The 53,692-nt window shown below is 66.6% G+C and carries 63 protein-coding genes and 1 pseudogene (2 of these 64 only partly in view); 27 read left to right on the forward strand and 37 right to left on the reverse strand.

Annotated features, from left to right (window positions below):
- Positions 1-279, reverse strand: partial view of a hypothetical protein gene (locus ACFU5V_RS12670; protein WP_378699519.1) — the 5' end (the start) only. The gene continues 327 nt to the left of window position 1, outside the view; the window shows 279 of its 606 coding nt (coding positions 1-279); the start codon lies at positions 277-279; the stop codon falls past the left edge of the window.
- 140 nt (positions 280-419) lie between these two features.
- Between ACFU5V_RS12670 and ACFU5V_RS12675 the strand changes: the two genes are divergently transcribed.
- The 3 genes from ACFU5V_RS12675 (at position 420) to ACFU5V_RS12685 (ending at position 3,064) form a co-directional block, all read left to right on the forward strand.
- On the forward strand, positions 420-1,133 hold the full coding sequence (locus tag ACFU5V_RS12675; RefSeq protein WP_378699521.1) for a hypothetical protein: 714 nt from the start codon (positions 420-422) through the stop codon (positions 1,131-1,133).
- Positions 1,134-1,213: 80 nt separating this feature from the next.
- Positions 1,214-2,614, forward strand: a complete 1,401-nt coding sequence (locus ACFU5V_RS12680; RefSeq protein WP_378699523.1) for a phenylacetate--CoA ligase family protein — start codon at positions 1,214-1,216, stop codon at positions 2,612-2,614.
- 132 nt (positions 2,615-2,746) lie between these two features.
- Positions 2,747-3,064, forward strand: coding sequence for a chorismate mutase (locus tag ACFU5V_RS12685; RefSeq protein WP_378438134.1), 318 nt, complete (start codon positions 2,747-2,749; stop codon positions 3,062-3,064).
- A gap of 133 nt (positions 3,065-3,197) precedes the next feature.
- Here ACFU5V_RS12685 and ACFU5V_RS12690 read toward each other — a convergent pair whose 3' ends face one another.
- The 8 genes from ACFU5V_RS12690 to ACFU5V_RS12725 all read right to left on the reverse strand — a co-directional run bounded on the left by ACFU5V_RS12690 (position 3,198) and on the right by ACFU5V_RS12725 (position 10,143).
- Positions 3,198-3,692: a DoxX family protein gene (locus tag ACFU5V_RS12690; protein WP_378699525.1), complete on the reverse strand. Its 495-nt coding sequence runs from the start codon at positions 3,690-3,692 to the stop codon at positions 3,198-3,200.
- A 184-nt stretch (positions 3,693-3,876) separates the two neighbouring features.
- Positions 3,877-4,263 carry a hypothetical protein gene (locus ACFU5V_RS12695; protein WP_072943487.1) on the reverse strand — a complete coding sequence of 129 codons (387 nt, stop codon included), beginning with the start codon at positions 4,261-4,263 and terminating at the stop codon, positions 3,877-3,879.
- A 126-nt stretch (positions 4,264-4,389) separates the two neighbouring features.
- Complete coding sequence (locus ACFU5V_RS12700; protein ID WP_378699527.1) at positions 4,390-5,178, reverse strand: ABC transporter permease; 789 nt, start codon at positions 5,176-5,178, stop codon at positions 4,390-4,392.
- The gene (locus ACFU5V_RS12705; RefSeq protein WP_378438141.1) at positions 5,175-6,137 is read right to left on the reverse strand and encodes an ATP-binding cassette domain-containing protein; all 963 of its coding nucleotides are present in this window, start codon (positions 6,135-6,137) and stop codon (positions 5,175-5,177) included. Before ACFU5V_RS12705 ends, ACFU5V_RS12700 begins: the two co-directional genes overlap by 4 nt.
- A complete protein-coding gene (locus ACFU5V_RS12710; RefSeq protein WP_378699530.1) occupies positions 6,137-7,015 on the reverse strand; it encodes a DUF4097 domain-containing protein in 879 nt (292 codons plus the stop codon). Before ACFU5V_RS12710 ends, ACFU5V_RS12705 begins: the two co-directional genes overlap by 1 nt.
- 54 nt (positions 7,016-7,069) lie before the next feature.
- A complete protein-coding gene (locus tag ACFU5V_RS12715) occupies positions 7,070-7,588 on the reverse strand; it encodes a toxin-antitoxin system HicB family antitoxin (protein ID WP_378699532.1) in 519 nt (172 codons plus the stop codon).
- 102 nt (positions 7,589-7,690) lie between these two features.
- Positions 7,691-8,740 carry a sigma-70 family RNA polymerase sigma factor gene (locus ACFU5V_RS12720; RefSeq protein WP_378438281.1) on the reverse strand — a complete coding sequence of 350 codons (1,050 nt, stop codon included), beginning with the start codon at positions 8,738-8,740 and terminating at the stop codon, positions 7,691-7,693.
- A 41-nt stretch (positions 8,741-8,781) separates the two neighbouring features.
- Positions 8,782-10,143: a serine hydrolase domain-containing protein gene (locus ACFU5V_RS12725; RefSeq protein ID WP_378699534.1), complete on the reverse strand. Its 1,362-nt coding sequence runs from the start codon at positions 10,141-10,143 to the stop codon at positions 8,782-8,784.
- A gap of 840 nt (positions 10,144-10,983) precedes the next feature.
- Between ACFU5V_RS12725 and ACFU5V_RS12730 the strand changes: the two genes are divergently transcribed.
- The 11 genes from ACFU5V_RS12730 to ACFU5V_RS12780 all read left to right on the forward strand — a co-directional run bounded on the left by ACFU5V_RS12730 (position 10,984) and on the right by ACFU5V_RS12780 (position 16,910).
- A complete protein-coding gene (locus ACFU5V_RS12730) occupies positions 10,984-11,313 on the forward strand; it encodes a hypothetical protein (protein ID WP_378438277.1) in 330 nt (109 codons plus the stop codon).
- 265 nt (positions 11,314-11,578) lie between these two features.
- Positions 11,579-12,295 carry a hypothetical protein gene (locus ACFU5V_RS12735; RefSeq protein ID WP_378438275.1) on the forward strand — a complete coding sequence of 239 codons (717 nt, stop codon included), beginning with the start codon at positions 11,579-11,581 and terminating at the stop codon, positions 12,293-12,295.
- A 5-nt stretch (positions 12,296-12,300) separates the two neighbouring features.
- Positions 12,301-13,500, forward strand: a complete 1,200-nt coding sequence (locus tag ACFU5V_RS12740; RefSeq protein WP_378699537.1) for an SRPBCC family protein — start codon at positions 12,301-12,303, stop codon at positions 13,498-13,500.
- On the forward strand, positions 13,497-13,907 hold the full coding sequence (gene gvpJ / locus ACFU5V_RS12745) for a gas vesicle protein GvpJ (RefSeq protein WP_276138663.1): 411 nt from the start codon (positions 13,497-13,499) through the stop codon (positions 13,905-13,907). Before ACFU5V_RS12740 ends, gvpJ begins: the two co-directional genes overlap by 4 nt.
- Complete coding sequence (locus ACFU5V_RS12750; RefSeq protein WP_378438271.1) at positions 13,907-14,695, forward strand: GvpL/GvpF family gas vesicle protein; 789 nt, start codon at positions 13,907-13,909, stop codon at positions 14,693-14,695. The genes gvpJ and ACFU5V_RS12750 overlap by 1 nt, the downstream gene beginning before the upstream one ends.
- A gap of 3 nt (positions 14,696-14,698) precedes the next feature.
- Complete coding sequence (locus ACFU5V_RS12755) at positions 14,699-14,905, forward strand: gas vesicle protein G (protein WP_378438269.1); 207 nt, start codon at positions 14,699-14,701, stop codon at positions 14,903-14,905.
- Positions 14,906-14,911: 6 nt separating this feature from the next.
- Entirely contained in the window at positions 14,912-15,202 is a 291-nt protein-coding gene (locus ACFU5V_RS12760) for a gas vesicle protein (RefSeq protein WP_378438267.1), read from the forward strand.
- Positions 15,199-15,606: a gas vesicle protein gene (locus tag ACFU5V_RS12765; RefSeq protein WP_378438265.1), complete on the forward strand. Its 408-nt coding sequence runs from the start codon at positions 15,199-15,201 to the stop codon at positions 15,604-15,606. The genes ACFU5V_RS12760 and ACFU5V_RS12765 overlap by 4 nt, the downstream gene beginning before the upstream one ends.
- Positions 15,593-16,372 (forward strand): GvpL/GvpF family gas vesicle protein, encoded by a 780-nt coding sequence (locus tag ACFU5V_RS12770; RefSeq protein ID WP_378438263.1) that lies wholly within the window; start codon positions 15,593-15,595, stop codon positions 16,370-16,372. Before ACFU5V_RS12765 ends, ACFU5V_RS12770 begins: the two co-directional genes overlap by 14 nt.
- A 3-nt stretch (positions 16,373-16,375) precedes the next feature.
- Complete coding sequence (locus tag ACFU5V_RS12775; protein WP_124393800.1) at positions 16,376-16,585, forward strand: gas vesicle protein; 210 nt, start codon at positions 16,376-16,378, stop codon at positions 16,583-16,585.
- On the forward strand, positions 16,578-16,910 hold the full coding sequence (locus tag ACFU5V_RS12780) for a gas vesicle protein K (RefSeq protein WP_378438260.1): 333 nt from the start codon (positions 16,578-16,580) through the stop codon (positions 16,908-16,910). Before ACFU5V_RS12775 ends, ACFU5V_RS12780 begins: the two co-directional genes overlap by 8 nt.
- Before the next feature lie 41 nt (positions 16,911-16,951).
- Here ACFU5V_RS12780 and ACFU5V_RS12785 read toward each other — a convergent pair whose 3' ends face one another.
- The 3 genes from ACFU5V_RS12785 to ACFU5V_RS12795 all read right to left on the reverse strand — a co-directional run bounded on the left by ACFU5V_RS12785 (position 16,952) and on the right by ACFU5V_RS12795 (position 19,000).
- Positions 16,952-17,146, reverse strand: coding sequence for a CsbD family protein (locus ACFU5V_RS12785; protein WP_378438257.1), 195 nt, complete (start codon positions 17,144-17,146; stop codon positions 16,952-16,954).
- Positions 17,147-17,237: 91 nt separating this feature from the next.
- Positions 17,238-18,296, reverse strand: coding sequence for an S-adenosylmethionine:tRNA ribosyltransferase-isomerase (locus ACFU5V_RS12790; RefSeq protein WP_378438255.1), 1,059 nt, complete (start codon positions 18,294-18,296; stop codon positions 17,238-17,240).
- Complete coding sequence (locus tag ACFU5V_RS12795) at positions 18,293-19,000, reverse strand: SDR family NAD(P)-dependent oxidoreductase (protein WP_378438253.1); 708 nt, start codon at positions 18,998-19,000, stop codon at positions 18,293-18,295. The genes ACFU5V_RS12790 and ACFU5V_RS12795 overlap by 4 nt, the downstream gene beginning before the upstream one ends.
- Positions 19,001-19,228: 228 nt before the next feature.
- On the opposite strand from ACFU5V_RS12795, the gene ACFU5V_RS12800 reads away from it, so the two are divergent.
- Positions 19,229-19,549 (forward strand): hypothetical protein, encoded by a 321-nt coding sequence (locus ACFU5V_RS12800; protein ID WP_378438251.1) that lies wholly within the window; start codon positions 19,229-19,231, stop codon positions 19,547-19,549.
- 22 nt (positions 19,550-19,571) lie between these two features.
- Here the strand turns inward: ACFU5V_RS12800 and ACFU5V_RS12805 are convergent, their stop codons facing one another.
- The 5 genes from ACFU5V_RS12805 to ACFU5V_RS12825 all read right to left on the reverse strand — a co-directional run bounded on the left by ACFU5V_RS12805 (position 19,572) and on the right by ACFU5V_RS12825 (position 22,870).
- Complete coding sequence (locus tag ACFU5V_RS12805; protein ID WP_378438249.1) at positions 19,572-20,162, reverse strand: class I SAM-dependent methyltransferase; 591 nt, start codon at positions 20,160-20,162, stop codon at positions 19,572-19,574.
- Between the two features lie 81 nt (positions 20,163-20,243).
- Positions 20,244-20,765, reverse strand: a complete 522-nt coding sequence (locus ACFU5V_RS12810) for a hypothetical protein (protein ID WP_378699540.1) — start codon at positions 20,763-20,765, stop codon at positions 20,244-20,246.
- A complete protein-coding gene (locus tag ACFU5V_RS12815; protein ID WP_378442653.1) occupies positions 20,762-21,349 on the reverse strand; it encodes a hypothetical protein in 588 nt (195 codons plus the stop codon). Before ACFU5V_RS12815 ends, ACFU5V_RS12810 begins: the two co-directional genes overlap by 4 nt.
- 745 nt (positions 21,350-22,094) lie before the next feature.
- The gene (locus ACFU5V_RS12820; RefSeq protein WP_378699542.1) at positions 22,095-22,481 is read right to left on the reverse strand and encodes a hypothetical protein; all 387 of its coding nucleotides are present in this window, start codon (positions 22,479-22,481) and stop codon (positions 22,095-22,097) included.
- The gene (locus ACFU5V_RS12825; protein WP_378699544.1) at positions 22,478-22,870 is read right to left on the reverse strand and encodes a hypothetical protein; all 393 of its coding nucleotides are present in this window, start codon (positions 22,868-22,870) and stop codon (positions 22,478-22,480) included. Before ACFU5V_RS12825 ends, ACFU5V_RS12820 begins: the two co-directional genes overlap by 4 nt.
- Positions 22,871-23,239: 369 nt before the next feature.
- Here ACFU5V_RS12825 and ACFU5V_RS12830 point away from each other — a divergent pair, with 369 nt between their 5' ends.
- Together ACFU5V_RS12830 and ACFU5V_RS12835 are read left to right on the forward strand one after the other, a co-directional pair.
- Complete coding sequence (locus ACFU5V_RS12830; RefSeq protein ID WP_378699546.1) at positions 23,240-24,274, forward strand: Gfo/Idh/MocA family oxidoreductase; 1,035 nt, start codon at positions 23,240-23,242, stop codon at positions 24,272-24,274.
- A 246-nt stretch (positions 24,275-24,520) separates the two neighbouring features.
- Positions 24,521-25,726: an IS110 family transposase gene (locus ACFU5V_RS12835; protein ID WP_378699547.1), complete on the forward strand. Its 1,206-nt coding sequence runs from the start codon at positions 24,521-24,523 to the stop codon at positions 25,724-25,726.
- A gap of 39 nt (positions 25,727-25,765) precedes the next feature.
- On the opposite strand, the gene ACFU5V_RS12840 is transcribed toward ACFU5V_RS12835, so the two are convergent.
- Positions 25,766-26,575, reverse strand: a complete 810-nt coding sequence (locus tag ACFU5V_RS12840; protein ID WP_378699549.1) for an alpha/beta fold hydrolase — start codon at positions 26,573-26,575, stop codon at positions 25,766-25,768.
- A 311-nt stretch (positions 26,576-26,886) separates the two neighbouring features.
- Between ACFU5V_RS12840 and ACFU5V_RS12845 the strand changes: the two genes are divergently transcribed.
- Entirely contained in the window at positions 26,887-27,171 is a 285-nt protein-coding gene (locus tag ACFU5V_RS12845; protein ID WP_378699551.1) for a hypothetical protein, read from the forward strand.
- Here the strand turns inward: ACFU5V_RS12845 and ACFU5V_RS12850 are convergent.
- Complete coding sequence (locus ACFU5V_RS12850) at positions 27,162-27,644, reverse strand: DUF6194 family protein (protein ID WP_378699553.1); 483 nt, start codon at positions 27,642-27,644, stop codon at positions 27,162-27,164. The two genes, ACFU5V_RS12845 and ACFU5V_RS12850, sit on opposite strands and share 10 nt — an antisense overlap.
- 77 nt (positions 27,645-27,721) lie before the next feature.
- Here ACFU5V_RS12850 and ACFU5V_RS12855 point away from each other — a divergent pair, with 77 nt between their 5' ends.
- Positions 27,722-28,471: a MerR family transcriptional regulator gene (locus tag ACFU5V_RS12855; RefSeq protein ID WP_378699556.1), complete on the forward strand. Its 750-nt coding sequence runs from the start codon at positions 27,722-27,724 to the stop codon at positions 28,469-28,471.
- Here ACFU5V_RS12855 and ACFU5V_RS12860 read toward each other — a convergent pair.
- A complete protein-coding gene (locus ACFU5V_RS12860) occupies positions 28,422-29,036 on the reverse strand; it encodes a class I SAM-dependent methyltransferase (RefSeq protein ID WP_378699558.1) in 615 nt (204 codons plus the stop codon). The two genes, ACFU5V_RS12855 and ACFU5V_RS12860, sit on opposite strands and share 50 nt — an antisense overlap.
- A gap of 129 nt (positions 29,037-29,165) precedes the next feature.
- Between ACFU5V_RS12860 and ACFU5V_RS12865 the strand changes: the two genes are divergently transcribed.
- Positions 29,166-29,471 (forward strand): nuclear transport factor 2 family protein, encoded by a 306-nt coding sequence (locus tag ACFU5V_RS12865; protein ID WP_378699560.1) that lies wholly within the window; start codon positions 29,166-29,168, stop codon positions 29,469-29,471.
- Positions 29,472-29,485: 14 nt separating this feature from the next.
- On the opposite strand, the gene ACFU5V_RS12870 is transcribed toward ACFU5V_RS12865, so the two are convergent.
- Entirely contained in the window at positions 29,486-30,562 is a 1,077-nt protein-coding gene (locus ACFU5V_RS12870; protein ID WP_378438730.1) for a substrate-binding domain-containing protein, read from the reverse strand.
- Between the two features lie 164 nt (positions 30,563-30,726).
- Between ACFU5V_RS12870 and ACFU5V_RS12875 the strand changes: the two genes are divergently transcribed.
- The gene (locus tag ACFU5V_RS12875) at positions 30,727-32,091 is read left to right on the forward strand and encodes a hypothetical protein (protein ID WP_378699563.1); all 1,365 of its coding nucleotides are present in this window, start codon (positions 30,727-30,729) and stop codon (positions 32,089-32,091) included.
- The gene (locus ACFU5V_RS12880; protein ID WP_378699565.1) at positions 32,091-33,080 is read left to right on the forward strand and encodes a glutamate ABC transporter substrate-binding protein; all 990 of its coding nucleotides are present in this window, start codon (positions 32,091-32,093) and stop codon (positions 33,078-33,080) included. Before ACFU5V_RS12875 ends, ACFU5V_RS12880 begins: the two co-directional genes overlap by 1 nt.
- Before the next feature lie 8 nt (positions 33,081-33,088).
- Here ACFU5V_RS12880 and ACFU5V_RS12885 read toward each other — a convergent pair whose 3' ends face one another.
- The 3 genes and pseudogenes from ACFU5V_RS12885 to ACFU5V_RS12895 form a co-directional block, all read right to left on the reverse strand.
- Positions 33,089-33,502 (reverse strand): hypothetical protein, encoded by a 414-nt coding sequence (locus tag ACFU5V_RS12885; RefSeq protein WP_378438728.1) that lies wholly within the window; start codon positions 33,500-33,502, stop codon positions 33,089-33,091.
- 85 nt (positions 33,503-33,587) lie between these two features.
- A complete protein-coding gene (locus ACFU5V_RS12890; protein ID WP_378438733.1) occupies positions 33,588-34,346 on the reverse strand; it encodes a haloacid dehalogenase type II in 759 nt (252 codons plus the stop codon).
- A 45-nt stretch (positions 34,347-34,391) separates the two neighbouring features.
- A pseudogene (locus tag ACFU5V_RS12895) lies at positions 34,392-34,829 on the reverse strand (DoxX family protein); the annotation flags it as partial.
- A gap of 165 nt (positions 34,830-34,994) precedes the next feature.
- On the opposite strand from ACFU5V_RS12895, the gene ACFU5V_RS12900 reads away from it, so the two are divergent.
- Positions 34,995-35,444, forward strand: coding sequence for a DUF5990 family protein (locus ACFU5V_RS12900; protein WP_378433449.1), 450 nt, complete (start codon positions 34,995-34,997; stop codon positions 35,442-35,444).
- A 9-nt stretch (positions 35,445-35,453) separates the two neighbouring features.
- Here ACFU5V_RS12900 and ACFU5V_RS12905 read toward each other — a convergent pair whose 3' ends face one another.
- The 3 genes from ACFU5V_RS12905 to ACFU5V_RS12915 form a co-directional block, all read right to left on the reverse strand.
- Positions 35,454-36,857 carry a CHASE3 domain-containing protein gene (locus tag ACFU5V_RS12905; protein WP_378433446.1) on the reverse strand — a complete coding sequence of 468 codons (1,404 nt, stop codon included), beginning with the start codon at positions 36,855-36,857 and terminating at the stop codon, positions 35,454-35,456.
- 160 nt (positions 36,858-37,017) lie between these two features.
- Positions 37,018-37,383 carry an MmcQ/YjbR family DNA-binding protein gene (locus ACFU5V_RS12910; protein ID WP_378699635.1) on the reverse strand — a complete coding sequence of 122 codons (366 nt, stop codon included), beginning with the start codon at positions 37,381-37,383 and terminating at the stop codon, positions 37,018-37,020.
- A 129-nt stretch (positions 37,384-37,512) separates the two neighbouring features.
- Complete coding sequence (locus tag ACFU5V_RS12915) at positions 37,513-38,220, reverse strand: FadR/GntR family transcriptional regulator (RefSeq protein ID WP_378433445.1); 708 nt, start codon at positions 38,218-38,220, stop codon at positions 37,513-37,515.
- A gap of 207 nt (positions 38,221-38,427) precedes the next feature.
- Here ACFU5V_RS12915 and ACFU5V_RS12920 point away from each other — a divergent pair, with 207 nt between their 5' ends.
- The 4 genes from ACFU5V_RS12920 (at position 38,428) to ACFU5V_RS12935 (ending at position 42,569) form a co-directional block, all read left to right on the forward strand.
- Complete coding sequence (locus tag ACFU5V_RS12920; protein ID WP_378699567.1) at positions 38,428-40,029, forward strand: bifunctional 3-(3-hydroxy-phenyl)propionate/3-hydroxycinnamic acid hydroxylase; 1,602 nt, start codon at positions 38,428-38,430, stop codon at positions 40,027-40,029.
- A 24-nt stretch (positions 40,030-40,053) separates the two neighbouring features.
- On the forward strand, positions 40,054-40,935 hold the full coding sequence (locus ACFU5V_RS12925; protein WP_378699569.1) for a fumarylacetoacetate hydrolase family protein: 882 nt from the start codon (positions 40,054-40,056) through the stop codon (positions 40,933-40,935).
- Between the two features lie 12 nt (positions 40,936-40,947).
- Complete coding sequence (locus tag ACFU5V_RS12930) at positions 40,948-41,874, forward strand: VOC family protein (RefSeq protein WP_378699571.1); 927 nt, start codon at positions 40,948-40,950, stop codon at positions 41,872-41,874.
- Between the two features lie 449 nt (positions 41,875-42,323).
- On the forward strand, positions 42,324-42,569 hold the full coding sequence (locus ACFU5V_RS12935; RefSeq protein WP_378699573.1) for a hypothetical protein: 246 nt from the start codon (positions 42,324-42,326) through the stop codon (positions 42,567-42,569).
- Positions 42,570-42,719: 150 nt separating this feature from the next.
- On the opposite strand, the gene ACFU5V_RS12940 is transcribed toward ACFU5V_RS12935, so the two are convergent.
- From ACFU5V_RS12940 to ACFU5V_RS12985, 10 genes are all read right to left on the reverse strand, one after another.
- Positions 42,720-43,628, reverse strand: coding sequence for an SMP-30/gluconolactonase/LRE family protein (locus ACFU5V_RS12940; RefSeq protein ID WP_378699575.1), 909 nt, complete (start codon positions 43,626-43,628; stop codon positions 42,720-42,722).
- Between the two features lie 21 nt (positions 43,629-43,649).
- Positions 43,650-44,624: an LLM class flavin-dependent oxidoreductase gene (locus ACFU5V_RS12945; protein WP_378699577.1), complete on the reverse strand. Its 975-nt coding sequence runs from the start codon at positions 44,622-44,624 to the stop codon at positions 43,650-43,652.
- A 42-nt stretch (positions 44,625-44,666) separates the two neighbouring features.
- Positions 44,667-45,065: a nuclear transport factor 2 family protein gene (locus tag ACFU5V_RS12950; protein WP_378699579.1), complete on the reverse strand. Its 399-nt coding sequence runs from the start codon at positions 45,063-45,065 to the stop codon at positions 44,667-44,669.
- A 78-nt stretch (positions 45,066-45,143) separates the two neighbouring features.
- Positions 45,144-46,067 carry an alpha/beta hydrolase gene (locus ACFU5V_RS12955; RefSeq protein WP_378699581.1) on the reverse strand — a complete coding sequence of 308 codons (924 nt, stop codon included), beginning with the start codon at positions 46,065-46,067 and terminating at the stop codon, positions 45,144-45,146.
- A 55-nt stretch (positions 46,068-46,122) separates the two neighbouring features.
- Positions 46,123-46,953, reverse strand: coding sequence for an SDR family NAD(P)-dependent oxidoreductase (locus tag ACFU5V_RS12960; RefSeq protein WP_378699583.1), 831 nt, complete (start codon positions 46,951-46,953; stop codon positions 46,123-46,125).
- 67 nt (positions 46,954-47,020) lie between these two features.
- Complete coding sequence (locus ACFU5V_RS12965; protein WP_378699586.1) at positions 47,021-48,622, reverse strand: class I adenylate-forming enzyme family protein; 1,602 nt, start codon at positions 48,620-48,622, stop codon at positions 47,021-47,023.
- Between the two features lie 33 nt (positions 48,623-48,655).
- The gene (locus ACFU5V_RS12970) at positions 48,656-49,615 is read right to left on the reverse strand and encodes a VOC family protein (RefSeq protein ID WP_378699589.1); all 960 of its coding nucleotides are present in this window, start codon (positions 49,613-49,615) and stop codon (positions 48,656-48,658) included.
- Between the two features lie 141 nt (positions 49,616-49,756).
- Entirely contained in the window at positions 49,757-50,959 is a 1,203-nt protein-coding gene (locus tag ACFU5V_RS12975; protein WP_378699591.1) for an amidohydrolase family protein, read from the reverse strand.
- Positions 50,960-51,005: 46 nt separating this feature from the next.
- Positions 51,006-52,712, reverse strand: a complete 1,707-nt coding sequence (locus ACFU5V_RS12980) for a flavin-containing monooxygenase (RefSeq protein WP_378699593.1) — start codon at positions 52,710-52,712, stop codon at positions 51,006-51,008.
- A gap of 26 nt (positions 52,713-52,738) precedes the next feature.
- Positions 52,739-53,692: the 3' portion of a flavin-containing monooxygenase gene (locus tag ACFU5V_RS12985; RefSeq protein WP_378699595.1), read on the reverse strand. Its footprint extends 705 nt past the window's final position; the window shows 954 of its 1,659 coding nt (coding positions 706-1,659); its start codon lies beyond the right edge, outside the window; its stop codon occupies positions 52,739-52,741.

The following is a 53,692-nucleotide window of genomic DNA, read 5'->3' on the forward strand; positions in this document are numbered from 1 at the left end:
AGCGAGCCACCCCGGCGACAGCCGGCGGTCGAGTCGATCGGACGCGGCGTCGACGGCGATGTACGCGAGCAGCGTCGCGATCGGGATGTCGTGCGCGTATCCCTGCCACGGCGGGCCGGGTCCGTGCTGGACGAGCGACCCGAGACCGACCGCGACGACGAGCAGGCCGTAGGTGACGGACGGCGCGTCGCGCCGGCGACCCGCGAGGACTGCGAGGCCGGCGACCACGAAGGCCAGGCTGGTGACAGCGGCCGCGTACTGCCCGATGAAGCCTCCCATCGTCCGAGGCTTTCAAAGAGGTCGCCGCACCGCAATCGCGATCGGCGCGGCCGCGCGAGTGGACGCAGGAATACTGCGGCACGCCGACAGGGCTAACAAAACCTTTCAGTCGGACTTTTTCTGTGGCATCGTAACGATCCATGGGGGAAACAGCAGTCGACGCCGTCGCCATCTACCACCCACCCGCAGCGGACCGACGGGGTACACCGATGGTGGCGCTCGACTACGACGTCGAGCCCGGAACACGGCATACGTTGTTGCAGAACCTGGCTGGACGCGGGTGGCGCGACCCCAGCCCCGTCTTCGACGGCGTCGACGACCTGACGTCGGCCGTGCTGTCGTTGCGCTCGGCCGACGGGCGCACACTGGTGATCGCGGACGACACGGACGTTCTCTTCGAGGGGGTCGTGACACCTCCGCACGGGTGGTTCGAACACGTTCGCGCTCTCGGCGCGGTCGGCGTCATCGCCGGGGCGGGTATCACCTCCGCACCCGACTGGCAGCGGCAACTCCCCCGTCTGGCTCGCGAGAGCGAACTTCTCGGGTCGATCGCGACGGTCACCTTCGGCACCGTCTCCGGCCGGGAAGATTTCCACACGTTCGCGTACGAGGTGGTCTCGGCGTTGCGGCCGGCACTGCCTCCCGACGCCCTGCACGATGCGGGCTTCGCGCTCGAGGACGACCGTCCCCACCGCGCGGTCCTCGAGGTCGTGGACAGTGCGGTGCGGCACCGGGTCGCCGTTCCCGCACGCATCGTCGATCTGCTCCGACGCCACGCTGCGGACCGCACGTCGTTCGGGTGGCGGGACGCCCGCACGCTGAAGCGTCTTCTGCGGAAGATCGACACACCCTGACGGCCGACGCCTCGCTGTGCAAGACTCGACAACGCACGGACGGCGGTGGTGCGCCGGACCATCCTGATGCGGAGGGCGTCATGTCCCGATCGATACCCGGAGCAGGTCCGGACGACGTGGGGCACACGGCGTACGCACGTGTGCGCGCCGGCCAGGTGAACGCGGTTCAGGCGGCCCTCGAGGACCACACCGGACGCCTGGATTGGCCGCGAGAGCAGATCGAGCGCTACCGGACCGCACGGCTGCGGGCCCTCCTCTCGCATGCCCGTGAGCGGTCGCCGTTTCACGCCCGGCGACTGCGCGGCCTCGATCCGTCGACGGCCACGGTCGCCGACCTGGCGTCGCTGCCGATGATGACCAAGCAGGACGCGCAGGACGAGTGGGACTCGATCGTCACCACTCGTGACCTCGATCGCGAGCGTGCCGAACGGATTCTGGCCGAGCAGCAATGGTTTTCGTACACTCCGGGCGGCGAACAGGTCTTCAGCTCGGGTGGGTCGAGTGGCGTCCGAGGCGTCTACGTCTGGGATTGGGACTTCTCGGTGTCCGCCGCATGCCTGGCCTGGCGGGTGCAGGCCAGGGAGGAACAGCGGGCGCCGGTGCGGTCTCCCTCGCGTCTCGCCGTGCTCGCGGCCGGTGTCCCTCCGCACGCGAGCACCCCACTGTTCGACGTGCCGACCGCACCCGGGATGGGGACCGCCGTGATCCCGGCGGGCGCACCGTTCGACGACATCGTCGCAGCGGTCGCCGCGGCCCGCCCCACACATCTGGTCGGTTATGCGTCGGTGATCGGACGGCTCGCCCGGGCCGCCCTGGCCGGTGCTCTGCAAGTCCGCCCCGTCCGGGTGAGCACCAATTCCGAGCCACTGCTGGACGAGGATCGGCATGCCATCGAAGAGGCCTGGGCGGCGCCGATCCACAACCTCTGGGGGTCGACCGAGATCGGCGTGCAGGCAGTGGGTTGCGGACACGGCGAGGGTCTGCACGTGTGCGAGGACGAGGTCGTGCTCGAACGCGTCGACGACGGTGGCGCCCCGGTCGCCGCCGATGCACCCGCGGCACGAACGCTCGCCACCGGCCTGGCCAACCGAACGTTTCCCTTCATCCGTTACGACCTCGGCGATCAGGTCACGTTGCTCCCCGGCACCTGCCCGTGCGGAAGTGCGTTCGTGCGTGTCGCCGACATCGGCGGGCGGCGCGACGACGACTTCCGATACGGGACGAAGACGGTGCCCGCGAGCACGTTTCGTTACGTCCTGGGTGCAGATCCACGTGTCTCCGAGTACCAGGTCAGGCAGACCGTCGACGGTGCGGAGATCTTCGCGGTCGGCGACCCCGACGTCGCCCGGCTGACATCGGCTGTCGCCGCGGCGCTGCGCCGGCAGGGGTTGTCCGATCCGCAGGTCCGGATCGAGGTCGTCGACCATCTGCAGCGTCATCAGGCGAGCGGGAAACTGCAGCGGTTCGTCGCACTGCGGTAGCGCGCAATCGGTTCGCGGCAGTCATCCGGCCGGCCCGGACGGGGGTCGCCGATCCTCACCCCAGGGTGTCTGTCGCTGCGGTCGGCCCCGTCCGACGATGGTGGTACACGGTCACCCAGTCGAGGAGCAACGATGACGGACAGTGATTCCGGGGCAGTCACCGACGATGCGACAGGCGCAGTCTCCGACGGCACGGATCTGAATCGCGTTCACGCCGAGATCGCCCGCCTCGACGCGGAGATCCTGGACGCGGTCAACCGCCGCCTCGTTCTCGCGCAGCTCGCGGCCCGAACCCGGGTCGAGTCCGGTGCACCGATGGTCGCGCTCGGTGGGGAGACCGACGTGATCCGCCGCTATCAGGACGAATTGGGCCCCCGGGGTTCGCTGCTGGCGCTGGAATTGCTCCGGCTGGCGCGGCCACCCTTTTCGTCGACGTACCGAACACGGTAGCCGTACCGACACTTACCTCGGTCGACACCGATCGCGAGAGCAGTGCCCAGCAGTCTTCGCGACGCTGGGCACTGTTCGCCTGTCCAGGCGATCCGGGAGATGACGGTCATCGCCCGGGCTCACGAGACATTGTTCAGGCGTTCACTTCCCGCAACTCGTCCGTGGGTCCCGATTCGCCGGCGGTGTCGCCGTCGTCGGCCTGCGCCGCGCGCCCACCACGAGCGATGAGGCGATCGAGCGAGAGTGCACCGCCGCCGAGGAAGATCATGAGGAACAGGGCCCAGCAGAAGATGGCCGAGAGTTCACCGTTGTTCTGGATGGGGAGAACCCCGTCCGGCTGATGGCTCCAGAAGTAGGCGTACGCCATCGAACCCGAGGCGAGGAACGCCGCGATTCGCGTCCCGAGGCCGAGGAACAACGCGGCGCCGCAGACGAGTTGGATCACGGCACCCCACCAGCTCGGCCAGGCACCTACCGCAGCGGTGTGTCCGCTGTGAGGTGCGGTCGGCCACGCGAACAACGTCGAGGTTCCATGGCAGAAGAAGAGGAAGCCGATCACCACACGGAACGCCGCGATGGCATAGTCGACACTGGCGCCCTGAAGGCGTGAGATGCTCTTGTTTGTCACATCGCAGAAGATAAGGCATGCCTGCCCTAAGCGTTGAACCCGCCGGTCGATTCGGCGCGGCCACGTGGGAAAACCGGCTCGGATGTGGCCAGCATCACATTCGAGACGCTGAGGTTGCGGCGTTCACCCGTCGCATTCGGCCCGTGATCCGTCGACTCCGCGAACAGAGTTGACGGACAACGACTCACGGCGTGTTGATGTACTCCTGGATGGCCTGCTGCGCCTTGGGGTTGCCCTGTCCCATACCGACGATCGCACCGGTGATCGCGCCGATCGGCGTGCCGATGATGCAGCCGGCGAGACTGCCCGGGAACATCGAGACACATCCGACGCCGAGACCGATGAGCGCACCGATCGCAGTGCCTGCCGCTCCCCCGTTGGCCCAGCCGACGCCGAGTTCGTTGAGCATGTTCTCGAGGGCCTTCTGCTTGTCCACCTCGTGCCGACCGGGGATCGCCAGGGCCGGCGTTCCCGTGTTCGGCACGACGGGGTCGGCGTGTGCCGTGCCCGCTCCGAGTGTCACCGTCGCTGCGACGAGGACCGATGCTGCCGATTTCTTGATCAAGTTCATCGCGATCCCACCCTGCTGAAGAAGGAAAAACCGGTTCCGACTGTAACCTGCGGCTGCATCATCGGTGGCGAAACCGCGGCATCGGAAGGGTACCGCGGTGAGCGCCCGTCGGCACGGGGGAAGCCGTCAGTTCACGCGCCGGTTGAACAGCCTTTTCGCCCAGAGGTAGCCGAACAGCGCGATGCCGGCGCTCCAGCCGACCGCGAGCACTGCGCTGCTGCCGACGGGGCCGCCGAGAAGCAGTGCGCGGATGGTCTCGATGACGGGGCTGAACGGCTGGTACTCGGCGAACCACCGGAGACCGGCGGGCATCGAGTCGGTGGGGACGAACCCACTGCCGAGGAATGGCAGCAGAATCAGCACCATCGGGAGGTTGCTCGCCGTTTCGACGCTCTTGGACACCAGCCCGAACGCGACGGACAGCCAGGTGAGTGCGAACGCGAACATCCCGAGCACGGCCGTCGCCGCTACCCACGCGCCGAGCCCGGCGGTGGGCCGGAAACCGATGAGCACGGCGACACCGACGACCAGCACGAGGCTGATCAGTGTCTGGATCATGCTGCCGATGACGTGCCCGGTCAGCACGGACACCCGCGCGATGGCCATGGTCCGGAACCGGGCGATGATGCCCTCGGTCATGTCCGTGGCAACCGAGATCGCGGTTCCCTGGGCGGCGCTGGCCACGGTCATCAGGAGAATTCCGGGTGCCACGTAGTCGATGTAGGCGCCGCGTCCGCCGTCGGGATCGCCGAGTCCCGCTCCCAGCGTGCCACCGAACACGTACACGAAGAGCAGGAGGAGGATGATCGGCATCCCGACGAGGAGCACCGTCACCGACGGGTACCGGATCATGTGCCGGAGGTTGCGTCGCAGCATCGTCGCCGAATCGCTCAGCGCGTAAGCCATGGTCGTCATCGCACGCTCTCTTTCCTTGTTGCTGCGCGCTCGGTGAGCGCGAGGAAGACGTCGTCGAGATCGGGTGTGTGGACGGTCAGGTTCTCGACCTCGATCGACGCGTGATCGAGCCGATCGAGCAGCACACGCAGCGATTGCACGCTGCCGTCGCCGGGAACCTGCAGGGTGAGCGCTTCCTCGTTCCGGGTCGCGTCGCCGAGCAGTCGGGATGCGGCGTCGAGTTCGCGCACCCCGGGCAACGCCAGGGTGATGTGGCCGCCCGGAACGAGCCGCTTCAGCTGTTCGGGGGTTCCCTCCGCAACCAGCCTGCCGCCGTCGAGAAGTGCGATCCGGTCGGCGAGCCGATCTGCTTCCTCCAGGTACTGGGTGGTGAGGAAGATCGTGACGCCGTCGGCGACGAGTTCGCGGATGATCTGCCACATGGCGCGGCGGCTGCGCGGATCGAGACCGGTGGTCGGCTCGTCGAGGAAGATGATCCGGGGATCGCCGACGAGGGTCATCGCCAGGTCGAGCCGGCGGCGCATGCCACCGGAATAACTCCCGGCCGGCTTCGCTCCCGCCTCGACGAGATCGAACCGGGCCAGCAGTTCCGTGGCCCGGGCGCGGCCCGCGTCGCGGCGCAGGTGGTGCAGATCGGCCATCAGCATCAGGTTCTCGCGACCCGTGAGCAGGTTGTCCACCGCGGAGAACTGGCCGGTCACACCGATGGTGGACCGAACCGCGTCGGGCTCACGGGCGAGATCGTGACCCGCGATCCTCACGTCGCCGCCGTCGGGAGCGATGAGGGTGGACAGAATCTGCACCATCGTGGTCTTGCCTGCGCCGTTGGGCCCGAGGAGCGAGAAGATCGTTCCCTCGCCGATGTCGAGGTCGATACCGTCGAGGACGACTTTGTCGCCGTAGGACTTTCGCAACCCGGTGGTGGTGATTGCGGACCGGGTGGTGATCGATGCTGTCATCACTCTGCCTTTCGACTGGTCGACTCGAGGGAATCGGGGCGGCGAATCACGATGTCGCCGAATCCGGTACGGGCGCGCACCTCGACCGTGTCATCCGTCGATGCGGGTCGGTCGACGGAGTCCAGGTCGTTCTGGACCTTCCCGAAGGACGTGTGCGCGTCGAGCCGGGCGGCGGTCCCCGGGCGGATGCCGATCTCGATTCGGCCGTGGCCGGTCTCGAGCGACACCGCACCCTGCGTCACCCGCCCGATGCGGATGTCGCCGTTGGCGGTTGCGGCGGCGACGTCGGCGCGGGCGTCGTCGACGGAGATGTCCCCGTTCGCCGTCTTCACCCGCAGCCCGCCGCCGATCACGCCGATCCGGTTGTCTCCGTTGGAGTTCTTGATCACGGCGCTGCCGTCGATCTCTCCGACGCGGAGTTTGCCCGACCCCGTGCTCAGGTCCGCATCGCCCGCGACGTGGTCCACGGTGACGGTGCCGGCCCCGGTGTGCGCGTCCAGCGGGCCCGTGTCGCCGAGTTGGACGTCGCCCGCCGACGTCGTGACCCGGCACGCTCCGAGCCGGCCGGTGCCGCGGAACGTCGCCACCGACGCCTCGCCGTCGAACTCGGAGCCGCTCGGCAACGCGATGGTGACGTCGACGGAGCCGGCCTTGCCGAACAGGCCGAGTCCGCGCTGTTTCGGCGCCTTGACCAGCAGTCTTCCCGCGGAGTACTCGACGCGGGTCTGCTCGGCGGCGCGAACGTCCGATTCCCGCGAGCTGTCGCCGGGGCGCACGTCCACGACCGTGTCGTCGCGGTCGCTCGCCGTGATTCGTGCGTCGCCGACAACGAGTTCGACGGTGGCCGAGATCGGCGCCGGGGTGCTGAAGGTGGGCATGGTTGTCCTCCCGAATGTGCTGGGGCGAATGAATGGACGGGCGGGCAGGGCCGGTCAGCGCACCCAGCCCGTGAAACGGTCGTTGCCGCGTGGGGCGCGCCGTTCGGAACGACCACTGCCGCCGTCGGACTCCAACCCCGCGGCCGCGGACCGGACGAGCCAGGCATTCACGGACAGTCCGGCCTCCCGAGCGGCCTCCTCGACGCGGTCCTTGAGGTCTTGTGAGAGACGAAGATTGATCCGGGTCATGGCGCCGTCTTCCACTTCCGCGATACGCGGCGGCGTCACGTCCGGACCGGCTGCGGCCGGCTCCTCGAACGACTGCTCGACGGGCGCGGGAGTGACGACGAACGTGGGCTCACGTCCGCGGAGGCGAAGATCCACCGAGCCTGGTGCGAGGTCGCGGGTGATTTCACTGGCGGCCGCCGACAGCGCGTCGAGTAGCGCGAGCCGGACTCCGGACTCCAGTGGTGCGGTGAGTCGCTCGGCGAGGGCGCGGGCGTCCTCTCCCCCGGCCTCGGCGGCTACGGCCAGTTCGTGGCGGAGGGACGCGACATAGGGCGTGAGATCCATGGTGCCATCATGGCACCATGGTGGTGCCATGGCAAGGACTGATTGGACTTCTCGGTGCCACCGTGGCGTCACGGCGGCCCGGTCGGTCGCCGTGAGCGCAGGTCACGGCAATGATTCGGGCAAACCGAACGGATCGAAGTGTTCCGGACCGATGAACGAGGTCAGCTCTGCGATCTTGGTGCCGCGCAGGGTCAGCACCGTGATCGACCAACGGAGGTGGGTGCCGGCGTCCTCGTCCCACAGGTAGAAGGCCACGGCGGGCTGGCCGTTGGCACCGACCGCCAGGTGACGCCACGAACCGCATCCGGTGAGCGGGACCCGGACCGCGAAATCCGTGACCGCGGCCAGACCGCGGTACCAGTGCGCCATCGGCGGCATCGACCAGGTCACGTCGTCGGTCAGCAGAGCGACCAGAGCGTCGGCATCACCGCGTTCCAACGCGGTGGAGTACCCGGCGACCAGAGCACGCAGACGCGCGTCGTCGATCTCGCGCAGGGTCCGCGACTGGGTCACCGACGGAATCTTCTCCGCCACGATCGCCCGGGCCCGTTGCAGCGCGCTGTTCACCGATGCCGTCGTCGTGCCCATGGCGGCGGCGATCTCGGCGGCGGAGAACCCCAGGACCTCGAAGAGCAGCAGGGCCGCCCGCTGATTGCCCGGCAGATGTTGCAGTGCCGCAACGAATGCCAGTTCGACGGCCTCGCGCTGCTCGTAGCGGGCGGCCGGCCCCGCCGCACCGGCGGCCAGTCCGGCATCGGCGTACGGACCCAGCCACGCCACCTCGGTCAGCGGGACGTCGCCGACGACGGCACGATCACTGGACGGACCCAGGTCGACGGGCAGGGCCCGCCTACCGCGCAATTCGACGGCGTCCAGGCACGTGCGCGTCGCGACGGTGTACAGCCAGGAACGCAATGCGCTGCGGCCTTCGAATTTCGCGAAACCGCGCCACGCTCGCAGCAGAGCGTCCTGCAGGGCGTCGTCGGCATCGTGGCTGGAGCCGAGCATGCGATAACAGTGGGCGTGCAGTTCGCGGCGCAACGGTCCGACCAGCCGTGTGAACGCGGCGTCGTCTCCGTCCCGGGCTCTGGCCAGGTCGGGATCCTCGGCTCCTGCCGACGCGTGCGGTCTTCGAACGGAGTTGTCGCTCACGAACGATGATTCTGCCCCACCGGCGTCTCGTGCACCGCGCATCACCTGGTGGGTGTGGGGGCGGGTGTGGGCGCCAGGGACATCCCGGCGTAGATCTCGTCGAGAACGGTGGGCAGCAACGCGTTCGCGGTGGTTGTGCCCTCGGGTGAGAGGGTCAGATTCGCCCAGATCACCAGTGTGACGTCGTTGTCCGGGTCGTACCCGATGAACGAGTTGAAGCCTGGCAGTTCACCGCCGTGGTAGTACATCGACGCATTCGGCCCGAACCGCTGATAGCTGATCCCGTAACCGTATTGCTGCCCGTCGGGTGCGTCCGGGTCCTCGGGTTGCAGACTGTCCCGCCATTGTTGTTGGTATTCCGGATTCAAAACTTCGCCGGAGACCAGTGCCCGTATCCACTCGGCCAGGTTGTCCGCCGTGGAAATGGCGCCCCCGGCGGCGGTGGCGTAGGACGAATTCTGGTTGGTGTAGTCGAGGGGCTGCAGTGTCCCCGCCCGCGCGGCGGCCTGCATGTCGGCGGGATACGGCTCGTCTACCAGTGCGTACGCCGATTCGCCGTACATGTAACCGTGCGAATACCGGTCCGGGATCGCCGTATCGTCGGCGGCGGGAAGAGAGGTCTGGTTCAGCCCGAGCGGCCCGAGCAACCGTTCCTGGAACTGCTCGGCCAGTGGGCGGCCGCCGGCCTTCTCGGCGACCAGACCCAGCAACGCGTAATTGGTGTTGCTGTATTCGTACGACGTGCCGGGCGGAAACTCCGGCGGCCGGCTGAACGCGATGTCCAGGACCTCCTGAGGCGTCCAGGCCTTCGCCGGGTCGCTGTCCAGACTCGCCGCCAACTCCGGCGAACTCGTGTAGTTGTACAGTCCGCTACGCATCGTCAGCAGCTGTGCGATGGTGATGTTCTCGCCGTTGGGCACGTCGGCGACATAAGTGGACACCGGGTCACTGAACCGGAGCTTTCCGTCCTGGGCCAGCAAGACCGTCAGCGCCGCCGTCAACGTCTTGGTGTTCGAGGCGATCCGGAAATGGGTCTGCGCATCCGGCGGTGTGCCTGCACCCAGTTCCGTGGTGCCGACCACCGCGTCGACGTTTCCCTGCGGGGTGCGGAGATGCACCACCGCGCCGGGGATCATCAGCTCCGCGGCGGCAGCATCGACCGCGGCCTGGAATGCGGCCGGATCGATGGAATTGAGCGCCGAACCCGGAGCAGCGGTCCCCGTCGCCGTCGTCGCGGCAGGCGGGGAACCGGTCTCCGAAGCCGGCTCGGACGTGGGTGAGCACCCCGCGATCACCAGGGCGCCGCACGCCGTGAACACAGCGAAGCGAGTGACTCGCAGTGCGCGGAACCGACCCACTCCAGCTCTCCGGCCCCGCATGAATTCCACCGGGGAATCGCTCATCGTCGCCATCACCGCCTCGGCCATAATTCGAGTACCGCGCCGATGGGCGGTACCAGCCGGCATGCCTCTTTCGAAATCCTAGCCCGGGAGCCATCCATGAGCACGCGACGCGGCCTCGGCACGCCAACGCCAACGAACTCACCTATGCGCGAATCGGCGATCCCGCGGTGCCGTCGGCGGCGAAATAGGTTATGTACGGCGCGGATCGGCGCGGATGACGGACATGGACCCGGACGCCCCCACCTGGTATACGAGCAGGGGGACGTGTATTTCGTTCCCTGCGCGTACCCGCACCACATCGAGGTCTCGGGGTCCGACGACCTCCACATCGGCAATTTGCGAAATTCCCGTTCACCCCCCGCCGACCCGCTCATCGTCACCAGAAACGACCCTCTCGACGAACGCGGGGAGCGGCAATCCGCCGTGCCCGGATTGCCGCCGTGCCCGCTCCGGTTTCAAGAATTTCCCCGAGGGTAATTGGGGTGTATGGGCGCACGAGAGAGGACGACGACACGGTCGACGGCGCTCGCCGACGCTCCCCCGGGACGGCTGCCGCGGAGGCAACCGCTGCCGCCCAGGCGACCGGCAGCCTCGACAACCACTTCGGCCGGATCGCGGCACGGCCTTCCCCGACGGACCGAGACGGCGGCCCGGCCGACGCGAACGGACGCCGGCACCGAACCCGTCACGAAGCCGACGGCGAAGCATCCCCGGGACACGGGGTCCCGCTCACCGGCACACACCCGATCCTCCGGCTCCGGCCGCGCGCGCCTGCCCGATCCGGTTCCGCACGACTTCGGGGATGTCACCGAGTGGCTGAAGGACCAGGTTCGCAGCCTCGTGGACGCACTGCGGGACCGCGGCGAAATGGAGGCGCAGAATCTCAGGCAAAAATTCAAGGAATGGTTGGCGTCACTCGTCCACGACGTGATACACAGCAACGCCGGGGTCGGAGCCGGACTCGAAGGCATCCGCGCCGCCCTGACGGGTAAGAATCCGGTGTGGGCCGCGATCAAGGCGCTGGTGTCCGGATTGAGCGGCAAAGCCAAGTTCGGCCTTGTTCTCCTTCTGATCGTCGCGCTGTTGCTCGGACCCGTATTACTCGTGGTGCTTATTTTGGTGCTCCTTGTCGCGGTGATTGTCGCAGCGGTACGAGCCGCCAGCCAGTGACATCTCCACATTGAGCCCGGAAAGCATTGCAGCTGAACCACTCTCGAAACTCGCCAAAGATGCGTCGATCTCGACGCCGACCGTGTGGATATGTGAGAGGCGTGCGACGCGGCACGTCGGCGGAACCGACTTCTCCGCCGCTGGTTGAGCGTCCTGCAGCTGGGGTAGTCGGGAAACGGCGACCCCTTACCGCGCACGGTATTGCGACACATTGCCGAAGTTGGCGAGAGGTGCGCCGGCGACTACTCGGTAAAGGGGTTCGACGATGAAAACCAAAGGTCAGGTGGCGTTGGCCGTCGGCGCGGGGTACATGCTGGGCCGAACACACAGGATGAAAATGGCACTGATGCTGGCGGCCGCGGGTGCGACCGGACGCTTCCCCGGCGGGCCACGCGACTTGTTGGAACGGGGCACGAAAGTGCTCGCGAACTCCCCCGAGCTCGCCAAGATCAGCGATTCGGTTCGACAGGAGCTGGTCAGCGCAGCGAAGGCCGCGGCGGTCACCGCCGCGAGTCAGCGCATCAACCAGCTCAACAACCGGATTCTGTCCGGCGGCGGCGAAGCCGTCAGCGACGTGGGCGACACGGTCGACGACACCGTGGGTGGTGTCGGCAACTCGGTCGGCAAACTCAGCAGTCTCGGAAAACTCGGTCGCAAGCGACGCGGTCGCTCCAAGGACGAGGAGTACGACGAATCCGAAGTCGACGAAGAGCCGGACGAACAGTACGCCGACGAGGACGAGGACGAGGACTACGAGGAGCCCGAACCCGACGAGGAGGATGCCGCCGACGAGGAGGAACCCGCTCCCCGCAAGCGACCCGCCGCACGTCGACGCGCGTCCGGCAACGGCAGCTCCCGCCCGACGAGCAGGTCGCGCAGCGCGAAATCGGACGAGGACGACGAGGAAGCCCCGACCCGCGGCCGCCGGACACGGGCCAAAGCCACGACTGATTCCGCGCCCGTGCGGCGCGGCGGACGGTGAGCACGATGACGAACGCCGCGAACAAACTGCGAGAAGCCGCACCGGGAGACGGGGGCGGATCGTCGGGTGTACTGCAGGAGGCACTGCAGAAGCTGGCCGGCACGGTGACGGAGAAGGCGCTCACGTCGGTCTCCGACAAGGTGCAGAACGCGTCCGGCAGGCTCACCGATTACGCCGAGGGCGGCGGCGGTAGCCTGCTCGCCGCCGTGACCGGTTCCGAGAAGCTGGCCGAGGGTGAATCACCGATCAAGTCGGCGGTGAGCGGTGGCTGGCAGGGCGCCAAGCAAATGGTCAAGGACACGGCTTCTGACGTCAAAGAGGCCGTCACCGGTGGTGGCGGCAGCAAGGGCAAGAAGCTCAAGTTGACCAACATCGTCGAAACGCTCGATGTCGGGGTCCCGGTCCAGCTCGCTTACAACCAGTGGACCCAGTTCGCCGATTTCCCCTCCTTCATGAAGAAGGTCGAGCGGGTGGAGCAGGAAGCGGACGAGAAGCTCGAGTGGAAGGCGCAGGTGTTCCTGTCGCACCGGACGTGGGAAGCGTCGATCATCGAGCAGGTTCCCGATGAGCGGATCGTGTGGCACTCGAAGGGTGCCAAGGGTTATGTCGACGGTGCGGTGACGTTCCACGAGGTGACTCCCGATCTCACCCGCATCGTTCTGATCCTCGAGTATCACCCGAAGGGTTTGTTCGAGCGGACGGGGAACCTGTGGCGTGCACAGGGTCGGCGAGCGCGCTTGGAGTTGAAGCACTTTGGCCGCCACGTCATGACGCAGTCCGTTCTCCATCCCGACGAGGTGGTGGGCTGGCGCGGGGAGATCCGGGACGGCGAGGTGGTCGAGCCCGACGAGGACGATACACAACCAGACGAATCGGATGAGTCGGACGAATTCGACGAAACCGACGAAACCGAAGGCGAGGAGAGCGAAGACGAGGAGCCTGAACAGGACGAGTCGGAGCAGGACGAGTCGGAGCAGGACGAGTCGGAGCAGGACGAGTCGGAGCAGGACGAGCCCGAGGAGCCCGACGAAGACGAGGCCGAGGAGGAAGAGGAGGACGAGGAAGCACCCCCGCGAGTACGTCGAGGTCGCCCACGCAAGACCGCCGCGGCCGCCGAGGACAAGGCAGCCCCGAAGAGGCGGGGCCGCCCGCGTAAGACTGCCGCCAAGAAATCTGCCGGGTCACGGCAAGGAGCGCGGCAATGACGGCGATACAACCAGCGGGAGGCGGCGGCGGAGTCAGCGGCGGCCCCAGCTCCAGTAGCCTCGCCGACGTCATCGACACCATCCTCGACAAGGGCCTGGTCATCGATGCCTACGTGCGGGTGTCACTGGTCGGTATCGAACTGCTGACCATCGACGCGCGCGTCGTCGTCGCCAGTGTCGACACCTACCTGCGGTTCGCGGAGGCCGTGAACCGGCTCGAGATCGGCAGTGGCGAGCCGAAGGGTCTGACGGACCTGGTCGGCGACGTCACCGAGGGTGGCGCCAAATCGAAAACCAAGGGTGCGCTCGAGGCCGCGGGGGACAAACTCGGCGACATCCTCGGCGGCGGGCAGGAAGAACCTGAGCGCGAACGGGTTTCGCGCAAGTCCAGTCGAGGGGACAAGTGATGTCTAAGTCAGAAGAGGCCAACGACGCTCCCGAGGAGCCGCGGACCAGCGGTGTCTACGTGTACGGCATCGTGCCAGCGGATGTGGAAGCCGAAAAGGACGCGGTCGGTGTGTGTGACGGACCGGTCGCCGTCGTCACACACGGCGACATCGCGGCGCTCGTCAGCGAGATCTCGGTCGACCGACCGCTCGGGAAACCGGAGGACCTCCGGGCGCACGCGCATCTGCTGGACGGTACGTCGGGCGTGGCACCGGTACTTCCACTTCGTTTCGGGGCGGTCATGACCGATGAGGACGCCGTCGAGAAGGAATTGCTCGAAGCACACGCCGACGAATTCACGGCAGCGTTGAAGGAACTCGAGGGTCGAGCGCAGTACGTCGTGAAGGGGCGGTACGTCGAGGAAGCGATCCTCCGGGAAATAATCGAGGAAAACAGACAAGCGGGTGAGCTGGTCGAGGCGATCCGGGATCAGCCCGAGGAGGCCACCCGCGATGCCCGGATGGCGCTGGGCGAGATCGTCAGCAACGGCATCGAGGCCAAGCGGGACGAAGACACGCGCACGGTGGTCGAGGCGCTCGAGTCGCTGTCCGATGCGGTCAACGTGCGGGAACCGACGCACGAGGAGGAGGCCGCCCAGGTCGCCGTCCTCGTCGAGGTCGCCCGGCAGGACGAACTCGAGAAGGCAGTCGGAGACCTGGCCGAACAGTGGGACGGCCGCGTCGAGATGCGCCTGCTCGGACCTCTCGCCGCCTACGACTTCGTGGTGACGCAGAAGCCGGAGGGCTGACCGATGGGCCTGCTGTCGTTCATCGCCGGGCCTCCGCTCGCCCCCGTTCGTGGGGTGATCTCGCTGGCCGAGCTGATCCAGCGACAGGTCGAGGAGTGGGAGGACGCCCGTGCGGCCGGTGAGATCTCCGCCGAGGAGGAGCAGGCTCAGCAGGCCATCCTCGACCGCATGACCGGAACGGCACTGCCCAGCAGTCCGGAGAGGGAGTGATCGGCGATGGCAGAAGAGGAGCCACCTCCGTTGCCGGCGCCCGAGATCGCCGAAATTGCAACGCGCGACATCGCGAAGTTGACGGGCAAGAAACCCCTGGGTGCCACATCGGTCATGCCCACCGACGACGGCTGGACCGTCGAGGTGGAGGTGGTCGAGGATCGGCGGATCCCGTCGTCGACGGACATGCTCGCGTTGTACGAGGTGGTCGTGGATCTGGATGGAGAGCTGTTGTCCTACCGCAGAACCCGCCGCTACATCCGCGGTGTCGGTGACAGTGGGAGCGCGCAGTCATGACGGTAGTCGGCGGCGGTGCGAGCAACCTTCCGCAGAGTTCGGGCGGCGGCTTCGGCGGTGGGCACCAGTCGACGAACCTCGGCGAGATTCTGGAACGGGTGCTCGACAAGGGTCTCGTGATCGCCGGCGACATCCAGGTCAACCTGCTCGACATCGAACTGCTCACCATCAAGGTGCGTCTGGTGATCGCCTCGCTGGAGACCGCGAAGGAGGTGGGCATCGATTGGTGGGAGCACGACCCCTGGCTGACCGGCAAGAACAGCGACATCGAACTGGAGAACCGGAAGTTGCGGGAGCGAATCGCCGAACTCGAGTCCGACAGGTCGGTTCGACCTGCCGTCGAGGACGCCGACACGGTCGAGGTGGAGGCGAGGCGTCAGGAGCGCGACGATGACCGCGGATGACGGTGTCTGGCTCTACAGCATCACCACGGACGGCGTCGGTGATGCGCAACTCGCCGGGGTCACCGGCGTGGCAGGCGAGCCGGTCCGGGCGGTGACGGCGTCGGGTCTGGTCGCGGTGGTGGGGACGGTGAGTCTCCGCGAATTCGGGCAGGAACCTCTGCAACGCAAACTCGAGGACCTCGACTGGCTGGCCGCGACCGCGAGAGCACACGACGCCGTGGTGGCGGCCGTGTTGCGCAACTGCCCCACCGTTCCTTTGCGATTGGCGACCCTCTATCTCGATGACGAGCGCGTCCGCCACCTCCTCACGGAACGACAGGAGGAGTTCGGTGCGACGCTGCGCCGGGTGACCGGTCGGAGCGAATGGGGTGTCAAAGGATACGGCGACGCCAAGATCCTGTCGCAGGACGTGAAGGAGGAGCCGCCCCCGACGGGTGCGGCCGGAAAGGGAACCGCGTATCTACTGCGCCGCCGCGCGGAGTTGACCGCGCAGCAGGACGTGGAACGCAAGGCGACGAGCCATGCGGGAGAAATTCACACCGCGCTCCTGGGCCGGGCGGTCGACGGGGTACGCCGACAGGTCACCGACCCGGTGCTCACCGGTAAGCGGGCCTGGATGATCTTCAACGGCACCTACCTCGTCGACAACGATCGCGTCGAGGGTTTTGCTGCGCTCGTCACGGCGCTCGACACCGAACGTCCGGGAATCACATTGGAATTGACCGGACCGTGGCCGCCGTATTCGTTCGCCGGAATCGACGGGTGAGCCATGAGCGAGATGGTCCCCGCGGACGACACCCGCCGCATCGCGCTCGTCGATCTACTCGATCGGGTGCTGGGCGGCGGTGTCGTCATCACCGGTGAGATCACGCTGTCGCTCGCCGACGTCGACATGGTCCGCATCTCCCTGCGCACGCTCATCGCGTCGGTGAGCGCACTTGTCCCGGATCCGGCCGAGCAGGATTCCGCCGATGGCTGAGCCCGAGCCGGTCGATTCGGATATAACGAGCGACATCGGTCGCCAGGTATTGCCGCATCGGATCGACGCCGATCCCGAATCCGTCGAGAAGGGCCTGGTCACCCTCGTCCTGACGATCGTGGAGCTACTGCGCCAGTTGATGGAACGGCAGGCGCTGCGCCGGGTCGAGCACGGCGATCTCAGCGACGAGCAGATCGAACGCATCGGCACGACGCTCATGCTGCTCGAGGAACGCATGGCGGAGTTGCGTGATCATTTCGATCTCACACCCGAGGACCTGAACATCGACCTCGGACCGCTGGGGCCGCTGCTGTCGAACGAATAGGCTTGACTCGCCGAGCGTCGCCGATATCGGTGCTCGAGCGATCAATGTTTGAGCGCGTTCTTGATCTTCTTCCCCGCGTCCTTGACCTTGTCGCCCATCTGCTTGGCGTTGCCCCGGGCCTGCTCGTTGCTCCCCTCTGCTTCGAGGTGGGCGTTGCCGGTGGCCCTGCCGACCGCCTTCTTGGCGGCGCCCTCGGCGGTTTCGACCTTGTGCCGGATCTTCTTTCCCATATTCATGACGCCGTCCTGTCCTCTGCGGTCCCTTCCGATTGCCCTGCGTCACCGGTTTCAATCACGCAGCGCACGGCGTTCGTATCCGGTCGTGCGGTCACCTCCGCAGCAACAGCGCACTGTCCCCGAATTCGTGCCACAGATACCCGCGCGCGAGTGCCTCGTCGTAGGCGCGGCGGACGGCCGCCGCTCCCACCACCGATTCGAGCAGCATCAGGTGGGAAGCCCCGGGCGCGTGCCAGCCCGTGATCAGCCCGTCCACCACGCGGGCCTGCCGCGCCGCGCTCAGCACCAGGTTCGTCCAGCCCGCGCCCGCCACAGCCAGCCCGTCCGACGTTGCCCGGGTCTCGAGTGCCCTGGTCACCGTGGTGCCGACCGCGATCACGCGGCCGCCCGCCGCTCGGCGATCATTGATCAGTCGCGCCGTGTGCTCCGGCACCTCGTACCGTTCGGGGATCGGTGGCTCCCCACGCTCGGGCGAGGACACACCCGTGTGCAACAGGATCGGCGCTGTCACCACCCCCGAGGTCGCGAGACCGGTGACGATCGGATGCGTGAACGGCCGCCCGGCGCTGGCCATCTCGGCGCTCCCACCGGTGCGGCCGAAGATCGTCTGGTAATAGGACAGCGGCCAGCGCTCGTGGACGTACGCGTACGTGATCGGACGGCCCGCGGTGGCGAGCAGTTCCGCGGCCACGTCCGCGACGCCGTCGACCGAGGCCCGCCACAGCCGGGCCGAACCACGGGGCCAGGGCTCGTGGAGTGTCGCGACGGCACCCCGCGGCAGACCGATCCGCGTTCCCGCCGCGACCGAATCGAGGGCTCCCGATGCCGGACCCGGCGCTCGCACCTCGACCGCCCAGTCCCCGCCCCCGAGTTCGGTGGAGAAGTGGACGACCACCGGTCCCAGCGAGTCGATGGTGCCGTCCACGGCCGCGGCCAGCGTCGCCGACGCGTTCACCACCACCACGTCGCCCGGCCGGAGAAAGCGCGGAAGGTCGCGAAATGTGCTGTGCACCAGCTTTCCTCGATCGGACACGAGCAGCTTCACCGAGTCGCGCAGCACGCCCCGCTCCTCCGGCGGGCCGCTCGCCTCCAACCGCTGCGGCAGAACGAACCGGAATTCGGTCACCGAGCGACTGCCCGCCCGGGTCACGACGACACTCCGGTGTTCGCGGCCGCGAAGTCGGATGCACGGTACCGGCCGCTGGGCGGTCTCGTCTCGAGCAGCCTCAGCAGTGCAGGGACCACGGTCTCCGGCTCGGGCCGATCCGAGATGTCCTCACCCGGGAACGCCGCCTGGTGCATCGCGGTGCGCATGTCGCCGGGATCGAACGCGTAGATCGCGAGATCGGGCTCCTCGACCGCCAGTACCGCGGTGGCGTGGTCGAGCGCCGCCTTCGCCGCCCCATAGCCACCCCAGCCCGCGTAGGCCTCGACCGCGGCATCGGACGAAATGTTGATCACGGTGCCGTCTGCGGCCCGTACCTGCCCGATCAGTGCGGCGATCAAGGCGAGCGGGGCCAGCACGTTCGTCGTGAACACCCGGGCCAGTGCGTGCTCCGGGTAGCGGGTCAGGGCGGGCATCGGGCTCGGCCCGAGCGCACTGGCGTTGTTGACGAGCAGGTCCAGCCGACCCCGCGCCGCGATCGCCTCGGCGACGCGGTCTCGATGACGCGGATCCGTCACGTCGCCGGGGACTGCGGTGATGGTGCTCCCCTGCGAGGCGACCCGATCGAGCGGTTCGGCCCGTCGTCCGGTGACGATCACCTCCCAGCCACGCTCCGCGAGCGCGAATGCGCTCGCCCGTCCCAATCCTGCCGATCCCCCAGTGATCAGCGCCGTTCTGGTGCCGTTCATCGCAGACTCCTTGCCTCCAGTGACATCTGGCACCATCCTGAAACCTGAAGTCCACTTGATGTCAAGGGTCGTCGTCAGCGGTGTGGTGCCCGGACGGAGGGGGTGGGATTCCCGGGTCGAACGGACGATAATGAGTCCCTACCCTGAGACGAATGCGCCCCGTGCCACGACCCCGCATGGAAGCCGCGAGCCGAACCCGGGCGCCGACCGAATCGAGAGTGACTTCGCATGAACACAGTCGCAGTGCGCTCGGCGATCGCAGCGGCCGCTGCATTCGCCGCCTTCGCCGCACCCGGTGTCGCGACCGCCGCACCGAACCTTCACGGGGATCCCAAGACTCCAGGCACCCAGGTTCAGGTGGAGAGTGAGCCGGGCGACTCGAACAGCTACACCTGTGGGGCGGTCGGCGTCGCGGGAGCCGGAGTCGGATCGAATTCCTCCGGTGGCGCCGGTTCGGTCAACGGCGCGTATTTCGGACCCGGCCCCGTCCAGGGCGGCTGCGTCGGTAGTGACGGATCGGTCTACTTCCCGACCGGCAACGCCGAATAACCGCGACTCGAAAACACTGACACTAGATCCGCGTGACGGTCGCGAGCCAGGCCGGTGCGCCGTCGGCGTGGAATCGCGTGTGAATCCGGTCCGGTTCGACAGCTGTGATGTTCCAACCGGATCCGGGACCGAACGCCGCCGTCAACTCCTCCCGGCTGACGGGGTGCGGGCCGGCGTCGGGGCCGTCGTCACTGAAACACAGCACATACAAGGTCCCGCCGGGTTCGGTCACCGAAGCCAGACTCGCCACGTAGCCGGGCCGCTCGCCGGCGTCGAGGGTGTGGAACAGGCCGCAGTCGAGCACAGTCGCGAACCGGCGTCCCAGCGTTTCCAGACGGAGCGCGTCGGCCGCAGTGAACTCGACCTCGATCCGGCGATCCTCGGCCTTCGTCCGGCCGATCGCCAGCGCCGTCTCGGCCACGTCCACGCCCACCACCGACAGTCCCAGCGCGGCGACGTGCAGAGCATTCTCGCCCGTTCCGCAGCCCGCGTCGAGGACCGGGCCGGCGAATCCGCCCTCGGATGCCACCCGCACGATCGCGGGCTGGGGGCCGTCGATATCCCAGGGCGCACGGCCCTCGTGGTACGACGCATCCCACGGCAGCCCCGTCATCCGCTCGTGACTGGTCGGTTCCCGACCGCCGAACGGATCGTCGGCGAGAGGACCTGATCGCTCCGGCAACACCTGCTTCGCTCAGAGCTCGAGGAGTCGCTGGAAGAACTCGCGATAGCGCTTCAGCGCGAGGCGAAGGTCCTCCGTGGAGCCCTCCTCACCTCGGGCCCACTGCTCTTCGAGCCGCGAGCGCGCCTCCGAGAATCCCGTTGTGATCCGGTCGACGACGTCCGAGACGAGGCCGTCCGCTTTCTGCACACACTCTCGGGGATCGTCGACGAAGCCCGACTGAACCTCGTCCCAGCGCAGGCGGAGTACCGACAGTTCGTCCTCCGCGAACAGCGTCTGCCCGGCCGAGGTGTCGGTGTCCTGTGCGGGCGGTTGGGCTCCCTCGGCGGACGTGGGTCGCGCTTCCCCCGCCGACTCCGGGGCCTCCGCCGGGCGCTGGGCCCCCTCGGCCGGCACGGCGGCAGCGTCGGGCGCAGAGTCGGTTGCTCCGGTGGATGCTCCGGTTCCCGCCGGCGCCGAGGCGGGGGGCTCGGCGGATGTTTCGACGCTCCCGGTCGGGCTGGTGCCCTCGGGTTGCCCGTGTGGGGTTGTCATGCGCGCGTCTCCTTCGGCTTGTCCTTGTTCGGCTCGTCTGTGTTTTCATCCGTCTCGAGCAACTTCTCGAAGAGCTCGCGGTAGTGCACGAACGCCTCCCGCTGTCGCTCCGTCCCGATGTCGCCCGCCTCCTGCGCGAGATAGATGCCGTGCGCCGTGCGGTAGTTTTCGACAACTTTCGGGTGGTCGACCGAAATGTCGGCCGCGCGCTGATCGAAGTCGTCGATCGGGTAACCGCGTTCGCGCATGACGTGGATCACGAGCCGATCCGCAGCGGCTACCGCGCTCGACGGGTTGTCGACGAACTCGATCTGAACCGTCCGCCAGGAATCGGTGTACTTCGCGCGTGCCTCGGGTGTCAACGGGACGATGTCGAGCTTCTCCCGCTTTCGTTCGCGGGCGGCGAGTTCCTTCTCGGCAGCGCCTTGGTCGCCCACCTCGCCGACCGTCCGCTCGTATTCGGGACCGAATCGCCCTTTCAGGCGTTCCGTCCTCTTGCGACTGCTGATCGAGCGGGACGCGATGATCGCCAGCACCGCGATCACGACGAGCACCGCGATCAAGATCCATCCCCAAACAGGCATTTCCTCAGACCTCCTCGTCCTTCGACCGTGTACCCCGACGGCTCATTCGAAAACGGCACCGGTCCGCGGCTGCGAGAAGGGGCACGGAATGATCATCGCGGTCTGTGCCATGGTCCTCGGTGTGCTTCGCGGGGGGTCGGACCCGGCGGACCGGTAGCGCAAACGCCAGTCGGAACGAGCGCGTGTCGCCGAGGTCGCTGCCGGTCTCGACCGCTTCCCATGGTTGGTTCTCGACGACCTCGCCGAGGCACGTCACCGGCCCATGTACCGACATCGTCGGCAGGGGGACGAGGAGGTCATGTCGTTCATCACGGCCCGCGAGCGCGCCACGCCCGGTGCGGACTCGGTTCGTCAAGATTCAGCGGCACCGCGAAAGCGGTGCCGCTGCCGTTCAGGCAGCCCCGATTAATCTGTTGCGCAGTCTTTTCTGTGCCCCAGAGTCACTCGCATGGTCGACCGTCTCGAGCAGACCGTCAGCGAGGAGGCGAGTACTGCTGTGGCACACCAGAATGCGCATCAGGTGTGCAGAGTGTGGGCGAATCCGGCGCGAGCCCCTACACGTGTTCATGACCGAGAGCGACGGCGCCGACTGGGGACTCAGTCGTCCCAGAGCAGGTTGTGCAGTCGCATCGCTTCGATCAGGTCGGGGTCGTCGTCGAGGACTGGACCGTAATCCAGTGGGGTGACCTTGCTGCTGACAGCCCCCTCTCCCGGGCGTTCGTACAGCGCCCACAGCGCGAGATCGTCACCGTGCCGGGAGTCGAACTGGATCCCGGGTGACGCGGGCTGCCATCCACGACCGCGGTACCCGTCCCGGCGCGATGGTGGGCCACTCGCCGCCGTCGTTGTCGACGATCTCGTCGAGTGCCGCGCTGAGCTCGTCGCTCGTGCGCGCGTAGGCGAGGACTTCGAGACAGCAGGCGAGCCGGGTCGCGCCGACGTACTGGGTTCGCCACACTCCGGCCGGGTCGTCCCACCGGCCGGTGAATCGGCCGTCGGTGGCGTACACCCACGGGGTCCACTCCCAGGAGGTCGGTGGGTAGCCGACCCGGTAGGCGGCGGCGCCCTGGACGTGGACGCAGCAGACCGTGCCGCGTGGGGTGGGGGTCAGTTCGCGGGTGTGTTCGCTCATCCGACCGCCGCGAACTGACGTGCCGCTGCGAGAACCTTCGGTCCGACGTCGTTGAGGTCGCCTTCGCGCAGCATCAGCGCCGGTGGTTGGTCGTCGAGGATCGGGTTCAGGCCCTGGAACCAGGTCTGCGCCACGGCAGGGGTGTCACGTTCGGCGATCAGCCGGGCGGCACGGTAGGCGATGCGGAGTCGTTCGACATCGGTTTCGTTGTTGATGGTGCGGGTGCCCTCGGCCCATTGCCGGACGGCCCGGGTTTCCTTGACCTTCCCGAGGTACGCGACGAGCTTGGCGCCGAGCAGTCCGCGCAGCTCTGTGACCAGCTGCGATTGCGTCATGCGGGCAGCGACGTTGTAGGCGGCGAGGTCGGGTCGTGGGTGTGCGGCAGTCATGAAATCCACCTCCTAATCACATGGTAAATCACATACCCAGTGCCGTCCATATTCCCATACAGCTGACCAGCTTCACCCCCACTGCTCGGGCTGCGCCGCTCGTTGCGGAACTGGCTGCTGATCCTCGCCACCGACGATGGGGCGGGCCATGCGAGTCATGCCCGCCCGACACCGGTACGTCGAGGGCCTCGTGGCGGACACCCGGCAGGTTGCCGGCCACCCCCGCTTCCGCCACCGCTCCGGGTTCGCGCGGACGGGCCGTTCGAGACGGTCGTGCTGTTGCCCACTTCAACGGTCGTGCCGGCGGTGCTCGCGGCGCCGGGGTTCGAGACGGTAGATTGTGCGAATGTCTTAACATAGACTCGCAAGATGACCGTAAACATCGGAATTGTCGGGTACGGCCTCGGTGGCCGGTATTTCCACGCGCCGTTCATCGAGGCGGCGGAGGGAATCACGCTGGGCGGCATCGTGACCCGATCCGCCGAGCGCGCCGCCCAGGCTGCCGCCGACTTCCCCGGAGTGCCGGTGTTCGCGAGCCTCGGCGAGCTCGTCGATTCCGGTGTCGATGCCATCACGATCACCACTCCCCCGCAGACGCGCCGCGAACTCGTGCTCGAGGCGGTCGGGCGGGGTGTGCACGTGGTTGCAGACAAGCCGTTCGCGCCGGATGTCGCGACGGCCCGCGAGTTGATCGCCGCCGGCGACGAAGCCGGGGTGCTGCTCAGTGTCTTTCACAACCGTCGCTACGACGCCGATATCCGCACGTTGAAGTCGGTGTTGCCGCGCCTCGGCGATATCTGGCGTGTCGAGTCGCACTTCGACCTGGACGGTGCCGACACGCTCGAAGCGGGCCCGACCGGTGGGCTGTTGCGGGACATCGGCGCACATGTCGTCGACCAGATGCTGTGGTTGTTCGGTCCGGCCGAGCGGGTGGACGCGCATCTCGACTACGTCGACCGGCCGGAGGGACGCACCGACGCCGGCTTCGTCGTCAACATCACCCACCGCAGCGGCGTCTATTCGACCGTCTCGTCGACCAAGGTCAACCATCTCGAGGGGCGGCGGCTGCGCGCGTTCGGCAGTGCCGGCAGCTATGTGGCGGACGGCACGGACGTTCAGGCGCAGGCGCTGTTCGCGGGGAGTCGGCCCGTCGACGATCCGACCGGGTGGGGTCTCGAACGACCGGAACGGTGGGGTGTCCTGCACACGGCGCAAGGACCGGAAACGATCCCGTCGCAGCGGGGTGCGTATCAGGACTATTACACCGAGTTCGCGGCGGCAGTGGCCGGCGCCGGCCCGCAGCCGGTTCCGGCGCGCACCGCACTCGGCACCATCGCGCTGCTGGCGGCGGCACGTGAGGCCGCCGAAACCGGCAGCACAGTCGTCGTGCCGCCCGTCGACTAATGGGAGGTACCAAGCCTGGCCAGTCCGGCAGACTTGGTACCTGGTAGCCGCTGGTGGATGAGCACTCTCGTCGACTGGACCGATAGCCGAGTCCTGAGGTCAGACCGTGCCCCCACCGGCGCGCCAGGAGGTCTGCATCGCTGATGGGATGTCGTGCCCGGCCGAGGTCGTGAGCACTCGACCATTAGTCCGCGAACGGCTTCAGGCAGGCTGCCGCCGGACGCTCGACGATCCAGGAGGTGCAGGTTGTTGTACATCGGAGACGACTGGGCCGAAGACCACCACGACGTGGAGGTCCAGGACGAACACGGCCGAGTCCTGCGGCGCGAACGGTTACCGGAAGGGATAGCGGGGATCCGCGGATTCGGGGAACTCGTCGGACGGTTCGCCGACGACGACACCGAGTTCGCCGACGTGCTGGTGTGCATCGAAACCGACCGCGGACCCTGGGTCGCCGGCTACACCGTGTTTGCTGTAGACCCGAAACAGGCTGCGCGACACCGGGAAATCCTCGGAAACTCCGGAGCCAAGAGCGACAAGGGGGACGCGCACGCCCTCGCGGATATGCTCCGCACCCGCCGACATCAACTTCGTGAGGTCGCCGCCGACTCCGAGGTCGCGGAGGCGGTCAAGGTCGTCACCCGCGCGCATCAGACGTTGATCTGGGAACGTACCCGACACCTGCTGCGCCTGCGGGGGGCGTTGCGGGACTACTTCCCCGCCGCGCTCGAGGCCTACACGCCGTTCGGGCTGACCTCGACCACGGTGTTGACCCTGTTGGCCAAGGCCCCGGCCCCGGACGCGGCAGCCACGCTCACCCTCCGGCAGATCACCGCCGCGTTGAAGGGCCGCCGTGACATCGACACCAAAGCGGCGGCGATCCAGCAGGTGCTGCGCGCCGAGCACCTCGGCCAACCCGATCCTGTGACTACGGCGTATGCGGCGACGATGCGGTCGCTCGTTGCGATTCTGACGACGTTGAACACCGAGATCGCGAACCTCGAGAAAGACGTGACGGCGCATTTTGGTCAGCACCCGGACGCTGAGATCCTGCTCAGCCAGCCCGGTCTCGGCGTCGTTCTCGGTGCCCGGGTGCTTGCCGAGTTCGGGGACGCCCCGGGCCGCTACACCAGCGCGAAGGCACGCAAGAACTACGCCGGGACCAGTCCGATCACCAGGCAGTCCGGCAAGATGCGAGTGGTCTCCGCCCGGCACGTGCACAACGATCGGCTTGTCGACGCCCTGCACATGCAGGCCTCCTGCGCGATCCTGCACGATGAGCAGGTCCGTGCCTACTACGACCAGCTCCGCGCCCGCGACGTCAGCCACAACGCTGCTCTGCGGCAGGTCGGCAACAGGCTCGTCGGCATCCTTCACGGTTGCCTCGAGACCCACGCCGCCTACGACCAGGCGACCGCGTGGTCGCACCGTCCGCACACCATCGCTGCTTGACATCCGAGATCCAGGGATGTCTGACCGGCGGCGCGCGGCTCAGCGTGCCGAGGAGAGGAAATCGGCGACAGCCGTGTTGAACGGTTCCGGTCGCTCCATATTCGTCGCGTGGCCCGCCCGCGGGATGACGGTCGATGCGCCCTTCGGCGCCAACGCCGCGGCCTTCTCCGCGTGTGCCGACGGCCAGAATTCGCTCTCGGAACCGGCGACGAAGAGCACCGGAAGATCACTCGAGCGGATTGCCGGACGCCAGTCGCGTTTCGCGTGGTCGTTCAGCAGAGCGAGTTCCGGTTGCGACAGTTTCCGGTCGACGCGGCCCATCGCGACGAGGAAGCGGACCAACCGCATCCCGCGCTTCCAGATCGGGGTGCCGTGGCCGGTCGAGGGAATACCGTCCGCGAAGAATGTGTCCACCTGATCCCGGCCGTAACCGTAGAACCCGTATTCCCAGTCCGGTGTGTTGAGCATTCTCGGTGTCTGATCGACCACGACCGCGGCGCGAAGGCGCCCCGTGCCGTACGCGCCGACATACGACCAGATCGTGTTCCCGCCCATCGAGCCACCGATCAGCGCGGCGTCCTGCAGGTCGAGTTTCGTGAGAAGCGCGTGCACGTGGTCGGCTCGTGTCTGCATCGTCGTTCCGTGGGGCATGGCCGGTGCGGTCCCGTGGCCCGGCAGATCCACGGCGACGACGCGGTGGCCGGCGCGGATCAGCGACGGGATCTGATAGCGCCACGAGGTGGCGGGCGCTGTGAACCCTGCCAGCAAGACCACGGTCGACGAGGACCGGCTGCCGTCCTCGTGCACGGTGTAGTCGATTCGAGCCCCGCCGGATTCGATGGATGGCACTGCTTCTCCTGTCGCCCTCCTGCCAGGCGGCACGGTTCCCGCCTGCGTCACTGCGACGGTAGTACAGCGTGAGGGAGCGATCCATGGAGAACGTCTCCACCGCGGAGGGGTTCCTGTGTGGAGTTCGGCGCGGCCTTGTGGGTCGGCCACGTCTACTGAAATCTCTCGACCGCCGGGGTGTAACGTTCCGGGCCCTGGCGGACACCATCCGTGTAGCTGTGGACGTCGGGTCCACGCATTCGGACAGGACACTCGAAATGCACACTTCACTTCCCCACGAGGCTTCGCACGCGTCGAATCGTTCGGGCGCAGTGAACACTCCCCGTCGAGTCCCGCTGCGGAACCGGCTCGTCACGATATTTGCCACCGCCGCACTCACGGTCATCCCTGTCGAGGCGGCCACCGCCGTCGCGGCGGCGACCGAACTCCCCGCAACGACGGTCTCCGCGCCGACCATTCCCGGCGACCGCGGCGACAACGGTGACGGCCCCCGCCATGATCGGCAGCGCGATCAACGGCAAGAGCGCAGGGACCAGGGCATGACGCTCGACGAACTCCTCGTCGGGTGGAACAGCAGCCAGATTCATCAGATGTGACGACGCACGGCATCCGCTTGTCGCTCGTACCGCGAACGGGCGAGGGTGTATGCCGTGCACAGCAACTCGCGCGCGAGCTCACCGGTGCGGGGGCCGGGATTCACGACTGCCAGCCAGCCTGCGGAGCCGTACACGGGATGGGCGATGACCGTGTCGGGCGCACCGGCGTCGACGTCGGCGGACCCTTGTTCTCGCGGTGCGTGACCGAGCGCCACGATGAACGACTCCCTCCCGGCATGGATATTTACTCGGAATGCCCCCGCACGGTCGAGCCGCGAATAATCGTCACCCGGATAGTTCTTCGTGACGATCGTGGCGAACGGCTGGGTCGTCGTCGGCACAACCCCGTCCGGTGAGTAGTAGAAGAAGGTGTCGCCCCAGCTGATTTCCGGCGAGCCGTCCCCCGGGACCGGCCTGAGGGTGAGGACGTCGTCGCGACCTTCCACGAAGTCGATGATGTCGTCTATCGTCATGCTTCCAGCGTTTCATTGAAGTGCATGTGGAGACTTGAGGGAGCACGTGCAGGAGAAATAGGAGGTGGAGTCTCCACATGCAGAAGCTCCGGACCGTGGACGTGGCCCGCCGTGCGGGGTGCTCCGTCCAGCAGATCCGCAACCTCGAACGCGACGGTGTGCTGCCTCCCGCCGCCCGTACGGCCACCGGATACCGGATCTACACCGAGGTGCATGTGCAGTCCGCGCTGGCCTATCGAGAACTCGCCGTTGCGGCCGGTCCGGTCGAAGCCAGGCGGATCGTTCGGAGCGTGCACACGTGCCCGGCCTCGACGACGGTTGCGCTCCTCGACGCCTCACACGCCCGGCTCCACTCCGAACGCGCCGCACTGGCGCTGGCGAAGAAGGCCGCCGCAGTGATCTCCGCCGAGCCGATCGAGGACGTGCGAGCATCAGACTGGATGGGCGTGGCCGAACTCGCCGGCGCGCTCGGCGTCCGCTCGTCCACGTTGCGACACTGGGACGCAGAGGGACTCGTCATTCCCGATCGGAACGCACCCGCGGGAGCGCGCCGGTACTCCCCGTCCCAGGTCCGCGACGCCCGCATCGTGCATCAGTTACGCAAAGCCGGTTACCGCATCGCGCCCCTCCGCGCGTTGATGGCACAACTGCGGCGCCCACCCGGATCGGGCGACATCGACGCCGCACTCGCCGTCCGTGACGAGACTCTCACGACCAGCTCGAGAGCCCTCGTCGACGCCACCGCCGCGCTTGCCGGGCTGCTGCCGCCCCACGGTGTCACTCCGCGCGCGACAACACCGCCACCAGGAAATCGGAGTCGTCGGTGAACGGGCGAAGATCCCACGTCGAGAGCAGCAGATCCACCCTCAGACCGCTGACCGCGGCGTCCGAGAGGAAGTGCGGGAACTCGTAGCCCCGGTCGGCGCCGAACCCGACGATCACCCGGCCGGCCGGGGCGAGATGAGCCGCGAATCCCGCCAGCACCGACTCCCGGGTCGACGGCGCCAGGAAGGTCATCACGTTGCCCGCACACACGATCACGTCGAAATCGGCCGCGACGCCCCGGGAGGGCAGATCCAACTCCGCGAGGTCACCGACGAGCCACGTCGGGCCGGGGTGATCCTCCTCCGCGACGCCGATCAGCACCGGATCGACGTCGACCCCGACCACGACATGACCCGCATCGTGCAGATGGCCACCGAGCCGGCCCAGCCCGCACCCCGCATCGAGGACCCGGCCTCCCCGGCCCAGCATCGCATCGACCAGGCGGGCCTCGCCCACGATGTCCTGGCCCTTCGCCTCCATGGCCCGAAACCGCTCGACGTACCACGTCGAATGACCCGGGTCGGCCGCGGTGATCTCCTCCCACCGGCTGGGGGTGCGCTCGCTCATTGTCGATTCCTCCTCGATCCGGCCCGCTCGGCGAGCCAGTGCCACCGTAGCGAACCCGGTTCTCGCGAACGGTCTCGGTCAACGGGACGCCGCGGCCCACCCCGCCTGTCCTGCGGGGAGGATTCAGCCATGAGCGAGTCCCTTCCCGACCGCGTCCAGATCACCGACCGCCTGCACGTCGTGGCACACCTGCTCGACACGAAGGACTGGCCGGGGTTCGCCGCGACCCTCACCGACGACGCCGTGGCCTACGGGCGGACCGGGCCTGCCGACGTGGTCGCGCGTGTCCGCTCCCACCTCGACGTCTGCGGCACCACCCAGCACTTGCTCGGCAACATCCGAGTCGACCTCGACGGGGACACGGCACGCACGACGTCCTATTTCCGGGCATTTCACGTCGGCCTCGGCGACCGCAGTGTCATTGCGCCGCGCTGACCTGGTCGTCCGGCTCAGTCGTGCTCCCGGCACACTGTGGAGTCCGGATCGGGTGCGCAGATCTGCTGCCAGGTGTAGAAGCCGGAGTTGACGACCACGTGGAGGTTGTCCTTCGTGATGTTCTGGATGGGCAGGAACACCGTCGGCACCGCCATGTATTGGTTGTCGATCGTGCCGTTGATCATGTCCTCGGGCACGCCGTCGCCGTGGAGAATTGACGTGGTCAGCTGCGCGGCGACCTTAGCCTGGTCGGACAGGTTCTTGAAGATCGTATTGTCGAGGGAGCCCTGTGCGATGAGTTGCAGGGCAGCGAGATTGGCGTCCTGTCCCCCGGTGACGGGAATCCGACCGGCGAGCCCGCGGCCGGCGAGGGCGGCGACGATTCCGCCTGCCAGGTCGTCGTTCATGGTGACGAACAGGTCGATGTCGTTGTTGTCCCGGGTCAGGCAGTCGTCCGCGAATGCCTGACCTTCGGCCGGGTCCCAGTCCTCGATCGTGGTCTCGCAGACCACGCGGATCTTGCCGCTGTCGATGAGGGGCTGCAGATACTCGTTCTGGCCGAGCTGAAACTGGCGGGTTCCGTATTCACCCAGATTGCCCTGCACCCTGGCGATTTTCAGACGGTCGTCGGGCATCGCGGCGATCAGATCCGCGGCGCGACTTCCCTGTCGCCGGCCGACCTCGAGTGGATCGAAGATCACCTGGACCTCCGCCGGTCCGCCGACCGCATCGTGGTCGTAGAGCACCACCGGAACATTCGCATCGGCAGCGGCGGTCAATGCTCCCCCCGAAAATCTCGCGTCCGCGGAGATCAGAACGAGCACCGACGCGCCGTCCGCGATCGCCGACTCGACCTGACTCTGCTGCCGGCCGGGATCGCCCTCGGCATTGCGGACCGTCACGGTGGCTTTCGGTGCGAACAGTTCGAGGAAGTCGGTGAACAAGGGTTCGTCTCGCTCCATGAACCGGGTCGTCGTGGTATTCGGCAGAAAGAAATACACCTTCTTCGCCCCGTCGTCGCCGGGCGGCGGAGCCGCGCACGCCCCGAGCACCATCGCGGCGACCGAGGCTGCGACACCGAACGCGCGCAGCCTTGCGTTCACGATGCTTGTCTTCACGAGTCGAGAACCTCCAGCCTGATCATGCCTGGTTCGGACATACCCGCGGGCGAGGACGGCTACGCGCGCTCGTCGATGCTTTCGGTGTTTTCCGGCCCCGATCGGCGCACACTGAGGGCAGGGACGAGGAGGAGAGGGTGTTCGACCAGGACCGCGGCACCATATCCAGCGAAGAGCGTGACGCTTCGCCGGCGGACGAGCATCTCCTGAAAGAATCCCTGCTCGTCGAACCGGAAATCCGCCGCCGCCCGTGGCGCGAATTCCTCGAGTCGACGCCCGGACGCCTGTCCGTCCTCGCCGTCGTCCTCGTCGCGGTGGCGCTGACGGCCGGTGTCGTGACGTCCGCGGTGATCGGCGCGCGGCAGCAGCGAATGGAAACCCTTCGCGCCCATACCGAACCGCTGGCGGACGCCGCGCAGAACCTGTTCAGCTCGCTGTCGATCGCCGACGCCGTCGCGACGTCGTCGTTCATCGCGGGCGCCATCGAACCGCTCGCGGTCCGCGACCGGTACAACCAGGCGATCGGCGACGCGTCGAACGCACTCGTCACCGCGTCGTACGGCGTCACCTCCGGTGATGTGGACTCGCTGCGCCTGCTCACCGAGATGTCGCGGCACCTTGCCGTGTACACGGACCTGGTGGCAACCGCACGGTCCAACGACTCCGCGGGAAATCCGGTCGGGGTGGCGTACCTGGGAACCGCGTCAGCCCTGATGCAGGACACCATCCTCCCGCTGGCCGAACGCCTCTACAACGATCAGGCCGGCGCGGTCGCCGACACCCAGTCCCACACCGCCCGACTGCCCGTCACTGCCATCGTGGTTGCCTCGGCGGGGGTCGTCGTCCTGACCGTCGCGCACGTGTACGTGGCGCATCGAAGTCGTCGACGGGTCAATCCGGGGCTGGCGTGTGCGACGGTTCTGCTCGTTGCTCTCGTGGTGTGGATCGTGGTCGCGGGGCTGTTGTCGACGTCGGCGAGCGAACGCGCGCGGATCGACGGCGCCGAGCCTCTCGCGGCGGTCACGAAGGCGAGGATCTTCGCACAGCAGGCCCGCGCCGACGAAACCCTCGGACTGCTCCGGCCTGGATTCGATCCGACGGGCAGCGACTACACCCGGCACACGGACGCGTTGACCGCGATTCTGAATTCGGACGCGTCGCCGGATGCCGTCGACGTGCCTGCGATCAACGATGCGTCCGCTGCGTTCGAGGGATGGCGCAGCGCGCACCGGGAACTGCAGCGCAAGCTTGCGGACGGTGACTACCAGGGTGCGGCGGACGTTGCGGTCGGCCCGGGCTCGACGGCGTCGACTGCACAGTTCCGGGCCCTCGACGAATCGCTCGAGGATGCCATCATCGCCCTGCGCGCCGACGAACTCGACGCGATGCGGGAGTCGTACCGGAGGATGGCGGCGCTCACCGTGGGTGCCGTCGTGCTCGCCGTTTCCGCGGCACTCGCCGTGATCGCGGGAATCGAGCCCAGGGTGAGTGAGTATCACTGATGGCGCGACCTTTCCGCACACGGCGACCGGGTATCGCTCGGCTGCTCGGCACCCTCGCGTTCGGAACGGTACTGCTCGCCGGCTGCGGGACACCCGACGCACCCACCCCGACGTTCTCCGGGGATTTCACGGAATTTCCCGCGTCGGTCGGCGCCCGGATCATCGAACCACCCGAATCGCCGCCACCCGCCGAGGAGCCGTCGTCCTGCGCACCAACGGCGAGCCTCCGTCCGGGGATCGCCGGCGTGGGCGGCACTCTCGGCGAGATCCGGGCCCGTGGAACCCTGGTCGTCGCAGTCGACCAGAACACCAACCTGTTCAGCTTCCGCGATCCGACCACCGGTACCCTCACCGGCTTCGGCGTCGATCTCGCGAGGGAGGTCGCCCGCGACCTGCTCGGCGACCCCGGCAAGGTCGAATTCCGGCCACTCGGTTCCGACGACGGCGCCGACATGCTCGCGCACCGGGATGCGGACATGATCGTGCGCCCGGTGGCACTGCCCTGTGAGAGCCCGCAGAATGTGGACTTCTCCACGGTGTATCTCGAGACTCCCCGGCGCCTCGTCGTGCGGGACGGGTCCGGGATATCCGAGCCCGCGGACCTGGCACGGCGACGGGTCTGCACGCACGACGATCCGGCGTCCGTGTCGGCACTGGCGCGGATCGCCCCCAAAGCCACGATCCTAGCGGTACCCGATTGGGACGACTGCCTCATGGCCATGCAGCAGCGGCAGGTCGACGCGGTCGTGGGCGGCGCCCTCCTCGCCGGACTCGTCGCGCAGGATCCGAATCTCGACATCGTCGGTCCCGAGTCCGACTCCGCCCGGTACGCCGTCGCTCTCGCGCCGGGCAACGACGACCTGGTCCGGTTCGTCAACGGCACCTTGCAGCGAGTGCGCACCGACGGAACCTGGACCGCCCTCTACGATCGCTGGCTGTCGCCACTCGGCCCGGCGCCCGCACCGCCGTCCCCGGAGTACCGGGACTGACTCCGCAATTACCGGGCGACCTCGGGATCATCGTCGGCAACGGTCCGCGGAAGGCCGGTCCCCATCGGGTCGAGCAGGGCGGTCGTGCGCGCACCCCATCGCTCGTGCGCGGACTGACGGGTCATTCCGGCGGCCTTCCCGATCGTCGCCCACGTCGCACCCTGAAAGCGCAGTCCGAGAACGGTTTCGATGCCGTCCAGCCCGGCGGCGAGCTGTATGCGAAGACTCAGCAGATGCCAGGCCAGAGTGCGCTCATTCGGAATGTCCGTGCCCTGCTCGGCATCCCATTCGGCTGTGCCGGGAAGCGGTCCGGTGCCGATGATTTCGTCGGCGAATCGGCTCGCTTCGGCCGCCGCCGCCGTGATCACGGCGCGCGCAGCGGCATCGATGTCGGCGCTGACAGCGCGTTCGACAAGTTCCATGACGACCTCCCATTCTGTCAGGTACAGCCTGACAGCGTTCGGGAGTGGTGTCAAGGATTCCCTGACACGAGCGCCACGCGCCGAATTACCCGGGTGATGCCGCGCGGAGCTGGGCTGCGAGGTCGGTGATGTCGGTCGCCGAGATGTCCCAGCTGCCCGTCGGCGCGAGATCCGTGGTCTGGTGGGGTCCGTGTTCGAGGGGCCGGAGAATGAACGCTGTCGCCAGGCCCGCAGCCTGCGCGGCCTCGAGGTCGCCGTTGTGGGCGGCCGCAAGCATGACTTCGCCCGGGTGGAGGCCGAGAAGTTGTGCGGTGTGCAGATAGGCCCGGGGATGCGGCTTGTAGATCCGGTTCATATCGGAGCCGATGATGACATCCCACGGGATTCCGGCATTCTTCGCCATGTCGAGCAGCAGAGAAGTGTTGCCGTTCGAGAGCGGACCGATGATGTAGTCGGACCGGATTGCGGTGAGACCGGGCACGCTGTCGGGCCACGGAGTGAGCTCGTGCCATGTGCGCGAGAGCTCGTCCAGCTCTCCAGCGTCGTGATCCGAGGGGTCGATGCCCGATTCGAGGAGCGCGGCGTCGAGGTTTTCGCGGTGCAGGGTATCGAGCGTCACGAACTCGCGGGCGCCGGACCGGATGGGTTCCATCGACGGCTGGTAGCGGTCCCGCCACCGGTCGGCGAACGCGGCTGCGTCCAACTCGAGCCGATGGCGTTCCGCGTAGCCCGCGACAGCGGAGGCGATATCGGTGCGCCAGTCGACGACGGTGCCGAACGTATCGAACAGCACGGCACGAATACTGCGTCCCGTCGACGGGGACCGGAACCGCGCACCACCCATGAGGCGCCCTTTCGCTCGAACACACGACGTCGCACCACAATAGGCGCGCCGAACGGGCATGATCGAGCGCACCAGCGGGTCGCGGAGGTACAGCCCGCCCCACACGAATATGCCCACATAGATCGGGAACAGGGTGGTACTGACGATCGGTTGCTCGGTGAGCATGTTGGTAGCGACCGCTCCACCGAGGTATCCGGTGAGCAGCACGGCGCCCAGGATCGAGGTGGCGGGCACGATGTAGAGAATCAGACACACCAGCAGAACCACCCCGATCACGCGGTTGAGGTTCTCGGCGAAGCCCAGTTCTGCCATCGCCTCACGCACCATCTGGGTGTTCGCGATGTGGATGAGCGAGTCGAAGAGGAGAAACAGCACCGCGAGTGCGCTGACGACGAGCCCTGCGACTCGGGCCTTCTTCGTCGTTCCGTCCGTGGGCGCGGGTGTCTCGGCGGACGCTCCGGTGGCGGGAGGTGTCGAGGTCATGAGATTTTCTCCTTGTTGTTCAGGAAGCTCCAACACGCTTCGTGGGTCCTCACACCAGTACAGACCGGAAGTGACGGGAAAACTCACCGCAGCGGAGCGAACTTGGTGCGCCACCCACTCTTCGACCGCCCGCACAGAGGTTCTCACGGGTGGTTGGATGAACTGGTGCAACTCGTGATCGAGGCAACCGACCTTCCCGGATCGTCGTGCCCGCCGGGGTCCCATTTCCCCGGCTACGACAACATCCATGTGGCCGTGCAGCGCCGCGGCGCTCCCGGCGATCTTCTCGACCTGCATCCAGGGGACGCGACCACGGCCCGCTGGGTTCTCGAGTGCAAGACGACCCCGACGCCGGCGGGTCTCGACATCACCGGTCCGTACGTACAGGGCCGCCCCGGCGGGCGCTTCGTCTACCTGTCGTGGGGGTCGATCGGCCGAGATGGCGAATTCGATATGTTCCGGCGGGCCAAGTTGATGTGGGACGGCGTGGATCGGGCCACCGCAGACGCGGCGGCGGCGGCCGGACGCATCACTGCGCGACTCGGACTCACCGACGCCCGCGGGAATCCCCTGTGCGCTGCAGTGCGTCCGCCGTTGATCGAGTGGTCCGCGTAGCCGCCGCGATCAGGACGCGGGCACTTCCCACTCGACCACTGTCCCCGGCGCGCCGTCGCGGATGACGGCACGGCCACCGAGTTGCGCGGCTCGGTTGCAGATGTTCGCCAGCCCGTGCCCCCGGATGACGTCCGCGCCCATCCCTGTACCGTCGTCGGTCACGCTCAGCGCCAGGCGGTCGTCGTCGGCGGCGACCATCACACGGCACGACGTCGCATGGGCGTGACGGGCAACGTTGCTCAGTGCCTCGCGGAGCACCGCCTGAAGTTCCGGACCTGCGTTGTGGCCGGAGAACTGGTCGACCGGCCCGTCCAGGCACACGTCGGGCGTGAATCCGAGTGCGGCGGTACTACTCTCGACGATCTCACCGACCGCCGCACTCAAACTTGCGGTGCCGTTCGTCACTGCGGTCGCACCAATCTCGAGGTCGAAGATGACCGCCCTCAAACCGCGAACGATGCTGTCGGTTTCGTCGATGAGCGGATCGAGATCCGCGGCAAGACGGGGATGCCGTCGGGCCAGGGAGGTCAATGCGAGGCCCAGCCCGAACACGCGCTGAATCGTCAGGTCGTGCAGATCGGCCGCCATCCGGGTTTGTTCGTCGTGGCGGGTTCGTTCGTGTTCCGCCTGCACGAGTAGCCGATTCTGGGTGAGCAGACTGGTCCGCATGGTGTCGACGGCGCTGCCGATCATCGACACTTCCCTCGGGCCGTCGGTGCCGATATCCCTCTCGTAGTCGCCCTCGGCCACCGCGCTGATGTCTGCGACGAGCCGCTCGATCGGCCGGGTCAGCAATCGTCGCGTCAGATACAGGGAGGCCATCGCGGTGCCGATCGCGAGAACGAACGCGACGGCGGTAGCGATATTTGCCAAGACCTGCGCCGAGCGAACCCGATCGACCTGTTCGGTCACCCGTTCATCCGTCAGGGCATTGAGGTCCTGAAGCTGTGAGCGCAGCCCGTCGAACAGTTCCTTGCCCGTCGCGGTCATGGCCACGACCTGCTCGTCCGCTATCTCGTTGTTGCGACGAGCGAGGATCTCCGGCTCGCTGGCCTGAGTGGTCCAGGTGTTCGCCGCCTCGACGACCGCGTCCAGCGTTGCCGAAGCCTCCGCGTCGCCGGCAAGCAGCGCGGTCAGATCCGACAGGGACGCGGCCGCGGCGTCCCTGCCTGCGTCGTACGGTTCGAGGAAACTCGGATCACCGGTCAGAACATAGCCACGCTGCCCGGTCTCCTGGTCCACATAGGCGGTCGTCAGATCCGACACGGCATGCTGCGCGGGCAGGAGGCGCTCGGAGAGCACGTTCTCGGACGCACGAACCACCAGTCTCCCGTACACGGAAAACGCCGCAGTAACGGCGAACAGGGCCACGAGGATCCCGATCGCCAACCACAGCAACGTCCGCAATGACATCCGTCTGGCCTTCGCAGTCCGACCCGACATGGTCAGCCTCTCACCTGTTCCGAACACAGGATCGGGTGCCTGGACGTCCCGACCCCGCCGGTTCCACACTATTGCGCCCGACCTGCGCGGCGGAACCGATTGCCGAGTCCGATCGACGCCCAATGTTCGGTCAGGCGGGAGGGTGGGCGCTGAGCCAGGTCGCTGCTCTGCGCGCCGACGCGCGTGAGAGCCACGCATCCTGAACGAGCTCCACCAATTCTTGCCGGGACAACTCGCCGATGCGGCTCCCCCTCAACAGCACCGACAGGTGGCCGTCGAAGTGTGAGGTAGTGAAGAACGGTGTCGTGTCATCGCGGACGAGCGCCTGCTTGTCGGCGTCGGACGGCACCCAGAACACGATCACGTCGTCATAGCGTTCCCCGGTGTCCGGGTCCGTCGCATCGGGTCGCGGATTGCGGAAGAACACGAACGACTTACCACCGACCTGGTAGACGGGATTGTCGCCGGGGCCGTGGGTAACGGTGACATGCGGCATGCCCAGAGCCAGATCGTGCACATCTTCGACCCGTGCCGCCCGGCTACCGATTCCCACCTCACCACCCTAAATGCTCTGCATCCGGGGCGCCGCCGTACCGGGTTTCAGGCCGTGTGTGTGCGTCCGACCTCAGGCTTGTGTTGTGTTGTGCGCATGGATGAGCCGGAGGGCCGCGTCCCGGTCACGGCGATCGAGGGCGTCGACGAGGTCGGCGTGCAACTGCTGACGCTCGGCGATGTATTCCGGCAGCGGCCTGTCGCCGACCGGTTCGACGGAGACGGTGTGGGATTCGATCAGGTCGAGCAGGCTCAGGTAGATCGACTTCAGGATCGCGTTGGGGCTCACCCGGGCGATCGCGGCGTGCAGTTCCCAGTTGGCTCGGACGAATCCCGTCGCGTCGCCGGCGTCGGCGGTCTGCCGCATGACGTCGAGGGCGGTGCGCATACGGGTGATGTCGACGGCCGAACTGTGATCGAGTGCGTCCTCGACGAGCAGCGGGTCGAGGGCGTCACGAATACGTACGGCATCGGCGACATCCCCTTCCGCGGCGTCGAGGGAGAGAATCGAGTTCCCGAGACGCGCGATGGGGGTGGGCGAAGCGGCAAACAGCCCCCCTCCGGGTCCCGATCGGACGGTGATCACGCCGCGTGACTGCAGAATGCGCAGAGCTTCGTTGAAGGTCCCCTTCGCGACGCCGCACTGTTCCTGAAGTTCCTTCTTCGTACCGAGGCGCGCGCCGTGCGGCGCCTGCTCCGCGAGTTGGCCGATAGCCAGTGCGGCCTGCTCGGTGCGGCTCAGCGATGCGTCCATCATCATCCGCTGTGCGAGATCGGTCATCGTGTCCTCGTTTCGTCGTGCCCGTCACCACTTCACTGCTGGCCGTCGGACCATCACCGATTCTACCGTATTGAGCATGCTCGATACCGATCAATCGGGTCGAGTCTCTTGACAGGCGGTGCGGGTCACAGCATGCTGTGCCTATTGAACATGCTCAATAGGGCTCAATTGGTGTCCTAGTGCATTCACCGAGGAAGAGCAACGAACATGCAGGAAAACACCCACGACGTCGTGATCGTCGGCGCCGGGCCCGTAGGGCTGGCGCTGGGGCGGATGCTCGGCCTGCGCGGCCACGACGTGGTGATCGTCGAACGCTGGCCGGAGCCGTACCCACTCCCGAGGGCCGTCCACTTCGACGACGAGATCGGCCGAGTCTTCCAATCGATGGGCCTGACCTCGGAAATCCAGTCGATCTCCGAGGCGGTGCCCGACCACTACGAGTGGCGCAATGCCGCCAGGGAATCGTTGGTGAAGATCGACTGGTCCGGCACCGGTCCGAGCGGGTGGCCGACGGCCAGCTTCTTCTCCCAACCTCAGCTCGAGAAGGTCCTCGGCGCAGCGGTCGAGGAGATGCCGAACGTCACTCTGCTCCGCGGCGCCGAGGTCGTCGGTATCGACGAGGGCACACGCGACGTCGTGGTGACGTTCACCAGCACCGTCGTCAAACAGCGGCAGGTGCGAGCACGGTTCGTGATCGGCTGCGACGGCGCGAACAGCTTCGTCCGTGAACGCATGGGTGCGACCATGCACGACGAGGGCTTCTTCTTCGACTGGCTGATCGTCGACACCATTCCGCTCGACGACCGCGGTTGGTCACCACAGAACTGGCAACTGTGCGATCCCGCCCGGCCGACCACGGTCGTGTCGGGCGGACCGGGACGTCGTCGATGGGAGTTCATGCGACTGCCCGGCGAGACGAGAGAAGAACTGGACACGCCGGAGAAGGCATGGGAGTTGCTCCGGGCGTGGGACCGGACGCCGGAGAACAGTGAACTCGAGCGGCACGCCGTCTACACGTTCGCCGCGCGGTGGGCGGACCGGTGGAACGCCGGCCGTCTCGCGATCGCCGGTGACGCCGCGCACCAGATGCCTCCCTTCGCCGGGCAGGGCATGTGCTCGGGCATCCGCGACGCAGCCAATCTGTCATGGAAGCTCGATCGGATCCTGCGCGGTGAATCCGACCTCGCATTGCTCGATTCGTACTCGTCCGAACGCAGCGCGCACCTGCAGCATGCGGTCACGATGTCGGTCGAACTCGGGCGGGTCATCTGCGTCCTCGACGAGGAGAAGGCCACCGAACGCGATACCCGCATGATCGGCGGTGGCGCCGACCCCGCGAAGGTTTTGCCGGTCACAGCCCTTCCCGTCCTCGGAGACGGCGTCACCGCGCAAGACACTGACGGCGGCAGGCTGCGCGGGACCCTTGCACCACAGTTTCCGGTGCGGATCGGCGCCCACAGCGACCTCCTCGACGAGGTCACCGGCTTCGGTTCGGTCCTGCTGGTACGCGGTGACACCGATGTCGCGCAAGCGGATCCGACACTGCAGCGACTGCTCGACAGCACCGGCGTACGGCTGAAGACCGTCGAGGAGACCGGAGCACCGGATCTGCTCGACGCGACCGGTCAATGGACTCGGTGGTTCCACGGACAGAACATCAGCGCAGTGCTCGTCCGGCCGGATCACTACATCTTCGGCGGCGTCACCGACAACACCCAACTGACGGATCTGCTCAGCGAATACCGCGACCGACTGCGGACCCTAGACCCATCCCCTACCAGCCCCCACCCTGCAACCACCACCGTGTGAACTCACTCCAGGAGAACCACTTTCATGCGCATCGCCAATATCGACCACCGTGCCGCCCTCGTCCTCGGAGAGAACGGTTCCGAGCGGGCCGTCGACATCGCCCACGCCTCCCGCGGCCGGTTCGCCCCGAACCTGCAGGCACTCTACGAAGCCTGGGACGACGTCACCGAATGGGCCGCAGTCCAGGACCTCTCGGCTCTGACCGACGACAGCGTCCCGATCGACCGCACCCGCTTGAGGGCACCGTCGCCGGCACCGCGGCAGGTGTTCGCCGTCGGCCTGAACTACCACGCCCACGCCGCCGAATCCGGCTTCGAATCCCCCACCCACCTACCACCGGTCTTCACCAAATACGCCTCGTCCTTCACCGGCCCCGACACCGACGTCATCATCCCCACCGGCGGCAACGTCGACTGGGAGGTCGAACTCGTCGCCGTCGTCGGCCGCGAAACCCGCAACATCGACCCCGCCGACGCCTGGGCGCACGTCGCCGGCCTCACCGCCGGCCAGGACATCTCCGAACGCATCACCCAAACCAGAGGTCCCGCACCACAATTCGGGCTCGGAAAATCCTACGCCGGGTTCTCCCCGCAAGGCCCCTGGCTGGTCACCCCCGACGAGTTCGCCGACCCCGACGACCTCGAACTCGGCTGCACCATCGACGGCGAACAAGTGCAGAAAGGCCGCACCCGCGACCTCATCTTCCCCGTCCCGAAGCTCATCGCCACCCTCTCCCACACCGTCACCCTCTACCCCGGCGACGTCATCTTCACCGGCACCCCCGCCGGCGTCGGCGTCGGCCGCACCCCGCAACGGTTCCTGCAGCCCGGCGACACACTCGACAGCTGGATCGACGGCATCGGCCAGCTGCACCAGAGATTCGTCGCCGAACCCGACGCGCAGTAAGGACACCACGTCATGGCACTACACGGACTGGGCAAGGTCACCCTCGGCGTCCCCAACGTCGACGACACCATCGCCTACTACACCGACTTCGGACTCGAGCACCGCGGGAACGGGGTGTTCGCCACCCGCGACGGCGGCGAACAACTTCACATCGTGCACGCACCCACCCGGCGCCTGGTCGAGCTGACCGTCGCCGCCGACGACCCCGACGACATCACCGCCACCACAGCGCGGCTGACCAGACTCGGTATCGCGATCCAGCACGACGGCACGTCCGTCAGCGCCGTCGAACCGATCACCGGCACCCTGGTGCGAGTCCAGGTCCGGCCCCGGATCGTCATCGAACCCGCCGTCGCGGCCACTGCCTACAACGGGCCCGGGCGCATCGACCGCTGGGGACGGGCCCCGTTCCTCACCCGCACCGACCCGGTACGCCCCCGCAAACTCGGCCACGCGGTGATCGGGTCCACCGACCTCGAGACCACCATGAAGTTCTTCACCGACGGCCTCGGCTTCAAGGTCAGCGACTACATGGGCGACAAGGCCGCATTCCTGCGCTGCTCCGTCGAACACCACAACGTCCTCGTCATGGCCGCCCCGGTGAACTTCATGCACCACACCAGCTGGCAGGTCGACGACGTCGACGAGGTCGGCCGCGGCGCCCACACCATGCTCGCAGGCAACCCCGAACGCCACATCTGGGGACTCGGCCGCCACTACGCGGGCGCGAACTTCTTCTGGTACCTCAAGGACCCGGCCGGGAACTTCTCCGAGTACTACTCCGACATGGACACCGTCCCCGAAGACGAACTCTGGTCCCCGGAAATTCTGGACGGACTCCAGGGCCTCTACGCCTGGGGACCACCACCACCCCCATCGTTCCTCGAACCCGACGACCTCGCCGCCCTCATGACCGGAGCGCATTCCGCGAAGGGGTGACTGCGGGCTTCGTCGACATCGAGAGGGTAGATCTGTCGGGATGCGAGTCCGCGTCAGATGCGGCGACCCAGATCGGCAACACCATGGCGACGCCGCCCGAATCGGAGAAGCCACACGTCGTCGTGGTCGACAGTCTCGAACGGATCAGCTCCGGGGTGCGCGCCCTCGGAGCGCTCCTGACTGCCCACCCGCACGTCCGGCTCCTTGCAACGAGCCGGGCCGCGACCGATCTGTCACACGACAACCGATACGTACTGCGCCCTCTGCGCTGTCCCGACGCAGACGGTGCCCCCAACATCGACGCGTCGACCAGTCCAGCGCTGACACTCTTCCTCGATCATGCCCGCCGGGTTGCCTTCGAACGAGACCCGAGGCCCAGGCCCACACGGTCGCCTCGATTTGCCGGCAACTCGGCTTGCCGGCAACTCGGCGGGCTTCCCCTCGCCCTCATGATCGCCACCCATCAACTGAGCACGTTGACGCTGGACGCCTTGGCGGCGCAGATCGAAGACGGTTGGTCGCCGAACATGCGTGGACCCGCTGATCTTCCCGACCGTCACCGCACCTTGGCGCGCACCGTAGCGGACACCGTGTCGCTGCTCGAGCCGGTCGATGCCGCCTTTACAAGGTCCTTGCGGTTTTCGACGGCGTCATCGAACCTCGAGCACTGTCAGCGATTCTCGCCGATTCGGTAGGCGAACGGCACGGACCTGCCGAAGTCTGTTCTCCGCACGTGGTGGTGGATCACCTCGACGAATTCGTCCACCTCAGCCTGCTCTTGCATAGGTACGTTGCATTCGATCGTGGACATGTCACTTCCGACTGTGTCGCGGCTGGGGATGCATTTAGGCCACAGACTGCCGAGTGGGTCCTCCAGTCCGTGCTCCGCACCGGCCCACGGTCGCTGTGGCGATGTACGCGGAGGAGCGGCCCTGGAAGAAGTCTTCAAGGCTGGTGGCGTTGCACGTCATGTAGAGAGTTTCCAGATCCGGGCCACCGAATGCGCAGGCGACGGCCCAGGCGCCTTCCACCGCGATCTTGTCAGTGATGTCCCCGCCCTCTTCGACTCGATAGAAACCGCTGTCCTCGTCGGAGGTCATTGCGTTACCGAACCACACCCCGCCTGCGGCGTCGAGCGCGATTCCGTCGGGATGGTAGGTTTCCGGAAGTTGCGCCCACACTCGATGGTTGGCGAGCGATCCGTCGTCGTTGATATCGAACGCGCTGATGCGGTGTGCGAAAGTCTCGGCGAGGAGCAGCTTTCCGTCAGGAGTCAGGGCCCCACCGTTCGGGAACGTCACGTCTCCGTCGACGCGGGTGACGTTTCCTGCTGGGTCGATGTGTGCGAGGTTGGTTGGCTTGGGGTCTTCCTCGCCCACGGCGTATCCGAAGTTTCCGGCGTAAGCGTGCCCGGTTTCGGTTACCACCATGTCGTTGCCGAGGCCTCCGGCGATGGCGCTGAAGTCCGCGTATTCCGTGATGGAGCCGGAGTCGTTGATTTGCAGGACTTTGTTGTCTGCCTGCGAGACGACCAAGATGGACCCGTCGGGAAGGAATCCGAGGCCGGAGGGGGCGCCGGCGATCTCGGCAACAGTTTCTGCGGAGCCGTCGGGGTGGAATCTCAGAACTTTCTTGGCGAAGAAGTCGCTGGCCCAGAGTTGACCGTCATGCCAGCGAGGTGTTTCGAGGAACTGGTGACCGGATGAAAACATATTCAGTTCATGCTTTTTCATGGCTAGTCCTGCCTTGTACATTGTTGGTGATGGTGCGGTTGTTCACGCTGTGACTGCCTTCATGAACGCCTCCAGTTCGTGCGGGATGTCCGGTCCGGCGGGCGTGTAGGTGACCTCGGTCGCGCCGCCTGCTTCGAGTGCGGCGACCTTGTCGCGCCATTCGGCGGCGGAAAGAGCCATGCCGCTCTTGACGAGGACGTCACCGGTCAGGTAGGGGCGGTCGATGGCGGATACGAACACTCCGTGTCCCTCGTGCAGCACCAGGTGGCGGATGTCGGTGGGGACGTCGGAATACGCTTGCGCCCAGTCTGCGGCGTCGAATGGGAGTTGGGAGGCGCCATTGAACTCGACCGCGTAGTGCAGCATGATCGCCGCCCCGGGGCCGCCGGCGTCGAGTACCCGCTGCGAGCCTGGGTCCTCCCCCTCGTCCAGGACGGTGCCCTGAGCCATGACCATGCTCCAGTCCCAACCATCGTGTGGCGCGAAGGCGCCGATCGCGCCGTCGGCGAGTTCATGCGCGACCGCCATTCCTTTCGGTCCGTCGGCCGCAACGAGAAAGGGAACTTCGATCGGTCGGATCGGCCCGGTGAGTGGTCCGTGCAGCAGTTTGACGTTGCTGCCTTCCCATTCGACGGTTTCGCCGCGCAGCAATGCGCGCACGGTCTTGATGTACGCGGCGACGTAGGTCCACTTGGATGGTCGCTGACCGGTGACGATGGCGCCGCTGAATCCGCTACCCACGCCGATTGCGACGCGCTCCCGGCCGGCGATCGAGACCAACGTCGAGATCGCGTTCGCGGTGGTGATCGGATGGCGCAGCGCGGGTGCGAGCACGCCGGTCGCGAGTGTGATGCGCTCGGTGCGATCCGCCGCTCGACCGAGTTGCATCCACACATCCGCGCACACCGGTGCGGTATCGAACATCCAGGCGGTGTTGTAGCCGAGTTCTTCTGCGATTCTCGCGTGTTCGTGACTGTTCAAGGATGTTGCGAGCCCGCACGACAAGGTCAATGCCATTGTCATTTCCTCTTAACGTAGGTGAGGTCGGTGCCCCGACACTTAGCTGTTCGGACTGGTGGCGAAGGTCTGTTCGTTGTAGAAGATGGTCATTTCGATGATCTTCCCGTCGCGTACGGTCGATTGTTCGGCGATGTAGACGTCTTTGCCGGAGGAGATATCGGGGGCGTGGAAGGTGACGAAGCACTTGTCGTTGTCGGCCACCGTGTACTTGATTTTGAGCTTGGTGAGGTCGAGATTCTGCATGAGTGTGCCGAAGAGTCCGAGGAACTGTTCGTGCCCGGTGTAAGTGCCGCCCCAGGGGAGGTAGGAGGGCTCGTTGACGACGACGTCCTCGGCGAGGCTCGAGAGGACGCCCTCGACATCTCCCGCGGCGCCGGCGGCGTAGAGCCGTTCGACGATGGTGCGGGTCTGTTCGGTCTGCGAGATCGTTTCGGTCATGGTGTCTTCCCTTTCATCAGGTCGCCCACATCGAGTGAGGTGGGCGGTTGTCCCTATCGCTGCCCGACTGCAGCGTGGTTAGTGGAGACCGAGCAGCGGCCGGACCCACGTGCCCATTCGCGCGATAGCTCGGTCGGCCTCCGGCGCCCGTCCTGCGAGGCACGGGTAGATATGCTGCATCTCGTGTTCGATCTCGACGGTCATATCAACTCCGGCTGACCGTGCGTTCACGGCGAAGCGGATCGAGTCGTCGAGCAAAGCCTCGTGCGAGCTGACGTGGATAAGGATCGGCGGCAGGCCGGCTGGGTCCGCGTACAGCAGGTTGATCAAAGGATCGGACACTGCGTCGTCGGGCACGGCCAGGCGGCGGATTGTCTCGAGCATTGCCCGGTTGACCGTCTTGTCGTGATCGGCGTTGGTGTCCAGACTCTCGCTCTCGAGTTCCATGTCCAGCCACGGTGATATCGGCATGATGGCGGCAGGGAGTGGTTCTCCGTCCGCTCTGAGCTTGAGAGCGACTGCGATGCAGAGGTTTCCGCCTGCCGAATCTCCTGCTGTCGCAATGTGGTGCGGATCGATTCCCTGTTTCCGTATCCAGTGGTAGGCGGTGACGGCGTCGTCCAATTGGGCGGGCGCTCGGTGTCTGGGTGCCCGTCGATAGTCGGGCACGAGTACGGGGGCGCCGATCGCCTTGGCCAGGTGCCCGGCCAGTTTGCGGTGCGAGTGGTAGGACCAAAACATGAACCCACCGCCGTGCAGGTAGAGCACCGCACGGTCCGTGGCGCCGCCGGTGGGGATGCACCACATCGAGGGAACCCCGTCGGCATCGATCTCGTCGTAGCTCACGCCGGTGGGTTCGACGGTGGCGCGGTGCCACTCTTCGAGCATTTCCCGGTTGGCGGCGAGGCTCATGTCCGGGTGAGCGGCGGCGCGTTCCGTCCAGCTCGAGTACAGCTCTGCCAGATAGGCCGATTCCGCGCTCACCATCTCGTCTCCGTTCATGTCGTCGCTTCCTCGCGGGCAGCGAACTGTGAATCTTTGGCAGGTGCGCCGATGATCAGCTCGGGCTCGGCGTTTCGTACGGGAAGATGACGTTCAAGCCGCCGTCGACCGTGATGTTCTGGCCGGTGATGTAGCCGGACAGCGGCGTGGCAAGGAACAGCAGCGCCGACGCGATGTCTTCGGGGTATGCCCTGCGGCGTAAGGGGGTGTTGTTGCCGTTACGCTCCCCCAGCTCTTCGCCGAGCATTGCGGCGATCCGCGGTGTCCAGACGAGACCGGGTGCGATCGAGTTGACTCGAATGCCGTCGGGTCCCAACTCGACGGCCGCGGTGCGGATCAGGGACATCAGGCCTGCCTTCGCGACGCCGTATCCGGCGTGTCCTGGTGCGCTCGCGATACCTGACACCGAGGAGACGAACACAAGTGGTCCGCCACCGTTCTTGGCCATCAAGGGCGCAGCGCACTGGATCACGTAGTAGGCGTGGCGTAGCACTATGTCGTGGTGGAAGTTCCAGTGCTCGTCATCTGCGTCCAAGAGTGGGGTCCAACGGCCCATGCCGACGATGTCGACGACACCGTCCACGCCGCCCAACTCTTCCACGGCGACGTCGAAGACCCGCTCGACCTCTTCCCGTTTGGTGACGTCGGCGACGAGGGGTACACCGTCGATCTCCGCGGCAACCTGATCGACCCGGGCCTGGTCGACGTCGACGAGTAGCACCTTGGCGCCGACGCTGGCGAGCGCATGGCAGGTCTGCCTGCCGATACCGACGCCACCGCCGAGCACGACGAAACGCTGTCCATCCAATCTCGACATCGCCGCGTAGTCGGGTACTTCGCTGTAATCCTGTTCGAAGACGGGCTCGGCGCCGGTCGTGGTACTCATGATCTGCTCCTCTGAATCGAGAATGTTCAGCTGGGGTCGTGTGCCGCCGTGCCTCGACGGATGGGTGTTACGCGGGTTGTCGCTGGGCGAATCGCTCTCGCAGCACCAACTTGGCTACCTTCGCGAAACCAGTGCGAGGCAACGTGTCGACCAATTCGAGTTGCTCGGGCAGCTTCTGACGGATCAGACCCGCGTCAGTGAGCCATGCGGTCAGCGAGGGCAGATCGAGCACCGCGGTGCCCTCTCGCAGTGCCACAACCGCGCAGATCCGCTCGCCCCGATCCTCGTCGGGGAGCCCGATGACCGCGACCTCGGCCACCGAAGGGTGGCCTGCCAGCAGTCCCTCGATCTCCGCGGGAGCCACATTCTCACCCTTGCGGATGATCATGTCCTTGGTGCGACCGACGACCTCGACGATGTCGCCGGCGCCGACCCGCCCGGTGTCGCCCGTACGGAGCCAGCCGTCCTCGGTGAAGTTCGCCGAGGTGGCGGTCTCGTCCGTGTAACCGAAGCACAGCGCGCGTCCGGACACCTCCAGTTCACCGGTCGATCCATCGGTGATCAATGCGCCGTCGAGACCACGCACCCGTACCCGATTTCCCGGCAGAATGTGACCGTCGGTGTCGGCAAGCAGTTCGTGCGAGTCCTGGGGGTCGCCCACCGCGATGAACGGGAGCTCGGTCATTCCATAGTCGTGCGCCACCACCACGCCCAGTTCATCCCGCACGGCCGCGAAGAGGCTGGCCGAGCACGGCGCGCCACCGCCGATGAGCTTGCGTAGGTCCGGATAGAGCCGGGTGCCGGGATGCGCACGCTGGTGAGCGAGCAGCATCTGGTAAAACGGCGTAGCGCCGCCGGTAACCGTCACCCGGTCTCGGGCGAAGAGTTCCACCGCGCTTGCGGCGTCGAACGCCTCGATCAGCAATGCCGGGAACCCGCCGGCGAGCAGCGCGGCGGTGAACGAGATCCCTCCGATGTGCGCGAACGGGAATCCGAGCGCTGCTACTTCGTCCTCGCGTTCACCGAGTCGGGCGTGCGCGGTGAAACCGAACGCGCCGCTGAGCAGACTGCGGTCACAGTGTCGGACCCCTTTGGGCATGCCGGTCGAGCCGGAGGTGAAGTACATCCACAGGTCGGCCTCGGGTTCGATCGGGTTGGGAGGCAAGGTGGTGAGGTCGCCGCTTTCGGGGGCCTCCGGGCCGATCACTTCGACACGTGTGTCGATCGCACCGCTCGCAGTCAGCTCGGCGGCCATCCCGGAATAGTCGAAGCCACGCCATGATCCGGGTACCAGCAGCAGATCGGCCTGCGACAGCTGCACCGCGGTGGTGACCTCACGCTCGCGGTAGATCGGGATGATCGGCGCCTGCAGGGCTCCGAGCCGTCGCAGCGCCACCATGACCAGGACTGTGCTGATCCGGGTGGGCAACTGCCAGGCCACCCGGCTCCCGGGTCCGACTCCGAGTTCGGCGAGTGCGGCTGCGACTCGTTCGGCCTTATCGCGGAACTCTCCGCAGGTAAGAACCGTGCCGACCTCGGCGATCAGCAGGGGGTGATCCGGAGTCGTGGCGGCTCGACGTTCCACCAACTCCCATACCGTCGGCGCGGTCAGCACCCATGGCCAGGCCTGGAACGCCTCGGCGAGGTCGAAGTCTTCGTCTGATGTCATCAGGGGCTCCTGCGGAGTGGGCGGGTCGTTTTCTCAGCTCGTCGAGACACGTGGCACGTAGGTCTGCTCAGGCGCCTGGGGGCGGCGGACCGCCGAGCGGGGACGCTCGACCAGCTCGACCATGGTGCCGTCGGGGTCACGCAGAAACAGGATGGTGAAGCCGCCCGTCGGGATGTCCTCCATCGAGATGTGAGCGGGCTCGGGAATCGCGGCGTACTTGTCGGCGAGTGCGTTGCGTGACGCCCACACATCGTCGACGGCGAGTGCGATGCGGTACAGGCCTTGGGTGTTCGCTGGAAGGCACTGGTGCGCGGCGATCTGGGCGGCGTCCACGTCGGCCTGCTCGAACTCGATGGAGAAGGTCGGGTCCTCGGGCAGGGCAAGTGAGACGCTCTCGCCGTGGGACTCGCCGGCCACTACCTCGAAGCCGATGTCGCGGTACCAGGCGATAGTTGCGGACAGGTTCGCGCACCGGGCGCGCAGGTGTGAGAACAGCGTGGTCTGCGGCTCATCCGAACCGGGGGGCACTTCGACTATTTCGAATCCGATGCCCTCGGCATCGTGGCCTGTCAGGGCTCTGCGTGAGTGTCCACGGAGCGTGACATCGCCCTTTTCGGTGGTGCGGCCGGCGCTGTCGAGTCGGCCGGCGATCGTGTCCAGCGACGGGACGCGGAAGCCGGCTGCGATGTAGCCCAGCACCTTGTGGTCTGGGGCGGGAATGACTGCGGGATGCTGCCAGTCGACGAGCTCGAAGGACGGCGCGGAGCGTGGGCCGCGGGCGTCCCACAGGAAGCGGGTGTCGCTGGTGGCGGGTTCGGTGAGGCCCATGGGGGTGACGTCGGTTCCGTTGCCCAGCGACGTCATCTTGGTGGTGTGGTCGAACGTCGTGTTGTAAAAGGTCTCGCTGGCAGCGATGTCGACGGTGTTGAGATTGCAGTGGAGGACGGCGTGCACGCGTAACGCTGTGGCGTCGCCGTCGGTGTTCTCGGACAAGGAAGGTCCTTCGGATCGATGTCATGTGGTGGTCGGCCCGAGGCCGACCACCACGGGTGTTGACGGGCTCGCGTGGCGGACACGAGGGTGCACGATTTGGGTGTGCGGCTCCGTGTGTCCCCCCCGCGTCCGAGATCGGAGCTAGACGCCTGCGGGCGCGGCGACCGGAAGGTTCATCAGACGCCTTGCGTTGTCGCCCATGAAATCCCGTGTCCGCTTTTCGTCCATACCCTCGGCGTAAGCGAAGAACCCCTTCGGTTCGGTCAAACCCTCCGGGTGCGGCCAGTCGGACCCGAACAGCACCTTGTCCCAACCCAGCCACTCGACGACGTCGGCGACATTGCCTTCCCAGAACGGGCTGACCCAGCAGTTGCGGCGCAGGACCTCAATCGGGTTCTCCTCGAAGTTCTGCGGCATCTTGGCGTAGGTCGCCTCGAGGTCGTCCATCAAGGGCTTGATCCACGCGCTGCCATTCTCGACGCTGGCGATCCGCAGCTTCGGGAAGCGTGTCAGCGTGCCGTGGCACACGAGACTGGCGAGCATGTCGGAGATCTCGCGGTGGCCGAGCGCGACGTACTTGAAGGCAGATCCTTCGAACACGTTGACGGAGTTGTCGGGTTCCCACTTGAGAACGTATTCTTCGAGCGGCGGCTGGCTGGCGTGCAAGCCGACCGCGATGCCCGAGTCCTCGACGTCGTTCCAGAACGGGTCGAACTCCGGTAGTGCCGGGGAGCGCCATCCTCGGTAGCCGTACACCGGTGCCGGCTTGATCAGCACGATCTTGGCACCGTTTTCGATGACGTACTCGAGTTCGCGGCGGGCCTCGTCGACCAGTGCGCAGTTGATCACCGGAGTCATGAACAGCCGGTCCTGGTACGTGTATCCCCAGACATCGAGGATCCAGCGGTTCAGCGCATGGATGACCGCAACTGTCAGGTCGGGGTCCTCGGCAGTGGAATGCTCGACCAGATTCGCCAACGTGGGGAACACCATCGCCTGCTGTACACCGTGCTCGTCGAGCACCTTCATGCGCGGCTCCGGCTCACGGAAGGCCGGAATGGATTCCATGGCGTGCTCTTGGGACATCTCTTTGAGCGACTTGCCTTCCGGGTTGTGGCCCGAGTAGAAGGCCTCGTGCGCGCCGGGCGCGGCGACCCGCTCGAACGTCGGATTCGGAATGAACTCGCGGATCTTGCCGAGGATGGAGATCTTGGTTCGGCGCCCGCTCTGGACGAACTCGATCGCGTTCTTGAACCTGTCCGGCAGGTACCGGGTCAGCGCCTCGGGAGTTTCGTACATGTGGGTGTCGAAGTCGAAGATCGGTACATCGGTGTACTGAGTCACTGTGTGCCTCCATTTTGAGATGAGATGTGCAAATTGCATGATGTGACTACGTGCCCAGTCGCACTGTGGCGCGGGCTGATTCGTCGTCCGCGTCAGCAGTCGGATACTGCTGCGACTGACCACCTTCGATGGTGAAGCCGTTGTAGCCACTGTCGGCGACGGCCTGGCACGTCTTGCGGTAGGTGCCGACCCCACCGAAGAAGAACAGCACTCCGCGTGGCTTGCCGGGGATGTTCGCGCCCAGGAACCAGGAATGGCGCCCCTGTGGCAGCAGTGTCGCGTTGATGTAGTCCTGCAGGAGCTGCCACCAGGATTCGACGGACTCAGATGTCGGCTCGATGGTGTCGAGTTCGTTCGTTCGAAGGTGCCCGACTGCCTGACCGATCCATTCGACTGTTCCTTCGACGACGACGGGGATATTGCCGAACGGGCTCTGCGGGCCGCTGACCATGAACATATTTGGGAAGCCGTCGACAGTGATACCGAGGTGGGTGCGCGGCCCTTCCGCCCACTTGTCCTTGAGTGTCTGTCCGCTCCTGCCACGGATGTCGATGTGGTTGTAGGCCCCGGTCCCCGCGTCGAAGCCGGTGGCGAACACGATGACGTCGGCGGGGTACTCGTCATCGCCGACCCGGATACCACCTGCTGTGATCTCGGTGATCGAGGTGCCGCTGACATCGACCAGGCTGACGTTGTCCCGGTTGAACGCCTCGTAGTAAAAGTGCCCGAGCGGAGGGCGCTTCGACACGATCGGGTAGTCCTTCGGGCAGAGCAGATCCGCCGTGTCGGGATCCTTCACTATCGCCCGAATCTTCTCCCGCACGAATTCCGAGGCGATCTCGTTCGCCTCCTCGTCGAGCGTGATGTCATCGAACGTCTCGAAAATGAAGCGGAACCCACCGGTCTCCCAGCCCCGTTCCAGAATTCTCCGGTGCTCGTCGGGGGTCACGTCCGTCTTGGTGACGCCGGCTCGGTCGAACGCGTATCCGAACGGATGCTTCCTCGCCTTCCGCCAGATCTCGTCGTACGAGGCACGGATGTTCTCGCGTTCGAAGTCGGTCATGGTGTAGTTGCGGGCCGGAAGCACGTAGTTCGGGGTGCGTTGGAAGACGGTCAGTTGCGCCGCTGTCTGCGCGATCAGCGGGACCGCCTGGACCGCTGTTGCCCCGGTGCCGATGACCGCGACCCGCTTGCCGGTGAAATCCACCTTCTCCCGCGGCCACCGACCGGTCAGATACCACTCCCCCGTGAACTCGTCGATGCCCTTGAAGTCGGGTTTGTAGGGCAGCGACAACAGGCCGAGCGCCGTGACGAGGTACGCACAGTTGTATCGCTGCCCATCCTCGGTGGCGACCAGCCAGCGCCCGGTGTCCTCGTCGAAGACGGCGGATACGACGCGGGTGTCGAAGGCGATGTGCTTGCGCAGGTCGAATCTGTCCGCGACATGGCGCAAATAGCGATGGACCTCATCTTGGGTCGGAAAACGTTCTGACCAGTCCCATTCGTCCTGCAGCTCCTTGGAGAACGAGTACGCGTAGGTCCAGCTCTCGCTGTCGGTACGGGCCCCGGGGTAGCAATTCCAGTACCACGTGCCGCCAAGGTCTGGGGCCGCCTCGAAGACCTGCACGCTGAGTCCTTGCCCGCGAAGCTCGTGCAGCATCCTCAACCCGCCGAAGCCTGCGCCGATCACGACGGCGTCGACCTCGACGCTATCAACGCCGGCCACCGACTTGTTGTTCGATTGCTGTGACATCACTTGCCTCTCGAATTGGTGCCAGGTCACCGGACGGCCTGTGTCGCCGCTCGCAGTTCGAAGCCCTCGTACCCGTTTGCGGTCGCTTTGTCGATCAGCTCGTTGTAGGCCGGACCGCCTCCCAGATACACCAGGCAGGCTCGCGGCTTCCCGGGGATGTTGGCACCCATGTACCAGGAGTTCGCCTGCGGGAGCAGCGTGTACGACGCAATCTCCCGCGTTTGCCGGTCCCATCCGTCCTCCGCCTCCGCGGTCGGCTCCACGGTCTCCAGTCCGTTTTCACGCATGTGCCGCATCAGGTCGGCGGTCCAGTCCGCGGTGTCCTGGACTGCGAACGGAATGCTGTAGAGCGCTGACGGGCTTTGCGGACCGAGCGCCATGACGAGGTTCGGGAAGTTGTGGATCATCCGGCCGAAGTAGGTGCGCGCTCCGTGCTCCCAGTGCTCGGCCAGCGGGACCCCGCCACGTCCGCGCAGATTCATCCGCAGCAGCGGGCCGGTCAGTGCGTCGAAGCCGGTCGCCAAGATGATGTCGTCGAACGCGTACTCGGCGTCGCTGGTCTGGATGCCCTTGTCGGTGATCCGCACGATCGGGGTGGTACGCAGATCGATCAGTTCGACGTTCTCCCGGTTGTACGCCTCGTAGTAGTTCGTTTCCAGCGGCGGCCGCTTCGTCGCATAAGGGTGATCGCGCGGTGTCAGCAGATCGGCGACCACCGGGTCCTTCACCCGCTGGCGGATCTTGTCGCGGATGAACTCCGCAGCCAGTTCGTTGGACTCAGGGTTGAACGCCAGATCGGCGAAGGAGTCGAAGCACAGTCGGAAGCCGCCCTGCCGCCACTTCTGCTCGAACGTGGCCACGCGTTCCTCGTCGCTGACCGCCACCGCAGAGGGCTGGGCCGTGTCGTACGGGATACCCGCGTAGGTTTGGCGTGAACGCTCGATCAGGCTGGAGTGATTCGCCTTGATCTGCGCCTGGAA

It is taken from the genome of Rhodococcus sp. NPDC057529, assembly GCF_042802055.1.
Classification (GTDB): Bacteria; Actinomycetota; Actinomycetes; order Mycobacteriales; family Mycobacteriaceae; genus Rhodococcus_F.

What these genes read in the sequence shown, in the direction of transcription:
- ACFU5V_RS12675 (WP_378699521.1), top strand. Translation starts at nt 420, where the DNA reads ATGGGGGAAACAGCAGTCGACGCCGTCGCCATCTACCACCCACCCGCA.
- ACFU5V_RS12680 (WP_378699523.1), top strand. Translation starts at nt 1,214, where the DNA reads ATGTCCCGATCGATACCCGGAGCAGGTCCGGACGACGTGGGGCACACG.
- ACFU5V_RS12685 (WP_378438134.1), top strand. Translation starts at nt 2,747, where the DNA reads ATGACGGACAGTGATTCCGGGGCAGTCACCGACGATGCGACAGGCGCA.
- ACFU5V_RS12695 (WP_072943487.1), bottom strand. Translation starts at nt 4,263, where the DNA reads ATGAACTTGATCAAGAAATCGGCAGCATCGGTCCTCGTCGCAGCGACG.
- ACFU5V_RS12700 (WP_378699527.1), bottom strand. Translation starts at nt 5,178, where the DNA reads ATGACGACCATGGCTTACGCGCTGAGCGATTCGGCGACGATGCTGCGA.
- ACFU5V_RS12705 (WP_378438141.1), bottom strand. Translation starts at nt 6,137, where the DNA reads ATGACAGCATCGATCACCACCCGGTCCGCAATCACCACCACCGGGTTG.
- ACFU5V_RS12710 (WP_378699530.1), bottom strand. Translation starts at nt 7,015, where the DNA reads ATGCCCACCTTCAGCACCCCGGCGCCGATCTCGGCCACCGTCGAACTC.
- ACFU5V_RS12715 (WP_378699532.1), bottom strand. Translation starts at nt 7,588, where the DNA reads ATGGATCTCACGCCCTATGTCGCGTCCCTCCGCCACGAACTGGCCGTA.
- ACFU5V_RS12725 (WP_378699534.1), bottom strand. Translation starts at nt 10,143, where the DNA reads ATGAGCGATTCCCCGGTGGAATTCATGCGGGGCCGGAGAGCTGGAGTG.
- ACFU5V_RS12735 (WP_378438275.1), top strand. Translation starts at nt 11,579, where the DNA reads ATGAAAACCAAAGGTCAGGTGGCGTTGGCCGTCGGCGCGGGGTACATG.
- ACFU5V_RS12740 (WP_378699537.1), top strand. Translation starts at nt 12,301, where the DNA reads ATGACGAACGCCGCGAACAAACTGCGAGAAGCCGCACCGGGAGACGGG.
- gvpJ (WP_276138663.1), top strand. Translation starts at nt 13,497, where the DNA reads ATGACGGCGATACAACCAGCGGGAGGCGGCGGCGGAGTCAGCGGCGGC.
- ACFU5V_RS12750 (WP_378438271.1), top strand. Translation starts at nt 13,907, where the DNA reads ATGTCTAAGTCAGAAGAGGCCAACGACGCTCCCGAGGAGCCGCGGACC.
- ACFU5V_RS12755 (WP_378438269.1), top strand. Translation starts at nt 14,699, where the DNA reads ATGGGCCTGCTGTCGTTCATCGCCGGGCCTCCGCTCGCCCCCGTTCGT.
- ACFU5V_RS12760 (WP_378438267.1), top strand. Translation starts at nt 14,912, where the DNA reads ATGGCAGAAGAGGAGCCACCTCCGTTGCCGGCGCCCGAGATCGCCGAA.
- ACFU5V_RS12765 (WP_378438265.1), top strand. Translation starts at nt 15,199, where the DNA reads ATGACGGTAGTCGGCGGCGGTGCGAGCAACCTTCCGCAGAGTTCGGGC.
- ACFU5V_RS12770 (WP_378438263.1), top strand. Translation starts at nt 15,593, where the DNA reads ATGACCGCGGATGACGGTGTCTGGCTCTACAGCATCACCACGGACGGC.
- ACFU5V_RS12775 (WP_124393800.1), top strand. Translation starts at nt 16,376, where the DNA reads ATGAGCGAGATGGTCCCCGCGGACGACACCCGCCGCATCGCGCTCGTC.
- ACFU5V_RS12780 (WP_378438260.1), top strand. Translation starts at nt 16,578, where the DNA reads ATGGCTGAGCCCGAGCCGGTCGATTCGGATATAACGAGCGACATCGGT.
- ACFU5V_RS12785 (WP_378438257.1), bottom strand. Translation starts at nt 17,146, where the DNA reads ATGAATATGGGAAAGAAGATCCGGCACAAGGTCGAAACCGCCGAGGGC.
- ACFU5V_RS12795 (WP_378438253.1), bottom strand. Translation starts at nt 19,000, where the DNA reads ATGAACGGCACCAGAACGGCGCTGATCACTGGGGGATCGGCAGGATTG.
- ACFU5V_RS12800 (WP_378438251.1), top strand. Translation starts at nt 19,229, where the DNA reads ATGAACACAGTCGCAGTGCGCTCGGCGATCGCAGCGGCCGCTGCATTC.
- ACFU5V_RS12805 (WP_378438249.1), bottom strand. Translation starts at nt 20,162, where the DNA reads ATGACGGGGCTGCCGTGGGATGCGTCGTACCACGAGGGCCGTGCGCCC.
- ACFU5V_RS12810 (WP_378699540.1), bottom strand. Translation starts at nt 20,765, where the DNA reads ATGACAACCCCACACGGGCAACCCGAGGGCACCAGCCCGACCGGGAGC.
- ACFU5V_RS12815 (WP_378442653.1), bottom strand. Translation starts at nt 21,349, where the DNA reads ATGCCTGTTTGGGGATGGATCTTGATCGCGGTGCTCGTCGTGATCGCG.
- ACFU5V_RS12820 (WP_378699542.1), bottom strand. Translation starts at nt 22,481, where the DNA reads ATGAGCGAACACACCCGCGAACTGACCCCCACCCCACGCGGCACGGTC.
- ACFU5V_RS12825 (WP_378699544.1), bottom strand. Translation starts at nt 22,870, where the DNA reads ATGACTGCCGCACACCCACGACCCGACCTCGCCGCCTACAACGTCGCT.
- ACFU5V_RS12830 (WP_378699546.1), top strand. Translation starts at nt 23,240, where the DNA reads ATGACCGTAAACATCGGAATTGTCGGGTACGGCCTCGGTGGCCGGTAT.
- ACFU5V_RS12850 (WP_378699553.1), bottom strand. Translation starts at nt 27,644, where the DNA reads ATGACGATAGACGACATCATCGACTTCGTGGAAGGTCGCGACGACGTC.
- ACFU5V_RS12855 (WP_378699556.1), top strand. Translation starts at nt 27,722, where the DNA reads ATGCAGAAGCTCCGGACCGTGGACGTGGCCCGCCGTGCGGGGTGCTCC.
- ACFU5V_RS12860 (WP_378699558.1), bottom strand. Translation starts at nt 29,036, where the DNA reads ATGAGCGAGCGCACCCCCAGCCGGTGGGAGGAGATCACCGCGGCCGAC.
- ACFU5V_RS12865 (WP_378699560.1), top strand. Translation starts at nt 29,166, where the DNA reads ATGAGCGAGTCCCTTCCCGACCGCGTCCAGATCACCGACCGCCTGCAC.
- ACFU5V_RS12880 (WP_378699565.1), top strand. Translation starts at nt 32,091, where the DNA reads ATGGCGCGACCTTTCCGCACACGGCGACCGGGTATCGCTCGGCTGCTC.
- ACFU5V_RS12885 (WP_378438728.1), bottom strand. Translation starts at nt 33,502, where the DNA reads ATGGAACTTGTCGAACGCGCTGTCAGCGCCGACATCGATGCCGCTGCG.
- ACFU5V_RS12890 (WP_378438733.1), bottom strand. Translation starts at nt 34,346, where the DNA reads ATGGGTGGTGCGCGGTTCCGGTCCCCGTCGACGGGACGCAGTATTCGT.
- ACFU5V_RS12905 (WP_378433446.1), bottom strand. Translation starts at nt 36,857, where the DNA reads ATGTCATTGCGGACGTTGCTGTGGTTGGCGATCGGGATCCTCGTGGCC.
- ACFU5V_RS12910 (WP_378699635.1), bottom strand. Translation starts at nt 37,383, where the DNA reads ATGCCGCATGTCACCGTTACCCACGGCCCCGGCGACAATCCCGTCTAC.
- ACFU5V_RS12915 (WP_378433445.1), bottom strand. Translation starts at nt 38,220, where the DNA reads ATGACCGATCTCGCACAGCGGATGATGATGGACGCATCGCTGAGCCGC.
- ACFU5V_RS12920 (WP_378699567.1), top strand. Translation starts at nt 38,428, where the DNA reads ATGCAGGAAAACACCCACGACGTCGTGATCGTCGGCGCCGGGCCCGTA.
- ACFU5V_RS12925 (WP_378699569.1), top strand. Translation starts at nt 40,054, where the DNA reads ATGCGCATCGCCAATATCGACCACCGTGCCGCCCTCGTCCTCGGAGAG.
- ACFU5V_RS12930 (WP_378699571.1), top strand. Translation starts at nt 40,948, where the DNA reads ATGGCACTACACGGACTGGGCAAGGTCACCCTCGGCGTCCCCAACGTC.
- ACFU5V_RS12935 (WP_378699573.1), top strand. Translation starts at nt 42,324, where the DNA reads ATGATCGCCACCCATCAACTGAGCACGTTGACGCTGGACGCCTTGGCG.
- ACFU5V_RS12940 (WP_378699575.1), bottom strand. Translation starts at nt 43,628, where the DNA reads ATGTACAAGGCAGGACTAGCCATGAAAAAGCATGAACTGAATATGTTT.
- ACFU5V_RS12945 (WP_378699577.1), bottom strand. Translation starts at nt 44,624, where the DNA reads ATGGCATTGACCTTGTCGTGCGGGCTCGCAACATCCTTGAACAGTCAC.
- ACFU5V_RS12950 (WP_378699579.1), bottom strand. Translation starts at nt 45,065, where the DNA reads ATGACCGAAACGATCTCGCAGACCGAACAGACCCGCACCATCGTCGAA.
- ACFU5V_RS12955 (WP_378699581.1), bottom strand. Translation starts at nt 46,067, where the DNA reads ATGAACGGAGACGAGATGGTGAGCGCGGAATCGGCCTATCTGGCAGAG.
- ACFU5V_RS12960 (WP_378699583.1), bottom strand. Translation starts at nt 46,953, where the DNA reads ATGAGTACCACGACCGGCGCCGAGCCCGTCTTCGAACAGGATTACAGC.
- ACFU5V_RS12965 (WP_378699586.1), bottom strand. Translation starts at nt 48,622, where the DNA reads ATGACATCAGACGAAGACTTCGACCTCGCCGAGGCGTTCCAGGCCTGG.
- ACFU5V_RS12980 (WP_378699593.1), bottom strand. Translation starts at nt 52,712, where the DNA reads ATGTCACAGCAATCGAACAACAAGTCGGTGGCCGGCGTTGATAGCGTC.